Here is a 57378-nt window from a genome sequence, read left to right on the forward strand (position 1 = left end):
AATTTTTCTTAAAAAAACAAGGTGAAGATTTTCTATTTTCATGAAATCTTCACCTTGTTTTTTATAAATGTATCATCGACTGTAAAAAGTTTTTAGTTCTCTCCCGCTTCGGATGTTCAAATACATCTTGCGGACTTCCTTCTTCTTGAATTTTTCCCTCCGCCATAAAAATCACATGACTCGCCACTTCCTTGGCAAATGCCATTTCATGAGTCACTATGACCATCGTCATATCCTCATCGGCCAATTGGCGAATCGTTCGCAATACTTCGCCTGTCAATTCCGGATCCAACGCCGAGGTCGGTTCATCAAACAACATTATCTCCGGTTCCATGGCCAACGCACGCGCAATGGCTACTCGTTGTTGTTGCCCGCCCGACAACCGCGACGGATACATATCTTTTTTTTGCCACAAACCGACTTTATGCAGCAGTTCTTCCGCTAACGGCATAATTTCTTCGGTTTTCATTTTTTTTACTTGTCGCGGTGCTTCCAATATGTTTTCCAACACGGTCATGTGCGGAAATAAATTAAATTGCTGAAAACACATGCCCATTTTTCTACAAATCCCCCGCATCGTCTGCGGCTCCGCATATACAGCCCGTTCCGTTCCCTCCGGCGTTTGTACCAGGACCTTTCCGTCTACCATAATTTCACCGGAATCAATCGTTTCCAATTGACATAAACAACGTAAAAACGTACTCTTACCGCTCCCGGAAGGACCAATAATAGAAACGACTTCCCCTGCCTCTACATGCATCGTCACATCGTTCAATACGAGGGTATCGGCAAATTTCTTTTTTATATGATTCATCTCAATAAAACTCATACATCCTCCTAATTATCATATACGGAAAAGCGTTTTTCCAGATACATAAAGACGCGGGTTAAAATAAACGTAAATACTAAATAAAATACAGCCGCCACTAAAAATGCCGTCGTATCAAAATCACGCTGCACAATAGAACGGGTAATACGCAAAATATCATTCATGGCCAGGATATATACTAAAGACGTATCTTTCAACAAATTAATCGTTTCATTGGCCACCGGCGGTAAAACGCATTTAACGACTTGGGGCAGCACAATACGGCGCATAGTCTGTCCATACGTCATGCCCAATACTTTGGCCCCTTCATATTGCCCGCGACCTATGGATTGAATGCCGCCTCGAAAAATCTCCGCAAAATACGCGGCATAGTTCAACACAAAGGCAATAATAGCCGCTCCGAAAGGAGGTAATCGTAACCCGTCCACTAAAAATGGCAACCCGTAATAGATAAATAAAATTTGTAACATAAGCGGCGTACCGCGCATAATATAAATATATATCCCGATAATCTTGCGTATCCCCCATATCCGCGACGTACGTCCTACCGACAACAATACGCCGAAAGGTAAACTCAAGATAATGGTAATACAAAAAATCTTTAATGTGACTTGTAGTCCCGCGCCGATCGCCGGAACAATACTCCATACATACTCCATAACTGCACTCCGCTTTCTTTTTCTATAGTACTATTGAATTTTCATCGTAATGTCATCGCCCAGCCACTTTTTCGATAATGCGGACAACGTCCCGTCCCGACTCAATTCCGCCATCACTTTATTCATTTTATCCTGTAAAGGTTTATCTTCCTTGCGCATACCGATGCCGAAGGTTTCTTCACCCAATGATTTATCGACGACCTTAAATTTTCCGGGTTTCTTTTCCATATAGTATCGACCGACCACACTATCTACCAATACCCCGTCAATGCGGCCTACTTCCAAATCCATAAAGGCATTCACATAGTCGCCGTACTTTTTCACGTCTTTTAAGGAACGCTGAAAATCTTTATGACGATTTAAAGCATCAATAGAACTGCTTCCTTCCTGTGTCCCGATACACTTTCCGGAAAAATCTTGTTTATCATGAATGGGAGAGTCACTGCGAACTACCAATAATTGGTCATTTTTCATATACGGTTTGGAAAAGGCGATCACTTTTTGTCGTTCCGGCGTAATGGTCAACCCGTTCCAAAGCACATCCACTTGTCCGCTCTTTAAAGCCGCTTCCTTACTGTCCCAATCAATGGACTGAAATTCTACGGGGATCCCCAAACGCTTGGAAGCTTCCTTCGCCACATCAATATCAAACCCTACAAGTTGACCTTGATCATCCCTAAATCCCATGGGCGGAAAATTATCATCCATGCCGATAATAATCTTATCCGGAATGCCCGTCGTTTCACTCGGTTTATGACCGCAGCCGGCCAGCACCGCCACACACATGACAATCACCAAGGTCATCCAAATGTTTATACTGCGTTTTTTCATTTTACAAACACCCTTTCTATCCTCCATCTAATGTATGTTGTCATTATACTTTATCCAATTAAATCGGTAAAGTATTTGTTTTCTATAAAAACGCGGTATTATAAGGAGAATACTTCCGTATTCATCCATATCCGCGTTTTTTCTGTTTTTATATATTGTTTTTAAATTCATTTTCCCCACTGCTGCGAATTCGTTCCACAATCCGACGTTTATCCGCTTTATGAAGAAATTGTAAATGCACGGGCACAATAACGATTCCCCCTTCAACAGGCTCTCCCATTTGAATTTCCCGCCAGTGAGGAGAAATATAAAAAATGTGTTCATACGGTAAAAAGATAAAACGCTTTTCCGGTCGCACTTGTTCTTCCCAGAATTCCCGTAATGTTGCAAATTGACGACGTACAATCAGACCTTCCGCAGCAATTACACACATAATATCTTGTTGCCTGTATATACGCCACAAACAAAAAATGACCAAGGCCATATTTTCCGCTTTGGCTCCCCAAAACGGTTCATGTAGGACCAGCCAAAAAAAATATATACCGCCCCCCAGAAAAATAACCCGCATATACCGACAAAAAGCGACGCCGTTTCGCAGTTCCGCTTCTACATTGCCACAAGGAAAGCGGTCTTCCCACCGGCATTTTTCCATCGTCCCCCTCCTGCTAATCTTTGTACTGCCATTTTATTCGCCATCTTTCTTTTTCCTTTTTTTAGGATGCGTTTTAATTTCTATATTACGACCGTTTTTCACAACTTCCAAGGAAATGTCTCCGATGCCGTCTTTATAATAGGCCAGTTTAATTTCCAATAACAGATTCCCTACTTTTTCCTGCAAATCTTCATCAAAAAATTGCCGTCTGAATGCTGCCGCACTTTGTTTAGGCGCCGATTTATGTTTTTTTACAGAAGGTTGCTCCTCCCAAATCGCCGTTTCAAATGTTTCTTTTTCTTCTACCCCGGCAAACATTTCTGAAATATCTCGATTTTTAGGTATTTTAAACTTGCCCATTCGTATGCCTCCTTATGAATGCTCATCCGCTTCATCGGCCTTATCGGACGCTTCATGCATACTGTTTAACGTAATTTGAGAAAATTTTTGCGGAGTTGCATAAGTAGCAATTTTGGTAAATCCCTTTTTCAATCGACCGCGATAAGCGGCAATAACTTCCCCATTCGCATTCAATTCACCAATATAAATTTCCTGTCCGTCAATACCGATTAAGCGGAATTTCGAACCCACCGGCGAAATTTCTCGCCAACTACAGGAAATCCCGTCAAACATATACACTACACCGGTTTTTAAATTATCATAAAAGAATGTGTCCGAATCATAAAACACGGCAATACGTCCGATGTTTTCCGCCTGTACGGGAATTCTCCTGGTCGCATAATTCGCATCGGTTCGATAAATGCGATAGCGATTTTTCGCCACTTCCAATTTCATATAAATCACATTCGTCGCCGTGGAATACGCCACATCTATAATTTTACTGTCCCGCGGCGCATCTTTTATAGGCGTATCCAATTCCCGATCCGGATATAGCGGGTTATACTGTGCCAAATACACACCGAAGCGGTTATCTTTACCTCCTCGTCCATACGTAGCTAAAATTGCCAAATCCCGATCCGGCAACCATTCAAAAAACGATACTTTACGACCGTGCAGGCGAATACGCCGAGGAGCTTCTTTTTTTCCTGCTTCATAAATAGAAATCGTATCTTCCACAATCGTTGCCATGAACCGCTTGTCATACGAATAATAAGATTGTCCGTTCGGCTCTCCCCCGAATCCCAATGCTTCCTGCTGATTCGTACCGCCGATTTGAAACGCCGAGGTCGGCGCAAACAACACTTGATCCAAATATACATATACTGCCGCTTGACAGGCAATTCCCACTGCAAAAGCGACAAGAACACTGCGAAGTTTCATGCCTTCCTCCTATTGCACAATAAAGGCCGTCGGAATCATCCGTTCCCCCAAAAGATCCGCCGGTTTATTGATCACCTTGCCGTTAAAAAACAGAGTGGAACTGGAACCGCCATCTAAATTAGCAGCAATAACGGCACCTTCTTCAAATAAAATATTTTGAATATCCCGTAACGTCGCTCCTACGGAGTATCCCGGTTGCCGACCGTCAATAACCAAAAAGAGAACGGTTCCGTCTTTACGTTGTCCAATAGCCGTTCTCGGTCCCACGCCCCAACCGCCGTCACCGCCGGTAATCATCTTTTTTCCGTTGACAATCAGTGCCGGACCGAAGGTAATCCCCTCCCGCACTCCCATGCGCACCAATTCCCCTTTACTATAATTACCGGCAATAAGGTTGCCGTCTTCATTAAACCCTACAAACTCATTGACTTCCGAATCCGCCAAATTTCCGCCTAATAAAAATTTCCCGTCATGCAAAATAAATCCGTACGGACTGCGTCCGGTTCCCGTACCGTTGGCATCATAAAAACCGCCGGCATTGATTGCCGCTACGGCACCGGTACGCGTAGCAATCCCGCTGACCGTTTCTCCTTTTTCGCTCATATTGGCGGCCGTGGCCACGGTTACCCGTTTCGGATCGGGAATTTCCAGTAAAAATCCTTTAAATCGTTTGGCGTTAATGTGTTTTAAATTTAAAGACGTGTCCTTATTTTCTTTAAATTTAAACAATTTCTGTTTAGGAATGGTACTGATACCGCCTAAAATTTCTTCAATTTCCTCCTGTGAAAACAGCCATGTAATATATTGCGGATGCCGACTTTTTAATACCGCTCCCACCACGGTTCGTTTCAAATTGTCGAACGGTCCGAATAACACGACAAATGGCGATGTCACACAAAAAAATAGAATAAGGACAAGTAAAAATTTTCCGATTGCTTGGAAGTATTTCTTCATTATTACCCTCTAATATCTCTGCAATGCCTCTACGCATTACTGAATTTATCGTTTTAACCGCCCCTGTCGGCTCTACAAAAAAAGACAAAAAGCCGCTCCTGAGAAGTCACGGCTTCAGGGTGATTACATTTCTTCTACAAAGTGCGGACTGACTCGCGGCAAATTCTCCCGATTTCCTTCTAAAAATTGACGAATATATCGTTCCGCATCATCTCGTACTTGCACATCCGCTTCCACAGAATGACAGCTGACATTCGGAGTCAATAAAAACTCCGGACGTGCAATCATTTTAAGCAACATCGGCCCGGGGTGTTCCATAGACAACACATCCAGCGCCGCACTCCGAATATGACCGCCGTCAACAGCATGATATAACGCCGCTTCATCGGCCAATCCTCCCCGACAACAATTGACAAACATCGCGCCCCGCTTCATCTGTTCAAACTGTTCGTCTTGAAAAATATACTGCGTAGTTTCATCCAAAGGCATATGTAAGGAAATAAGATCACTCGTTTTTAACAGTTTATCAAAATCCACCGCCTGCACCTGATCCGCACGCATTACCTGTTCTTTAACAAACGGGTCATACGCCTGTACATGACAGCCGAATACTTTCATACGTTTAGCGACGGCCCGTCCTACATGACCATACCCTACCAACCCGATAATATTATGTTGTACCCGATGAATGGGCCAGGTCACCGAGCCGTACTGCCAACGATTATGGCTGGAAATATCACTTTGATACTCCGGCAATTGCCGCAGCAACGCCAATATCATAGCACACGTATGGTCCGCCGAATCCTCTACACAGTACGACGTATTATTCAATACCGTAATCCCCGATCGTTGAGCGGCCGCCACATCTACCGAATCACTGCGAGTAGATAAAATGACAATTAATTTTAAATCTGTTAATTTTTCCAACAAAGAAGCTCGGAGCGGTTCATGTTTGCAAATAATAATTTCCGCATCTTCCATAGCCTCCGCCATTTCCTCTTCCGTCATGGACGGGCAATACGTTACGCGCGCTATATCGCGCAACCTCTCGCCAAACTCATCTTCATCCTGACGACTTGTCAACACACTGATGTGATACATATCACAGCCCCTTTTCTGAAATTTTATTTCATTACATGAATCACCAATATACACTTAATTATATACCACATATCTTGTCAATTAGCAAGCCGCAAGCACCGGAACCCCGGCTATACAAAAAAGAGGAGAGGAATCCTCTCCTCTTTTCCCGTTACCGGTTTACCCGGTTTGCCAATGCCTGTATCCCTAAATACTGACTGACGGGACCTAATTCTTCTTCAATTTGCAACAAGCGATTATATTTGGCCACTCGTTCACTCCGATTCGGAGCCCCCGTCTTAATTTGTCCGGCATTCACGGCGACCGCCAAATCGGCAATAAAGGTATCTTCCGTTTCACCGGAGCGATGAGATACAATCGTGTGATACCCTGCGCGTTGTGCCAGTCGAATCGTTGCCAAGGTTTCCGCTACGGAGCCGATTTGATTGAGTTTAATTAAAATCGCATTGCCGCATCCTGAAGCAATCCCCTTAGCCAAACGCGTACTGTTCGTAACAAACAAATCGTCCCCTACCAGCTGAATTTTATTCCCCAGCGTTTGCGTCAATACTTGCCAGCCGTCCCAGTCTTCTTCATCCAACCCGTCTTCCAATGAATAAATAGGATATGTTTCTACTAATTTTTGCCAATGTGCAATTAAGGTTGCCGATGTAAACGTACGGCCACTTTTAGGCAACCGATATTCTCCCGCTGCAGCCCCTTTCCATTCACTGGCGGCGGCATCCAAAGCCAATACAAAATCGCTTCCCGGGCAATATCCGGCCGCTTCAATCGCTTTGATAATGTACTGAATAGCCGTTTCGTCATCCGGAAGATCCGGTGCAAAACCGCCTTCGTCCCCCACGGCAGTAGACAATCCTTCCTTTTTCAATAACGCTGCCAACGCATGATATACTTCGGCGCACCACCGCAAGCCTTCCCGAAATGAGTCCGCCCCGACAGGCATAATCATAAATTCTTGTACATCCACCGTATTGGCGGCATGCGCTCCGCCATTTAAAATATTCATCATCGGTACGGGCAACGTCGTACCGTTAACGCCCCCGAGATAACGATATAAAGGAAGCCCGGTCGTCACGGCCGCCGCTGCCGCCGTCGCCAACGACACGGCCAAAATCGCATTGGCCCCTAATTTAGATTTATCGGGCGTCCCGTCGGCTTGCACCATAGCACGATCCAGCGCCAATTGTTCCAAAACATTTTCACCGCACAGCGTCGCCGCTAATGTATGGTCTACATGGGCCGCAGCGGTCTGCACCCCTTTACCGCCGAACCGCTTAGCATCCCCGTCCCGTAATTCCAAGGCTTCAAATTGTCCCGTAGAAGCTCCGCTGGGAGAAGAGCCGCGACCGACTGTCCCGTTTTCCAAAATGACATCGGCCTGCACCGTAGGATTGCCCCGTGAATCTAAAATTTCCCTTCCCTTTACTTCCGCAATCTTTATTGTTTTCATATATACCAACCTCACTTTCCGACAGTTTTCTCCAATTATGTTTTATTATACGATACAAACCACTTTTATCCCAGTTTTTTTTACAACTTCTCTACAGGTTCCGCTTCCCCGCGTACATGATAGTGAAAAATTTCCGCCCCCACACATTGTATCCAATATCCCAAAAGTTCGGCGTAACCGTGCGGTTGTTTCGCAGCTGCCCGCAGCACTTCCGTCAGCAAAGCATCGGCCCACTCGGCATCAATAAAAGAAAACGGTTTCACCGTTTGTATTTGCTGCAAAATAGGAGAAAATATATCCTTCGTCTGTTGTAATATCCGTTCGGAAATAACATAGGAAACTCCTTCTCCCGCTTTCGTCGCATCTAAAAAGACCAAATTTCGTTGTTCCGTCCGTTCCCCTTCCGCCCCATAATCTATATGACACATGGCTAAAGGATATTGACGACGTAATTCCGGTTTCAATAATCGATACGCCCCCGCTTTCAATACTTCATACCAACGATCATCACGGGACGTTTCCATTTCCACAATTTTTTCTCGCCACTCCCCCCACGTTCGTGCACTGCGACATCTATAGTTCTTGCGAATTTCCTTAGCCGCAACCAGAGCCTCATATTGCGTTTGTAATTGTTCGGACGGATGTAAGCAAACCATAAACCGATGATCATCATCACAATATAGGCCGGTCATATCGACACGAATCGTTTCCGCACATTGGGGACACGTATAAAAAAATAAATTTTCATCATAAAGAATCCGTTTTCGCATAGCCCTGTCCCGAGAGCCATTACAAAAAGATACGCCCGAAAACATCCCTTTTTCCCGACATATAGGACAAGTCACTTCAATTTGTTCCTTACACGACGACGCTTCTTTCATCCCTATCCCTCCTGTAAAAACCGTTCACCATCTGATCGTATCTATTCATACAAATCATTATACCACACTTGTGTATCCCTTTTATGAATCCCCGATCCCGCCCGAAATCGTTCATTTCTGTAGCTGTATTTGTTATACTATAGGCAACTGCTGCGCAGTATCCCGGACAAGGAGGGGACGCCTATGACTACACAAGGCCGCATTTTTTTATCCGTTCGTATCATCAGCTTTACAGGCGCATTTTTAACTACCGGATTAACTATTATGGCGCCTATAATCGCGATGAGCTTTCACTTACCGCCCGAAAAATTAAGTTGGATGTTATCGGCCATTCTTATCCCTTCCGCCGCCTTTCTCCTTCCGTTAAGCAAAGTTGCCGATTTATATGGGCGGCGCCGTATGTATACCCGCTCCCTCCTGGCCTATGCCCTGATCACCTTATCCTTAACCCTGACTCCTAATTTTTTCTATTTACTGACCGGCTGCCTCCTGCAGGGAATTTCCCTGGCAGGTATCTTAGTATCCTATATGCCGCTCCTCTTAGCCGCTACACCCCGCAACCGACAGGGAAAATATCTCGGTGCCTGTGTCGCCATGACCTATTTGGGATTGACCCTCGGACCGCCGGTAGGCGGAGTGCTGGCCGGCACGTTGGGTTGGCGCTGTTTATTTTTATGTACGGGAATCCTCGCTTGCCTAGCCTACGGAATAATCCTGCCGGTAAAACAGGAATGGTATGCCCCGACCGCGCCGTTTGTCAACATAGTCAGCACGCTCTTGCTCATTGCCGGAATTCTTTGCTTTCTTTTCGGCTTATCCGCCTATCTCTCCTATCCTTACCTATGTTGGCTGGGACTTTTCTTACTCTGCCTCTTTCTCTTGCACGAATATCGTTCCCGCCACCCTTTATTGCCCCTATTTTTATTTAAAAGCCTCTCTTTTTCCGCCGCCAATCTCACCGCCTGCATGCAATATAGCGCGACATACGGTATTACTTTTCTCCTTTCACTATATTTACAACTGGTCCACAACTTCTCTCCCCTTTTGTCCGCCGTCATTCTCCTGATACAGCCTATATTAATGACCGTATTATCCCCCCTTGCCGGCAGCGGTGCCGATCGCTACGGCTGCCGACGCATGGTAACCATCGGTTTATTCCTTTCCTCCCTGGGGCTATGGGGCTTTGCTTGTTTTCCTCACTGTACTGTAGAAATGCTGATACTGTTTCTCTTGTTCACCGGTACCGGTGCGGCACTTTTCGGCGCCCCTAACAACAGTGCCATTATGAGTGCCGTCGCCCCTTCGTATCACGGTTTGGCCTCCGGTACCCTGGCACTTTCCCGTACCTTCGGGCAAGCCTTAAGCATGGCGGCGGTAACTTACATTCTCGCACGCTTTTCTTCCGCCTCCGTTCTCCGGAATACCGAACTGCTGTCGGCCATGCATATCGCCTATCTGCTCTTTGCCGTCTTATCCGTCATGGCCGTTATCGTATCCCTCATCCCCGCGCCGGCAACCGACCGCCGCTGATCCCCGGTCCCGACGCGTTCTTTCTATATCCTTTTTTCCCATTTTCTGCTATACTGAAAACTACCCTATACAGATTTATATGAAGGAGGTTTTTCCATGAAAAAACAATTACTTACCGGTGCTTTAGTACTTTCTCTGCTCACTTGCGGCGGATTGACGACTACCACCCAAGCTTTCAATTTCGGTTCCCTGCTTAAATTAGGCGGCGTTTCCTTTTTAGTCGATCGCTATAGTTCCCAAATCAATACAGTCCTAAATAAACTCATGATTAAAAACGGTGCCGGCACCAACTATGCCACCAAAGTCGTACCCGTACTCAGCGTAGGCACAGGAAATTACATTGGCGCCGTACAGGTTATCGGCCCGCAACGGCAAGTGGAAAAAGTAAAAGCGGTCGGACAATTAGATGCCTCCATTAACGGTATTGCCCGTGCCAATGCCTATATTCCCTTAGCAACTACCAATGTGATGAACTTACATCGTGTAGACGGCGTCGGGGTTTCTGCCGTTGTAGATTTAAAACTCTAAACAAATTTATGTTGACAAGGTCTTCTCCCTATGTTAGCATATAGAACAACAACATATTGTCTTTTCATCAAGAGCAGTCGAGGGAATGGCCTTATGACACTGCGGCAACCCCCAATCGGGATAGGTGCCAAGTCCAACGGTAAGTATACCGGCAGATGAACGAAACTACAAAAAAAGCCGTCATCTGCATGACGGCTTTTTTGTACATAGAAAAGACCTACAAGAAAGGATGAAGAACTCATGTATCAATGGATCAAAAAATTAGGAATCGGTATTTTACTCACCACTTGCGTATTAGCCGCCGGTTGCGGCTCCCAAAAGTCGGCACCGAACGAAGTACGCATAGGGGTAACCGCCGGACCGCAAGCGGAAGTTATGGATGCGGTTGCCAAAGAAGCCGCAAAACAAGGAATACACATTAAAGTGGTAGAATTCAATGATTACGTACAACCGAATAAAGCCTTAGCGGAAAATGATTTGGATATGAACTCTATGCAACATCAACCCTACTTGGATAATATCATAAAAAAAGAAGGTCTCCCCTTAGTATCCATAGGAAAAACCATGCTCTTGCCCATGGCGGTCTATTCCCATAAATATAAAACGCTTTCGCAAATAGCGGACGGCACAAAAGTCGCCATTCCGAATGATCCGACGAACGGCGCAAGAGCCCTTTTGTTATTACAAAAAGCGGGACTGATTACCTTAAAGAACGGCACGTCCGTAACGGCTTCCGTTCCCGACGTAGTAAACAATCCGAAACACTTGCAGTTCGTCGAATTGGATGCCGCACAAATTCCCCGTTCCCTGGACGACGCCGGACTGGCCTGTGTCAACACGAACTACGCCATTCCCGCCGGCTTAAACCCGCAAAAAGACTCGCTTCTTGTAGAAAGCAAAGATTCTCCCTATGCGAATGTCTTCGCCGTCCATACCGGCAACGAAAACAACGAAACCTATAAAAAAATTGTTGCCGTTTATCATTCCGACGTTATTCGTCAATTTATTAAAAATCGCTTTCAGGGAGCCGTCGTTCCGGCATTCTAAAGCCCGCGAAACGATCCGCCGGGCACGGAAAAAGAAGACAAAAGCGCCTCTTTATGCTATACTGAACACGTAGTAAAAAGACTTGCACAAGGCAAGTTATTTACGGTGTAAGGAGTGAATATCATGTCAATTATTACAGGTACTGCAGAAAATTTCAACCAAGTTGTCTTACAGGCAAAAGGCTCGATTATTGTTGATTTTTGGGCTGCTTGGTGCGGCCATTGTACAAACATGCTGCCCATTGTGGAAGCCGTCATTGCCGATCATCCCGACGTTACCCTGGTAAAGGTCAATGTAGACGAACAGCCTTCATTAGCCATGAAATATAACGTCAATGTCATTCCCACATTATTGTTTGTAAAAGACGGCGAAATAAAACATACTGCCGTCGGGGATCAAACAAAAGAATATTTAGAATCTTTGTTATAAGAAAAGAAAAATACCCTCTTTGCCGAATATCGGCAAAGAGGGTATTTTATTATGCACGGATCATCAAGGTTGCTTTTCCTTCTGCCGCCAACGTCCCGTCGGCACGACAAACCCGGCCGCTCATCACGACTAACCGGCCATGTATTTTTTCCTGCACAACCGTAATCCGTACTGTTTCACCGATGGGTACGGAACTGTGAAATCGCACTTCCAACCGTGCCGTATATGCCGGTTTTCCGACTGTCCGATATACATAGTCCCCCATCACTTCATCCAACAGCGTCGTCACCAAACCGCCATGCATACGATCCCCGTAACCGGCATGGGCCTGCGTCGGCGTAAACGAGGTAACGGCCCCTGTCGCCTCTATACGAATAGACAAATGAAGACCGATAGGATTTTCCTTACCGCACCCGAAACAATGCTGCACATTCTCTTGCCGGTCCATCTCTTTTCTCCTTTCATTACGTACCCTATCGCGCGCCTGCCGCGCTGCACGTAAGAAATACCTCCCGTGCTGAAAAACAAACACGGGAGGTATTTCTTACGTGCTTAGTATATATGTATGTGTTAGAGAGGTATGAACAAGCAATGCCTTATGCCTGTGCCGCCGCTTTCCCGAGCATCGCACATTCTTCCGAATTATTCGGCGTTTCATTGACAATAGCCGTACCGATAACCGTAGCGCCGGCATCTTTTACACGCTGTTCCCACGTATCCATCCATTCGCCGGTCCCCCAGCCGTAAGAACCGAACAAGCCTACTTTTTTACCGCTCAATTTCGGCAATAAATCTTCCATAAACGGTTCTACTACCGTTTCTTCCAATTCTTCCGCTCCCATAGCGGGGCAGCCCAACAAAATGACATCTTTCGATGCTACCGTATCGGCATCTGTATCATCAAAAAGTACCGTTTCCACATCGGCACCGGCAGCCTTTACAGCCGCATCAATTTCCTGTGCCATTGCTTCCGTGTTACCCGTGCCGCTCCAATATACAATTTCTACCATAATACAATTCCTCCTTACGCTACAATGAGCGATTCTAATGATGCCCCAACCGCGAGTTGTTTACTATATGTACGGCGACAACAATCGAAGCGTCGGAAAAGTCGCAATGCTTCCTCCGCATCGCCATATACCTTCCATTCCCCGCACATTTTAGCATGATTCCCTTTGTGTCGAATAAATCCGCATACATCCGTCAACGGATATCCCAAAAAAAGTCCCAGCTCATGCGGAAAGCAATTACCGGCGGCAAATCTTGCCCCCAAATGCTCCAACATAGCTAGCAATGTCTGTTCGGTACTATACCCATACGCTTGCAAAAAGTTTCGTACTTCTTCCGTGTGCAAATACCGTTCCACCATTGTCGGTCTATATATATATAACAACGTGCGTTGCGGACAACAAAACAAAATCTTGAAATGAAGTTGTTTTCCATTAAATCTCAGATTATACCGCTCAATAATCCGCGGATAATCCGTATACGTAAGACAATGAGGAAGACACAGTAACGTTCCCATCTTCAATCCGGCCAACGTAGCCGAACAATGTTGAATTAAAAATGAATCTAATTCCATAGATTGCGCTCCTTTCCTCTCATTGTCTATAGTTACTATACCAATAATGTAAATCATTGTCAATACAAAATATACAGGAAAAAACCCGCCTTTTACAGAACCTTCTTTCCTTTAAATATAGTCTGTTTTTTTACATATATAAATTATTTTCAGTCTCCTATACCAATAATTTATACGCATTTTTCTTTCACTTTTTACGTAATACCGCATTACATAATGAGAAAATTATAACTTATTTCTCCCGAATAAAATAATTTATGCTATAATAAAATCTATATGAATACTGCAAAGAAAGGAGTATCCCCTACGATGAAAGCCGTGTTTGTAGACTTTGAAATGAATCCCATCGATCGACGTCACCAAGAAGCACGTCGCATATGCCAAGGAGAAATTATAGAAATCGGCGCCGTCAAACTGGATGAAGACGGCAAGGAAATCGGCGCTTATAAAGAATATATTTGCCCCGAATACACCTCCCAAATGAACGCCACCTGTCAAGCCCTCACGGGTATTACCATGGACATGCTGACCCCGGCGGCACATTTTCAAACGGTCTTTACACATTTTCTGGCATGGTGCAACGAAGATGCGCCCAATGCGTATGAAATGTACGCCTGGAGCGAAAACGACTGGCATCAGCTCACCTGTGAAATGCGCTTAAAACAAAGCGATATGAACGATCCGCAGATCCGCTGGATGCTCGACCACTGGCAAAACTTTCAACAAATTTTTTGTAATCTCTTAGGCTTAGACAATGTTATTTCCCTTGATAAAGCCGTAACCCTGTTAGGAACGTCCTTTGTCGGTAAAATGCACGATGCCTTATGGGATGCCCGCAATACGTCGCAATTATATGTGTTATCCAAAAAAGACGCCCATTTCCGTACGCGTATAGGCCCCATCATAGCCGCCACCAAACCGGCGGAACCGTTGACCTATTCATTAGCGGATGCCTTTTTAGCCGCACAAAAATAACCCCTTTCCACTTATCCTAAGGAGTCCGACATGATAAAAAAATGGGACATCGCCCTGATAGCCTTGCTGCTTTGTCTATCCTTTATTCCCGAAGGCCTTTTCGCCCTGTCCGATCATCTGACAGAAAAACCGCAAATCGAAGCGGTCGTTTATGTGGACGGCACGGTGTATAAAACCGTTCCCCTCAGCGGACACAAAGGCACGTTGTTATTCACCGTACGTACGGCCCGAGGCTATAATACAATCGTTGTAAAAAACGACACAATCGGCATTATCGACGCCGATTGTCCCGATAAAATTTGTATTAAGCAGGGTTTTATTTCACAACCGGGAGCAACCGCCGTGTGCCTGCCGCATCGCCTTCTCATCGAAATTAAGTCCGCGCGACAAACGCAACCGGATATTATTCCCGCAAATTAGAGGTATGCTTATGAACAACACCTTTCGACTTGTCCTCATCGGCATCTTTGTTGCCCAATCATTAGTACTCTATATTATCGAAGGGCTCTTGCCGGTACCCTTTATTGCTCCCGGGGCCAAATTGGGACTGGCCAACTTAATCACGGTCATCGCCCTGTATACGTTGCCGAAAAAAAAGATGTCGCCTTGATCCTATTCTTGCGCATTCTCTTATCCACGGCATTTGCCGGCGGTATAAATGCCTTCTTTTACAGCGTATGCGGAGCAATTTTCAGTTTCGGCGGTATGGCGCTGTTACAAAAAACGCATCGTTTTTCTCTTTTCGGCGTAAGCGCCGCCGGCGGTATTTTTCACAATATAGGGCAACTATTGGTCGCCGCTTGTATCGTCGAAAATCTGCATCTCTTTCTCTACACCCCCGTACTCACCCTTACCGGCACGGGAACAGGAATCCTCATCGGCATTATCGCCGCCTTTACCCTGCAACATCTAAAAAAACTGCCCCTTTTTAAACGCTTAAAAACGTTTTCTTAACCCTCTTGTTTACCTGCAAAAAAAAGCTCGCATCTGCCGATGCGGGCTTTTTTCCTTACACGCGCCTTATTTTTTTTGCCGAACAATGGCCGTTTCCGCTATTTCACACAAAATATGTCCCATCATAATGTGCATTTCTTGTATCCGGGCAGTAACCGTTGAGGGAACAGCCAAACAAATATCGCAAAACGAAGCCATCTGTTCACTTTTCGCACCGCTGAACCCCAGGCATTTCAGCCCCATTTTTTTTGCCACCGCCAACGCGGCCAACACATTCCGACTCGTACCGGACGTCGAAATACCGACCAGCACATCGCCTTCCCGTCCCAACCCGCGAACTTGTCTGGCAAATACGGCTTCATACCCATAATCGTTCCCAATTGCCGTTAATACCGAAGTATCCACCGTCAGGGCCAACGCCGGATACGGTTCCCGTTCCGCTTGAAAGCGCCCCATAATTTCCGCCGCCATATGTTGCGCATCGGCCGCACTGCCGCCGTTACCGCAAAATAAAATTTTATGCCCTGTCAGCAAGGCCTCGCTCACCATCGAACCGGCAGCTGCCAACAAGGGTTCCAACGCTTTCGTGCCTTGTAAAACCGCCTCATGTTCCGCCATTCTTTCTGCGATCATTATCCATATCGCCTCCTATTCCATACTGTCTTCCACCACATGAATCTTACCGTTAGCCGGATTAATCGAAATACCGTACACCTGTACCGAATCGGGAATATACGGATTTTTTCGCAATCGTTGCACCATATCCCGTACAGCCGGTACCGGTTCCCCTACCGGATCCGCCCATGCTTCCAAATGAGGCCGAATAGCCTGTATATCGGGTACCGACACGCCGGCGGCCGCCATTTTTTCGCACAGTCCGTCTGCCGTTGTATGTACCATACCGCAATCGTCATGTACCACTACAGCCACGTCTGTAACCCCTAATTCATACACCGCCACTAACAAACTTCCCAAGGCACTGTCAAACGCTTCCGTAATACGAGCGCCGGCCACTTTAATCACGACCGCTTCTCCGCGATTTAACCCCAACGCCGGTTCGACAATATACAATAACCGCGTATCCATGCATGTAAGCACCGCTAACTTTCGCACCGGTTTTTTATCGATCTGGGGCAAGCCGCCCTGCCCCCGTGCCACCTTTAAAAATTCTCTGTTTTGCGCTTTAAAAAAATCCGCTAATTTAGACATTCTCCCTGCCTTACCTTTCTTTTTGCAAACTGCGCACATACGCATCAATTCCGGCCGCCACCTTGCGTCCCTCGCGCATAGCCAAAACTACCGTCGCCGGTTTATGTACAATATCGCCGGCAGCAAACACGCCGGCATAATTCGTCATACCGTACGGCTTTTTCTGTACGGTAATATAGCCGTCACCCTGTGTTTTCACCTGCAACTGTGTAATTACCGCCTCTTCCGGCTTATTGCCGATAGCCGCAATAATTTTATCCGCTTCAATAATGCCGAATTCTCCGGTCGGAACCATCGTTGCATCTTCCAAAATTTTTTGTTTCTCATACTGTAACCCTTGCACATGATCAGTCCCGACAACCGCACACGGTGCCGAATAAAATTGAAATTGCACGCCGTCTTCTTTCGCTTCTTCATATTCCGACGGTAAACACTTCATATTTTTTTCCGCCCGTCTGTACACAATCGTCACGACAGCCCCCAAACGTACAGCCGTTCTCGCCGCATCAATAGCCACATTCCCGGCGCCGATGACCACCACACGATCCCCGTTCCGAACGGGCAACGACGAAACTTCCGCCTTGCCGTATTGTACTTTTTGAACGTCTTCCAAAAACGCCGTGGCACCTATAACTCCTGTGCAATGCTCATTTTTCACCCCCAAATTCCATTCCTCCGCCGTCCCGATACCGACAAACACCGCTGCAAATCCCTCTTTCCAAAAAAATTCCGGTGATTGTTGTTGCCCGATTTTAACCCCGTATCGAAACTGCACGCCCATCTCTTCCAACAGCTTTACTTCCCGTAATACCACATCCTTATGTAAGCGAAACGTCGGAATTCCATACATAAGCATGCCGCCGGGACAGTCTTTGGCCTCCCATACGGTCACTGCATAATCCCTCATCGCCAAATTTCTCGCCACGGACAACCCCGCCGGACCGCTGCCTATGACCGCCACCTTGCCGGCTTGTCCCGTACTGACATGGCGGGGAATATACCGGCCGGAAAACGCCTGATCGGCAATAAACCGTTCCAATTTGCCGATAGCAATAGGGCGTCCGCGATGGTTCCACACGCAAGACCCTTCACACTGCTTTTCTCTAGGGCATACACGACCGCAAATAGCGGGCAAATCACTATGTTGATACACATATGTCGCCGCCTGTACCGGATCCCCTGCGGCCAACGCATGAATAAATTTAGGAATATCATTGCCGATAGGGCAGCCCCGACGGCATAACGGTACTTTACACTGTAAACACCGCTGCGCCTCCACACGTACTTCCGCTGCCGTAAAATCACGATCTCGCAGCGGCTCCTTTGCAAACGATTCTAAATGCTTATTCTCTTCCGTCATACACTTGCCCGCCCTTCTATGGTATATGCCGCATCTGTATAGCAACAATTATATTCTATTTTATTATATCCATTCAAAAAGTCCCGGTCAAACACAAACCCGGCTACAAATAAATAATATATTGCCTCCATAAAAAGCATAGACATTTGACATCTTCACTTCCTCTGGAGGCAACGAAATTCCTTATATTTTTATATATTTTATTTTTTCAAAACTTTAGCCTGTCCATCTGTAACAATTATTCCCTTTTGATTCCTTACTGTAGTTCTAAAAAAAATATAATGTTTATCATCATTCTTTTCAATACATGTCACAGTAGCTGTTAATGTATCCCCCAATTTTACAGGTGACAAGAATTTAACTTCTTGTGCTAAATAAATAGTATTTATTCCAGGCAATTGCGTTCCCAACACAGCAGAAATTAGACCAACTGAAATTATTCCATGTGCGATTCGTTCTTTAAAAATGCTATTTTTTGCAAATTCCGCATTAACATGTATAGGATTAAAATCACCAGTCACTCCCGCGAAAGAATATACATCATATTCACTAATTGTTTTAGACGCACTGGCTTCACGGCCTAAAAAAATATCTTCATAAGCAATATTATTTGACATATATAGTCCTCCTAGTAATTTAATTTTACCCCCATTGGTTCATCTCTAAAAATTCTTTCATCCATTACTTTTACCTTATTAATAATAGGTTTAAAGTCCATGTTTGATAAAATATCTTTATCAATATCAATTCCCGGCGCAACTTCTATAAGCTCTAATCCCATTTCAGTTAATTTAAAAACAGCTCTTTCCGTAATATATAAAACAGGCTGCGCAATAGACAATGCATATTCTCCCGAAAAAGTAATTTGTTCTACTTGATCCAAAAATTTTTTATTTTTTCCTTCTTGAACAATAGTTATCTTATTATTTTCAATAATTTCTTTTAAGCCTCCTGCAGTAAACGTTCCACAATAAACCACTTTTTTAGAATTTTGAGTTATATTAATAAACCCGCCACAACCAGATACCCTTCCTTTAAACTTACTAACATTAATATTACCTTTCTTATCTGCCTCTGCTAATCCTAAAAATGCAATATCTATTCCGCCTCCATCATAAAAATCAAATTGAGCCGGCTGTTCCAAAATAGCTTGTGCATTAGTTGCCGCACCAAAACTTCTTCCTCCGGAAGGAACACCCCCAATTGTTCCCGCTTCAGTAGTTAAAATCATATCGGTAATTCCTTCTTCTGCAGCTACTAATGCAATTCCTTCCGGAACCCCAATTCCTAGGTTAACAACTGCATTTTCCTTTAACTCCATAAGACTTCTACGTGCAATAATTTTACGATTAGTAAGTGGAGCTGGCGGCAATGAAGCTAAAGGGATTTGAATAGTTCCATTTAATGCGGGATTTATTCCAAACTCCCAAGTCATCCAATGGTCTTCCTCTGGACTTTGTACCACATAGTCCACAAAAATCCCCGGAACCTTAACTTGTTTAGCATCTAATGTGCCTGATTTTACTATGTTTTTTACTTGAACAATGACCATTCCTCCCGATGCTTTTGCCGCTTGTGCAAGTGCTAAAACTTCGCCATATCCACATTCTTCATTTAAAGTTATATTTCCATTTTCATCGGCATATGTTCCTCTAATAATTGCTACATCAATCCTACATGGATGATACCATAGCCATTCCTCATTATTCATCACAATCACATCTACACGATCTTCCGTTGTTATTGAATTAATTTTACCGCCTTCTATTCTTGGATCAACAAAAGTTCTTAATCCTACTTTTGTAAATGTACCGGCTCGTCTACCTGCCATATCTCTAAACCATTGTGATAACGTTCCCTGAGGGAAATTATAAGCTTTAATCTTATTTTCCATAATTAATTTACCAATTTTAGGAGATAAGTTAAAATGACCGCCAATTACACACTCTAATAAACCTTCTTCCCCAAGATGATTTAAACCTTTTGTATCTCCATCGCCTTGTCCTGCCGCATAAATTAAAGTTAAATTACGAGGTTTTTTATACTCACAATATTGCTTTTGCATCTCTTTTAAAATATGCTCCGGTATAAGCGATCCCACAAATCCACTAGTTGCAATAGTTGATCCACTTTTTATTTTTTTTACAGCTTCAGTTGCCGTAATAATCGCTTTCATAAAACTTCCTCCCTATATAATCCTACCACTCAAACAAATCGAATTAATGTGTATATAATCACAATTGCAAACACAGCAATCGTTTTCAAAATGGTAATAGCAAATATATCTCTATATGATTCTTTATGTGACATTCCACAAACTGCCAACAATGTAATAACGGCTCCATTATGGGGCAATGTATCTAACCCTCCCGAGGCCATGGAAGCGACCCTATGCAAAATTTCCGGAGTCATTCCAATACTATGAGCCCAACTTAACCAATCATGTGACATAAGTTCCAATGCAATAGATAGGCCTCCCGATGCCGATCCGGTAATGCCAGCTAAAACAGTAACACTGATCGCTTCTGATACTAATGGCGTTCCTCCAATATGAATATTTATTAAAAAATTAGCTACATCAGAAAAACCCGGTAATTGAGCAATTACATTCCCATATCCAACTTCTGATGCAGTATTCATAATTGCTAATAAAGAGCCTATAGCGCCTGCATTCAATACATTTGTTAATTTTTTCATGCCGGTTATTTCTCTTCTTCCGATAATTAAAGCTAATGCAATACCTACTACCAAAGCAATAATTAATGCCCAAATACTGGCCACATTTTTCACATTACTGGCAACTAACGGAATCCCTTTCATCTGTCTAAATGGTTCTAAAACAGAAGGATCCCAAGCAATCATTTCTGTAATTGAAAAACTTACAAGTAATACAGCAATCAATGGTACACACGCTAACTTCCAATTAACTAAATTTATATCAGAATTTACTTCACTTTCATTAATAGTATGGGTTCCATATCCTTCACCCGCTGAAATTGCAGATTTTAATCTATGCGTCAAATAAAAAACGCCTCCAATATAAATTATTAATGCCCCTAAAATTCCCGCAATAGGTTCAGAATATAAATTGGTTCCAAAATACGTAGTAGGTATAATATTTTGAATTTGCGGGGTTCCCGGTAAACAATCCATTGTAGCGGTAAAAGCCCCTAATGCAATAATAGCCGGCACCAGTCTTTTAGGATAATTTGCTTCTTTAAATAAAGCTGCTGCAAACGGATATACCGCAAAAACAACAACAAATAAACTAACTCCGCCATATGTAAGTACCGACGATGCAATAACAATAGAAATCACTGCTTTATATGGATCTTTTCCTAACCCGCTAATAATGGCTTTAGCTATACTTCTGGCTAACCCTGTATCTTCCATTACTTTGCCAAAAATAGCACCTAATATAAACACAGGAAAAAAAGATTTAATATAAGTTACTGCTTTTCCCATAAATAACTCTGTATAAGATGGCATAATATTAAATCCCGATAGTGCTGCTGCCAAGATCGCCATAATAGGAGCCATCATAATTACAGAAAAACCTTTGTATGCAAATGTAATTAATCCGACTAAGCTTAAAACGATAATCAAAACATTAAAGTCCATACATATCATCTCCTTATTGCTTTGTAATTTGTACAATTAATTGTCTCTTATTTTTACTAAAGAAATATTTCTATAAGTCAATATTATCATGCTTATAAGGAATGATAAAATGGATTATTTTCACACTCTTAATTCTATTTTTTCATAATATTTAATCATACCTAACAAAAGATATGTCATTTTTATTTTTATAATTAAGTAGAATATAATATATTCAAAATAAATTTTATATATAATTTTCATAAAATAAAATATGGATACCTCTTTATAAATTCAAAAGAAGCATCCATAAAACATCTTACTTATTCACCATTAATCGTCTCATTAAACTTTTCTATAATTCTATCTACAATATCATGTTATTCCACTATTCTTTCAAATTAGCCTATCCCAATTCTATTTCTTGAAATTATTCCATAAATTACACACAAAAAAGAAATTCCTCTCTATTCTTTTCTAAATAGCTTTTCTTTTTTATAAATTCTAAAAAAAGCTTAATAGGAGTTGTAATAAATTTTTCTCTATGATAAGTTACTGTTGGAATCCATAATAAATCAAGCTTATGTACACTAAATTGATGCACTTTGTTAAAACAGAATTTATCCACAATAGGTTTGGGCAAAAAAGTAACTCCATCACTAGTACAAACGGCTTCAATTAATAAATCCCATTGTGCACTTTCTAATATAATATTAGGCATAAAGCCATTACTTTTACAACAGCTCATTACCCTATCATGCAGCATAAACGTATCATTTAATAAATAAAATTTTTTTCTTTTAACATTTTCCAAGTAATATTACATTCCTTCGATACTGCATGTTTCTCATTCGTTACACAAACCACTTCAGATTTTATAACAGGATAATTAATTAATTCTGCATCATTAACTGGGTGAATTAAAATACCGACATCGATTGCCCCTGTTTTTAAAAGTGAATATACTTTATTAGCTCCAATTTCCAAAACGCGTAATTGAATATTAGGATACGCTAATTGATAGTCCGCTAAAATTTTATGAACAATAGTAATAGTAACCGGTGGCACTCCTAATATTAACGTCCCACTCCGACTTACTAACCGAGTTTCCAACAATTGTCTTTCATCTTTATATTGTTGAACTATTTTTACTGCACTATGATAAAAAATCTCGCCTTCCGAAGTCAATTTAAATTTTTTAGAAGTTCTATCTACGATTTCTATACTAAACATATGCTCTAATGAACGTATTGCTTTACTAATGGTAGATTGACTAATAAATAATGAATTAGCTGCCTTAGTAAAACTACTATACTTTACAGTCGTTATAAAATAGATTAAATGTTCAATATTCATTTATACCCCCCTAATACTGCCGTATCAAGAAAAGTATCCTAATAAATTAAAACTTTTCTCCAGATAAATCTTTTTTTAACCAATCTATTAAAATTTTTTCTCGTTTTCTCTGAATTTCCGCTAATTTATCTTTATCCCAATTATATAAACCGGAACCACTTTTAGCTCCTAGTAATCCTTTTTCTACACAATTTCTCATCATCTCTGATCCTAACTTATCTGCAGCTAATTCCGAATTCAAATATGCTGAAATACTATAAAAAATATCCAATCCCCCCAGATCAGCGGATTCAATCGGTCCAGTCACTCCTAATCGCCGTCCAATGCTATATTTACATATAGTATCTACATCTTCGGCAGAAGCAAACCCATTTTTTACACAATATAATGCCTCTCTTAGTAAAGCAAACTGTAATCTGTTTCCAATAAATCCGGGAGCTTCTTTTTTTAACCCGACTGGTTTTTTGCCAATTTTTTCCAATAATTCAATAACAAATTCCACTACCTCTTTTTTTGTTTCTTTTCCCGGAACCACTTCTACCAAGGGAATCAAATGTGGCGGATTCCAAAAATGTGCTACTACAAATCGTTCCGGATGACTTAATTTAGATGCAACTTGAGATGGCAATAACCCGGACGAATCAGTAGCAAAAACGATATCTGCTGATAAATATTTCTCCAATTCTTTATATACACTTTGTTTTATATCCATATCTTCTGCGACTGATTCAATAACAAAATCTGCATCTTTGGCCGCATCTTTTATAGATGTCACTCCATGAATCCGTGAAATAATCTTATTCATCTCTTGTTCATCAATAATTTGATTATTTTTCATACCGGTTAAAGTAAATCTAATATTTTTCATAGCACGTTCAATGCTGGCATCTTTTCTTCCAAACAGATTTATTTCATACCCTTTTTGTGCAAATGCAATAGCCGTTCCAAATCCCATAGTTCCACAACCTAAATTACAGATACGTTTTATTTCCGATATTTTTTTCATAAAAATTACCTTCTTTCTAAAATCATATTGTAAAAGGAATAAAAGTTAATCCTAAAACCATAATAATACCTAACACAATAAATGCCACAAAACTATATCCAACAAAATCTTTAAATTCCAATCCACAAACAGCCATAAAAGGAACCGCAAAAAAAGGTTGAATCAAAGCAGTTAAATCTCCACCAAACATATAAGAAATTATAGTTTGTGCATTTGAAATGCCTAATGCATTTCCTGCCGGAATCAAAAAAGGTGCTTCAATGATCCACTTACTTCCACCTGAAGGAATAAAATAACTGATAAAACCACTTAAAATTGCTGAAATAGCTGGAAATGTAGTAGTAGTACTAAATGCAATTACCCATGAAGAAATAATATTTACTAAACCTGTAAATTTCATAATTCCGAAAATCCCTGCATAAAACGGAAATTGCAAAATCACACCCCAAGCTGCCGGTGTAGAAGACTTTACCGCTTTCAATAAGGCGGCTGGAGAACCATATAACCAAATAATTAAAGTCAAAAATAAAAAATTCAACACATTAATATCTAATGACCTTCCCAATACAAAGAAATGATAATATAAATATACCAAAAACATAATTCCAATAAAATAAGAACACCATGGACTATATGTAACCCATTCACTTGGTGTCGTAATATTTTTCTTTACTACCTCAGTGCATTCAGGGAGCACCAACTTATCATTCCATTGTCGTAATGAAATAATCCGTTCTTCATATTTAGGTACTAATATAAATCCAAATAATAAAATCATAGCCATAACTGATATACCAACTAATATGAGATTATAAGGATGAAAAACAGTTTGAGAAATAGGTATAATCCCAATTTCTTTAACCATAAAATGTCCTGGAGTTGCAACCAATAAAGGGGCTGATCCAGAAAGCCCCATATGCCAAATATAAAAAGGGGTCCAAGCAGCTCCACATAAGTACCTATAATCAATTTTTAAACAATTATTTTCTGCTTGCATAGCTAAATTCTTACAAAGCAACGCCGAAAAAACTAATCCAAATCCCCAATTAAGATAATATCCAATAGATGATAACACCACCGCATAAATATATACAGTTCTTATCTTCTTCGGTCTACTGCAAATACGTTTAATTACTTTATTGCAAATAGGAGTAGTAGCTAGTGCATATCCAGTAATAACCACCAGCGACATTTGCATAGCAAATCCCAATAAACTCCAAAAACCATTTCCCCATGCTGTGATCACCTGAATAGGATTTGATGGGGTTAAAATTAATGCCATTATAAATGCCACAATAGTTAATAATAACGCAATAACATATGAATCCGGTACCCATCGCTCAGCAAATTCTGTAAAATAATCAGTAAATTGTCTTTTTTTCTCCATATGTCGGTTCTCCTCCTATTCTTTTCAAGAAAAATATTACATTTATATTATGACATTTTTCTATATTTAAGAAAAATGAAATTTATAAATCGTTTTAATGAACATTTTTCATGCAGCATCAATATATACGCCTTTAACAAAGCTCTCTAAAAAAGACGCTACGTTGATATTGCAAAACCACCCACCATACACCAAAATAAACCTAAAATTTCTTTCTACTACTAGCCAAAAGCCCGTTTAAATAACTCTACATCCTTATTGCGTCCCTTCCTAAACAAAGTGCCCCTTACCACTAATTTATCCGACCAAAGCGCCTCACACCTGTTATATTATACAATACGCCGGTTCCTTACGAAAAAAAACACCTAAAGCAATACTCTTCAGGTGTTTGTATGGTGCGCCCAAGATGACTCGAACATCCGACACACAGTTTAGGAAACTGCTGCTCTATCCTGCTGAGCTATGGGCGCATGTATATCGTTGTTATCGTATCACATAATGCAAAAAAAAGAAAGCGTTCCTATCCCGTTTCTATAGGACGCATCTGAAATTGTCACATAAAAATAGAAAAAAATAGACATATCTGAAACGATTCCCTGAATCATTAAAAATATCGACGTTAAACCGCTGCGCTAAAAGCGAAAAAGGAAACGGCACGCCGCCGCTAAAAATCGCCGACCGCGCATACGCATTGCAGTAATAACGCCGTAGCGCAACAATACGCAGGAACTACATGTGCCGTCAACAAAATAAACCCGGCGCAATCGGGATTATCACCGACTGCGCCGGGTTTTAAGGGTTCCTTACGGTATGCCGAGAAGGTTTTACTTACTCAACAGCTATACCCTTTATTGTTGATTCGCTTCTTGTCTGTAAATATCATTCGTAATAGCATCCGAGCAGCATACGGCAACAACGTCCGCCACATCTTCGGACGAACAACCGCGGGACAAGTCCAAAATCGGTTTAGCCAAGCCTTGTACCAAGGGTCCGAGAGCTGTTGCGTTGGCAAAACGTTGTACCATCTTATAGCCGATATTGGCCGCATCCAACGTCGGGAAAATAAGCACATTCGCATGGCCGGCAACTTTGGAGCCGGGCGCTTTGTGTTCGCCGACTTCCGGAACCAACGCGGCATCTGCCTGCAATTCTCCGTCAAAATCAAAGTCAACATTACGTTGTTTTAAAATTTCTACCGCTTTCCGCACATTTTCAACAGTTGTACCGGAACCGGAACCTTTTGTCGAATACGAAAGCAACGCCACTTTAGGATTCAACATCTGTACCGTACGACGTGCCCGTTGTACACAAATGCAGGCAATATCGGCCAATTGTTCCGGCGTCGGATTGGGAATAACACCGCAATCCCCGAGAACCAAAATACCGTTATCACCATACTGAGGCGTATTGGTCAACAAAATAAATGCGGAAGATACGGTTTTGTTACCCGGACGGGGCCCGATAACCTGCAGACCTGCACGAATAACATCCGCCGAGGTCGTAGCCGCTCCGGATACCACGCCGTCAGCATCCCCCAACGCTACCAAACCGGCACCGAAGAAAGTATAATTATTAATCATAATTTCCCGCGCCTGTTCTACCGTCATGCCTTTCTTTTTACGACGTTCCGCAAAATATTGGCAAAGTTCATCCATACGATAGTAAGTTTCCGGATCGATAACTTCTACGCCGGTCAAATCAATTTGGAATTTAGATGCATCTTTTTTAATCTTATCTAATTTACCGATTAAAACGATTTTAGCAAATCCGTCGGCTAAAACACGTTCTGCCGCCTTTAATACACGACGACTGTTCGTTTCCGGCAAAACAATCTTCTTTTGTGCCTTTGCTACCCGAGATTTTAAATCTTCTGTAAATCTCATTATCACCACTCCTTAATCGAGTCCTGTCAAAGACAACACTCACTATATCTAAAACCACCATTCATTATAATACAAAGTTTGCCCGATGAAAAGCAATATTCCTCGTATTTATTATGCAAGTAAACCATAGTAAAAAAAATCCGGTGCATACTCTTTTAGGCCGCAAAAAAAGGAGATATTCCCCGGAATATCTCCCCCGTTCCTATGGATATCAATGCTTTACACATGCCAAGCCGCGTTGCAGGGCTTGCATATTCAATGCGATTAATTTTGCCTTCGTCCCGGTAAACATATTGTGTATCATAGTTTCTATCGTGCTTACAGATAACACGGCCGTTGCCCCCACATAAGCGCCCAACATAACCATATTACTTACTTTCGGATTCCCCAATTCTCGTGCAATTTCATCACAAGGTACATAGTATACGGTCACATCTTCTCTCTCTACCTTATCGGGAACAATACTGCTGTTAATAAAAATGATCCCGCCGGTTTGCACCAACGATCCGAATTTAGCTAAAGCGGCCCGATTCATAACGACAATTTCCGACGGATGTTCGACTAACGGTGAGCCGATACGTTCGGTACTTAAAATAACCGTACAATTCGCGGTTCCGCCGCGCATTTCCGGTCCGTAAGACGGAACCCATGATACTTGTAAATTTTCTTCCACCCCGGCTTCTACTAAATTTTTACCGATAGACATGACGCCTTGCCCGCCAAAACCGGAAAGAATAACTTCATGTTTCATCTCACGGCACCTCCACATCTTTAATCACGCCCAGCGGATAATAAGGAATCATATGCGAAATCAACCACTCATTAGCCTCTTTTATATCCATTCCCCAGTTCGTGGGACAAGAGCAAAGAACTTCGACAAAGGTAAAGCCGTCATTATTCATTTGTCTTGTAAACGCTTTTTTAATCGCCCGTTTGGCTTTCATTAAGTGAGAAATATCGGTCACACACACGCGTTCCGCATATACCAACCCGTCCAACGTCGCCAACATTTCCGACACCCGCATAGGATTTCCGGCTTGTTCCGCCGTACGACCGGAGGGAGCCGTGGTGGCCCGTTGCCCGATCAAAGTAGTCGGCGCCATTTGCCCGCCGGTCATGCCGTAAATGGCGTTATTAATAAAAATCGTCGTAAATTTTTCGCCTCGCATTGCCGCATGTACAATTTCCGCGGCGCCGATAGAAGCCAAATCGCCATCGCCCTGATACGTGAATACCGGCACCTCCGGATGTGTACGTTTTACCGCCGTAGCTACAGCGGGAGCCCGTCCATGCGCCGCTTCAATCATGTCACACGCAAAATAATTTCCGGCAAATACCGAACAGCCTACCGGACAGACGCCGATAGCGGTTTCTACGGCATTCATTTCCGCCAACGTTTCCGCCACTAATTTATGTACAATACCGTGACTGCATCCGGGGCAATAATGAAGTTCTGTATCTTGCAGACCTGTTGATTTTTCATAAATCGTTTTTCTCATATTATTTCCCCTCCCGCCAAATTTTTGCCGCCGCCTCGGCCACTTCTGAAACCGTCGGAATAACACCGCCGTACCGTCCGTAAAAATGAACCGGTTTTTGTCCGGCTACTGCAATTTTTACATCATCGATCATCTGTCCCGTACTCATTTCCACTACCAACATTTGCGCAACGCCGGCTTGTCCCGCGATTTCCCGAATCCGGTCATAAGGAAACGGCCATAACGTAATCGGACGAATAACGCCGGCTTTAATTCCCCGTTCCCGTAAATTTTCTACAGCCGTAATGGCAATACGTGCGGGTGTACCGTAAGCAACAATGACAATTTCCGCGTCCGCCACCATAATTTCTTCCCAACGGACTTCATTTTTTTCTATTTCTTCATAGGTTTTCAATAATTCTATATTATGTTCTTCACAATCCGCCGCGGCAATCAACAACGAGCTGAGAAAATTATTATGTTCCCGTTTTCCTCTGCCGCATGCCGCCCAATCCTTAGGCGGCAATGTCCGCGGGGTTCTTTCTTTCCAAACAATAGGTTCCATCATTTGTCCGATAAGACCGTCCGCCAATACGACGACGGGCGTGCGATATTGATCGGCAATATCGAACGCTTCCTGTACTAAATCCACCGCTTCCTGCAAGTTGGATGGCGCTAACACGGGAGTTCTGTAATCGCCGTTACCGCCACCGCGGGTCGCTTGAAAATAATCGGCCTGTGAAGGCTGTATGGAGCCCAATCCCGGACCGCCGCGCATGACATTGACAATCACCGCCGGCAATTTGGCCCCGGCAATATAACTGATTCCTTCTTGTTTTAAGCTGATGCCGGGAGACGACGAAGAGGTCATGCACCGCACACCTGTAGCCGCCGCGCCGTATACCATATTAATAGCCGCCACTTCCGATTCGGCCTGTACAAATACACCGCCCGACTCCGCCATTCTAAAAGACATGTATTCCGGTATTTCATTTTGCGGCGTAATAGGATACCCGAAAAAACCTTTACAGCCGGCACGAATAGCCGCTTCCGCAATCGCTTCGCTGCCCTTCCATATTTCTCTTTTCATATATGGCGCCTCCCTTATTCTTTTTCAATCGTAATGATGGAATCCGGACAAATTTTGGCACAACCGGCACACCCGATACAAGCTTTCATATCGGTACAGACCGCCGGTCTATAGCCCTTTATGTTCGTTTCTTCTTCCAAGGCCAATATTTCTTTCGGACACACGGAAATGCAAAGCCCGCACCCCTTACACCGATCTTTTCGAAACGTTACATACATGGTCATACTGGAACCGTCTCCTTTCCAATGTGTTGTTATTCCCACGGTTTCTTCATATACAAATCCATAGGAAATACAGGATTTACAAATGCGGCAACAGCCGTTGCCAAGCGTCGGGGAACGGCATGACAAATAACGGGAATACCCGTCCGCGCCGAAACTTCCTCGGCCAATATCGCTCCCTGCCGCACATCACTTACCGCTGTATATTGACAGCAATGGGTATTATTAATCAACCCCTGCACGGGCATACGCGCCGCTTTTTCTATTTCCCTGAGGTAATACACCGCTTTTTCCGGTGTATCCGACAACGGTCTGTTCCCATTAACGACACACCATAACCTTGCTTCACATTGCTGTAATTCATGGCGGTACCGAGCCAATACACGGGCACCGGAAGGATTGCCGCCAATATCCATTACCCCGTACCGACAGGACTGTTGAAATAAGGTGACCACATCGGGCGGCATGGCCGGTAAATCGGCATCCATATGCTGTGACGAGCTCATGATTAAACGTCCGCCTTTCGCTTCCACCAATGCTTTACATTCGCGGGAACGAAAATACGGATCTACAATATCCAAATCGGCCAATGCAAACGCATATCCCCGCGCCGCCAATGTAAAGGCAAGATTCAAAGCTACTTCCGTTTTACCGCTGCCGAAATGCCCCACTACAATATGTACTCGCGAAGCATCTATCCAATCCGTCATCGGTCTCCCCCCTTCCGGCTCCCATAATCGCCTTGTATATTATAAGTATTTCTATATTCCATGTATTTATTCATATAAGCAGAGCATTTTATTTTCTCATACAAAATATGTTATTTTGTTATTTATATTATAATTCACCCCCTATGATTCCGCAATATATACTGCAGTAAAACGTTATTCCTATGCATAAATAATGTGCCTGCTTTCTATGCTTGACGAATAGTAATACTCCTATTTTTCCTTATTATTTTAAATCCTACGGTACATGTCGTTTCTTTTGAAAATTTATAAATTTGCAAAAGAATCTTGCCGCTTACTTTTCCGAATTGTCGGTCTGTACTTTACATGACATGTATTGTCAATATGTTTCATATTGGAAACTCATTTATAAAAAAATACCGCAATGCGTAAACGCATTGCGGTATTTTTCTTTCCCTTATAAAGCGGCGGCAATAATACTGTCCAATTCCTCCGGAGTGGTCGTCGGTTCAAAACGAGTAACCTGCTGTCCGTCACGACTGATTAAGAATTTGGTGAAATTCCATTTTACCCCGTTGCCTTCTAAATTGTCGGGATAATTTTTACGTACTACTTCTTCAATAATTTTTCCGCCCGGCTTTTGTAATTCATATCCCCGGAACGGCGCCGTTTCCGTCAAATATTTATATAACGGAATCGCTTGTTCTCCACGTACATCCACTTTCGCAAACAACGGGAAAGTAACCCCGTGATTTAATTTACAAAAGCTCTGTATTTCTTTCGCATCGCCAGGTTCTTGTTGTAAAAACTGATTACAAGGAAATCCTAAAATGACCAGGCCCCGATCTTTATATTTTTTATACAACCCTTCCAACCCGTCATACTGCGGTGTAAATCCGCATTTGCTGGCAGTATTTACAATTAACACCAATTTCCCCCGATACTCGCGTAAAGCCACGTCATTACCGGTAATATCTTTTACAGAATAATCATATATGCTCATAATAGAGCCTCCTTTTCCTATATACTGACCCTAAGGGGTACACAACACCTGAATATCTTGTTTCATCAAAACTCTCTCTTATGCGTTAATTTTATTTATTATTTATTAGTAATTATTTTTTGTTATGACAATATTATACCATGCCTTGGTATACAAGGCAATAGTTTTTGATAAAAATAAAAAATATAGGTTACGCCGCCGTTCCCTATGCACCTGCCGGCTATATCACGGATAGTCACGCCATTTTTATCCCTTTTTTCGCGCGTGCCGACGCTATGCGTGCCGATATTTATTTGACTTTTGTTCTCATAATACGAATAGCATTTCTTGTATACTGTCCGAACACTAAAAATCCCGCTCTTATACGATATAAAAAAACACGCCGCCGGTATGCCTTCCGGCGGCGTGCGGCACCGAATCGGTCCCCGACGAACAGATCCGTGCAAATATACTGTTTATAAAAACAAATGACGAATCGCCGGGCCGATAAAAGGGCCATAGCAAAATTGCAGAAAAAGAAAGACAAAAAATCCGATAGAGCCGCCCACAATAGCCCCGTTAATACGGATCCAAGCCAAATCTTCTCCGACTTTGCTTTCTAAAAACGCATTAAACCTCTTCTTATCAAATCCGGAGAGTACATCACGGACTGCTACAGCGATCAGCGAATGTTCATTTTCCAAAATCACCAAGCAGGCGCGCCGAATTTGTTCATTCAGCCATTCTTTTATTTCCGGATGTTCACTGCAATAAGACAAATAATGGAGAAACTGTTCTTCCAACATATCTTTCAGCTCTTCCCGACCTTGTTCTCCGACTGTAAAATATTCCCGGCCCGATTTTTGTGTCGCTTGTAACCATCGTTCAATAGGCAAAGAATCCACAAATTGATCTTGCCAGTTTTGTACGGCATACGCCAATTGCCCGTTCATTGAGTATAAAAATAATTCAAACTTGCGACATAACCATACTCGGTCTTCGCCTTCCGCCTGTTCCCACTGTTCCAGCCACGACAATATACCGCCCTTAATATCTTTAGCTATTTTACGGGTATCTACCATACCCAAAAATTTATTAATCGTAATCACCGAAGCCGGCGTATGTTTAGATTCTTCCATCCATTGTTGCAACATACGTGCCAGCAGGGCATCAAAATCGTCACTGTCTACCAATCGTCTGCCTAAGCGCACCGCATCTTGCAACATATGACTGTCCGGATCTTCCAACAAGGAAATCAGTCGATCTTGAAAAAAAGCTACTAACGGCTGCTGTTTTAAATAGCGACGAATTTGTGCGGCAATATTGGCCTGCGTCTTTTCCTGTGACGCAAAACGATAGGCCCGTACGCCCACTTCCAACAGAATCCTACGAAATCGTTCTCTACCGCGGGGAGAATGAACCCATTGAATCAACAAGTCCATGAAAGAAACATCATACAACTTTTCTTTCCATTTTTCCGGCTGCAATAATTTTTCGGAAATCATACGGGTAATCCCGTCAATAATCTGTGTGCGATTACGATATAACAATTCCGTATGATACGGAAAACCCAACGGCTTTTCAAATAATGCCGTCACGGCAAACCAGTCCGCAATACTGCCGATAAGTGCCGATTGAATAACAAAAAACAGCAACGCTTCCCGGACACCTGCCGGATGCGTATACCACCATGCCAAAATAGCCAGAAAGCAAACCGCCGATAATCCCAGGATGGCGTCGGCCCGTTGTCGATACGTCATCTCACACGCCTCCCTTCAAGCTGTACATAATAAAGAAAATAATCGCGCCCAAGACCGCCCCTACTAAAGAACCGTTAATTCGAATCATTTGCAAATCATACCAAACCCGACTTTCCAATTGTTCCGCCAAGTACCGGCTGTCATATTGTAAAATTTCCTGTTGCGCCGTTTTACCGAACCAAACTTGCAGCCGCTTCAATTCTCGGGCCACAAAAGCCAAGGCCGCACGATTAACTTGTTCCACCTGATCGGGACTTTCCCGCCATGCTTCCAATTTTCCCACTACATACTTAGCAGCAGCCGTACATACACGTTTTTGCCGATCCGGATCCTGTACGTATCGTTGCCACGCTTCTTTGGTATCCGGACGGGTCACCAAATTTTTATACATCCGGTTTTTATACCCTTCCATACCTTCTTTCCACGCCGCATTAAATTCAATTTTATCCGTTTGTGCCCATAAGTATCGCAAAGCTTGTTCCCGTTTCAAAGAATTCGGCTGTTTGGCTTCCGCCAACACGGTTAAAAACTTTTGCGACAATTTTTCCGCCACTGTCCGGGAACTGAAAATCTCACTTTTTAACAGCGGTTTAATAAACAGTTTCATAAACGGATGCCGATTCGCATACTGCTGAATAGAGGCTTCGTAAATCTCTCCCATATATTTTTTCATAGTGTCGCTTTGAATCAGTATTTCTAAATGCAAAATCATAAAATCAAGAAAATCTTTTCCCGACTCCCCTCGCAACCCGATTCGAATCGCCTTGCTCATAATCGGCGCCAGTTCAATTCGTTCAATAGCCTGTCCCCCTACATTGGCAAATATGCGCACAATCGTTTTCATGTCGACGGTGTACAAAAATGTATTTAAAATTTGTCCGGCAATCCTTTCCGCCGATTGAAAGCCTTTTTCCGTTCGCAAATAGTCCAATGTGGTACCTAAGACAGGATGATGTTTCAACACATTATACATATTGGGTACTGTTAAAATTTCATGTTCCACCATTTGACGGGCCATCTCCGCAATTCGTTCTTTGCTGTTCGGTATTAATGCGGTTTTAAATGAAATTCCCAACGGCTTGCGAAATAAAGCGGTTACGGCATACCAATCCGCTAAACCGCCGATCAGCGCCGCACCGGCAACGTGTGTCAATAAGCCGCCCCAAAACAAATCCCGCACAGGATATGCTAAAAGCAGTACAATGGCCGCTATAACCAGAATATAATTAGCAATATGCGTACGTTTTTGTACGATTGTTTTTGTTTCTGCCATTATTTTTCTCCTTTTCCCCACTTGTTCTCCGCCTCGCCGTATAACCACCGTCGTGTATCCCCCGCTTGTTTCGGAATCCATAGCGGAATATGTCCATATTGTCGAACAAAGGTAGCGGACGGTTGCCACACGGAGCCGAAATAATGCATAGGAATCAACGCTTTTCGCACCTTTACGACCTGCAAAAATCCGCTTACGCCCCATTCCCTTGCGCTTTCCAAACGCGCATCTACCGGAAAGAAAGCAAAATCCGTCGTCAACCCGGAAAGATGTTGCATTTCCCGTATAAAGTTTTCTTTAGCCCGGTCATTATTTTGCACCGTATCGCCGTTCCAATGCCACCGGTTCAAGTCCCCTGCATGAAATAATTGTATCCCGTCAGTACGCACATAAAAAGAACCGCCTTCATCGGTGGAACCATATTGCGTAATCGTCACATCATCTATGACTATTGTATCATATACCCGAAGGCGCTGCATTTTTTCCGACGCTGAAATTGCCAACGGCACTTCTTCATTGACAATATAATGTGCCGTTTTCTGTTGAAATGCGGCAATCTGCGGATTGAAATGATCCTCGTGACGATGACTGACAAAAAACCATAAGGGCTTCCTTGTTTTTTCCAACTGCGATACTACCCCCGCCGGATCCCGCCAATAATCAAACACCAGTATTTTTGACGGAGTTTCTACGGCAAATCCGCTGTGATGTAAAAAAAATAGTTGTATTGCCGCCATATATAGCCACCTTTCTATCTATTCCCTACTATTCCCTACGTTACAGTTTTTATATAACTTTTTTATTATACCATTAAATCCCCCTCTCTATGAAGACATCCGGCAATTTCTTCTATGTCCGTATGAACTGCCTTCTAAAAAACACGTTAACGCCGCGCCTTCTCATATACGGTATATGGTATAATAAAATCGAAAGAAAAGGAGTATACCATGAACAGCCTGCATATTAAACAATTTATTTATCAATTAGGCATTCCCTGTGTAGGCATTGCGCCGGGACAATTTCCTGCGCCGCCGCCCCCTGCGCGTCCTTGCCCCTTAGCCGCCGGCCAAGGGGCCGAACGCTATGAGCCGGAACGATTATTATCCCCTTGTCGCTCTATTATTGTCATGTTATTTCCCTATTATGTTGCCGACCCGCCGACCGCCAATCTTTCGCTTTATTGTCGCAGTACGGACTATCACCTTCTGATTCGCCGCTATTTACAAACCGTTGAAGCCTATCTGCATCAACACTATCCGTCTTGTCGCACGCTGTCCGTTGCCGATACTTCGCCGCTTGCCGATCGCTATTTGGCTTATTTGGCCGGACTGGGATTTATAGGCGATAATGACTGCTTTATTCATGAACGCTACGGCTCGTATTGTTTTATCGGCAGTATTCTTACCACGTTACCCCTGACGCCGGATACCCCGCTGCACCGGGAATGTTATCATTGCGGCGCCTGTCGTCATGCTTGCCCGGGGCATTGTTTCGATGGCGCCGATTACGATTATCGTCTTTGTAAATCCTATTTAACACAAAAAAAAGGCAGCCTTTCGCTGCCTGAAATAGAAGTGCTCCGAAAGACACCCCTGATTTTCGGTTGTGACATGTGTCAGGCCGTCTGCCCTCATAATGCCGAGATTCCGGAAACGCCGCTTAATGACTTTAAAGAGAATCGTATATATACCTTATCGCACGAGGCGATAGCGTCCCTTTCCAATCGCGAATTTCAACGGAAATACGGCAATCGCGCCTTTGCCTGGCGCGGCAAAAAAATCTTATTACGCAATATGGAATACCTCCGATTACCCCCGTCAATGCCAGAGCAGGCCCACGGATATACACAACAACAACACGCCGACGAAAACCGCCGCACCTATAACAAAAGGAATGAATAATAAAAATGCCGCCGCCCCCAGGCTCCGACCCGTACTGAAATGATACACCGCTTGTATCGCTAAAATCCACAGTATACAGGAAATAATATACGCTATACTGCCCACAATCCGGACCGTCGCCTCTCCTATACACGGGGTCAACGCGACCGCTGCAAGGCGTATATACTGCGGTAATAAAGCAAAACAGCCTCCCGCCAACAAAGAAGAAAACCGTCCGTGTCCTCCCAAAATCCTTGACGCCCCGTGTGTCAAGGCGACTACCGCAAGTAACAATACGGCTATTCCTAACCAATTGTTCGACGCATACGTGTTCTCCGTCGCCATATCGGCCGCTTGTACCAATATGATGTATAACACCGCAATACCGAGTCCTTCCTTGAGGCGGGTTTCTTGTACAATGTGAGTCATCGTCGTCTGCGGATGCAAACAGAGATTACTAATCTGATCCAATACCTGTAAAATGTATGATTTTACCATGCCGTCACCGCTTTCATCAATACCGTCGGCAAGGACAGGGACGAATCTTCCGCTACATTCTTAACCGCTTGCGAAAGGTTCAAGTTGCCTTTTACCCAATCCTGCCAAGGTTGTCCGTCTTCATACGTAACCAAACAATCTTCATCATCGGCATCCGTATGCACCAGTTTTTTAGTATAGGCCAACGCATCATAATAATTTCCCAAGCGATCGACCAGCCCCAACGCTTTTGCCCGGCTTCCCGTATACACGCGTCCGTCCGCCAAAGCGCGTACCGTTTCCGGACGCATATGACGTTCTTTAGCCACAACAGTAACAAATTGATTATACATTTCATTAACCATATCTTGTGTCATTTGCTTTTCTTCCGCCGTCATGGGACGGAAAGGAGAAAAAATGTCCTTATGGGCCCCCGATTTTATTTTTTCTTCACGTATACCTAATTTACGACTAAGTCCCCGAGCATCATAATAAGACATATATACCCCGATGCTGCCCGTAATCGTAGACGGATCTGCAAATAAAGTATCGCCGTATACTGCTAACCAGTACCCTCCGGAAGCCGCCGTATCCCCCATAGAAACCACAACGGGTATATGATTATCTTTAGCACGCTGCAATTCTCGAGCAATTTCTTGCGTGGCGGCGGCACTGCCGCCGGGACTGTCAATCCGTAATAAAATCGCGCCTACCTCCGCATCCGCCGTCGCCTGTCGTATTTGTTTCATAAGCGACGGTGCCGTTGCACCGCCGGTATTCCAAAATCCCTGTCCATCGCCGCCGGTAATGGGGCCGCTCACTGTAATAAGGGCAATTTTTTTCCCTCTTTTTCCGCTCCCGTCATACGGCCCCCGCACATGCAACCAAGCCGCCATAATGGTAATCACGCAAATGACCAAGAGGGTAACGCCCGTTATATACCGTTTCTTTTTTTCTCCCATAGTATCACTCCTAAAAAAAGCCGAAGTATGTCCTATACTGCTTCGGCTTTTGACTTATTCATGATGTGTATCCAAATTTAAGAATAACGTATATTCATTTTTAAAGAACAACTTAATCGAACCGACCGGTCCGTTCCGATGTTTCGCCAAAATAACTTCCGTAATATGTTGATTTTCCGTTTCTTTGTCGTAATAATCTTCCCGATACAAAAAAGATACAATATCCGCATCTTGTTCCAACGCTCCCGATTCCCGTAAATCACTGAGCATAGGACGTTTATCTTGGCGATTTTCCACACTGCGGCTCAGCTGTGATAAAGCAATCAACGGGACTTTCAATTCCCGTGCCAAGCCCTTTAAAGAACGGGAAATTTCAGATATCTCCTGCTGACGACTTTCCGAATTACGTCCCTGCATTAACTGTAAATAGTCCACAATAATCACATCCAACCCATGTTCCGCCTTTAAGCGACGTGCTTTCGATCGCATTTCCGCAATAGAAATTCCCGGGGTGTCATCAATATATATGGGAGCATTATATAACTTTTCACAAGCTTCCGTGAGACGTCCCCACTCCTCATCGCCGGCAACATGTCCGGTACGCAATTTCTGCGAATCAATATGCGCTAATTGACATAATAATCGTTGCACCAACTGTTCCTGCGACATTTCCAAAGAAAAAAAAGCTACCGTTTTATGTTGGCGCACCCCTACATTTTGAGCAATATTCAGTGTAAAAGCGGTCTTTCCCATACTGGGCCGAGCCGCAATAAGAATAAGATCCGAGTTTTGAAGGCCGGAGGTCATCCGATCCAACTCGCGAAACCCGGTAGGTAAGCCGGTTAACCCGGCTTTATTCGCATATAATTCTTCAATCTTATGCAAGGTTTCCGTAACTACCTGACCGACCGGCGTAAAATCCCCACGAACTTTATTTTCCGCTAATTTTAAAATTTTTTGTTCCGCCCGATCCACCAATTCTTCCGACGCTTGTGTCCCCTCATAAGCACTCGTCGCCAATTCCGTACAAGTAGTAATAAGATTACGAGCCAGCGCTTTTTCCACTACAATATTCACATGATATTCCAAATTGGCGGCTGTAGACACGACATTCGGCAAGGTAAGAATATACTCCAAACCGCCGACATCATCCAATTTCTTCATGCGTCGCAATTCTTCCGGCAAAGTAATAACATCCACTTCCTGATTGGTTCGATGCAAACGGGCCATAGCTTCAAAAATAACTTTATGTACATCTCTATAAAAATCCTCCGCTTGTAACAACTCCAACGCCGTCACTACCGCGTTATGCTCCAGCATCATCGCTCCCAATACGGCTTGTTCCGCTTCTATATTTTGCGGCGGAATCCGTTGTTCCATAATAACCTCCTTATTTTACCAACATGAACGCTAAAACTTCCTGAATCGTTTCTACCGGATGAATTTGTAACTGTAAATGATCCGCAGGTATGTCTTTTTCATTTTCTTTAGGAATAACCATACTCTTCATACCCGCCTGCTTCGCCCCGTAAGCTTTTTCAAACACTCCGCCTACCGGTTTGACACGTCCCTGTACAGAAATCTCTCCCGTCAATGCCGCATCTTGTCGTATAGGGGTTCCGGTGATAGCGGAAATAAGTGCCGTCGTCACGGCGCAGCCGGCCGACGGTCCGTCAATGTTTCCCCCGCCGACAAAATTAATATGTACATCATAGTCCGACAATTCTTTTCCTGTCACACTTCGTACAACAGCAGCCGCATTAAACATGGAATCTTTCGCCATGGATCCGGCCGTATCATTAAAACGATAATATCCCTTCCCCGGCACATGCGCCGGAAATGCGACCGCTTCAATTTCCAATGCGGATCCCAAGTATCCGGCCACGCCTAAACCGAAAACTTTACCGACTGCCGGCACGGAAGATGCCTTATCGGTAACATAAGGTACTAAACGGCTGATTTGTGCCACACGCTGTACATGCTCACAAGTTAACGTCAACGAATCCTGATGACCGCTTTGATATACAGCGAGACCATATGTATCCGCTAAAATATTCACCGCTTTTCGACCTTCAATCGTATACGAAGCAATCTTTGCCGCCACACCGTCCGCTAAAGACACCTGCAATTGTTTGGCCGCATTTTCCACAATTTTTTCAATATCCTGCGGTACCAGCGGTTCAAAAAACACTTCCGCACATCGTGAACGAATGGCCGGATTAATTTCCGAAGGATCGCGAGTCGTAGCACCTATGAGAATAAAATCAGCCGGAGCTCCGTCTCGAAAAAGTTTGTGAATATACGCCGGCACATTCGGATCTTCTTCATCATAATATGCGGAATCAAAGGTCACTTTTTTATCTTCCAACACTTTTAACAGTTTATTCAACAACATCGGATCCATTTCGCCGATTTCATCAATAAACAGAATCCCGCCATGTGCCTCCGTCACTAATCCGGGTTTAGGTTCCGGAATACCCGTATCCGCCAAGTCTTTCCTGGCACCTTGATAAATAGGGTCGTGTACGGAACCGAGCAGGGGATTTGTCATATCTCGTGAATCCCAACGCAAAGTAGTGCCATCCGTTTCAATAAACGGCGCCTCCGCGGCAAACGGAGTAAACGGCAATTGTTTCGCTTCTTGTAAAATAATGCGTGCCGCCGTCGTCTTACCGACACCCGGCGGTCCGTATAACAGCAAATGTTGCGGATATACGGACGCCAACTTGCTCTGCATCGCTTCCACCGCGCGTTCCTGTCCCACAACCGCCTGTAAAGTTTTCGGACGAACGCGTTCCATAACGGATTCGGTTAATTGTATCGTGTCCAATTTCTGCAAATCCGTCAATTTTTTCTTCGTTTGCGGCGTTTCCACGTCTTGCAGTTCTTCAGAAATAATCTGCATCTTAATTTCTTGCACATACTCCTGCTGCTTTTCATCCATACGGCGCGTAATTTTCTTTTCCAGTCGTTCTTCTACCGCCTGTCGCGCCAACATTTCCGCCAACACCGATTCCAACTCATTTAATACATCTACTACTTCATCGTCATTAGGAATGCGGTCATACGCAGTGCTTTCATATACCAACCGCTGTAAACCCACCAAACGCTGCCGCGGATCTTCCGAATGGATATAGGTCAATGCCGAGTATTTACTGGCGCGCAATACCATTTTTTCCGAGCCGATCAAGCCGGTAAATGCCCCATATAATACATTTACTTGACGACGCAATTCTTCTTCCGCCGTCGGTTCCAAATATTTATGTCTTTGTAATAATTTATCCAATAATTCCTTCATATATGCCTCTCCGGATCTACCCTTCCACTACCTGAACTTGAATAACTCCGGTAATCGTCGGATGCACACGAATCACCACTTGATAGGTTCCTAAACTTTTTATGACTTCTTTCATTTCTACTTTCTTCTTATCAATAGTAATCCCATATTGTTCTTTAGCCGCTTCACTAATTTGTTTCCCTGTAATAGCGCCGAAAACCTTACCGCCTTCGCCTACCTTGACCGGAATACGTAAAGAAACTTTTTTCAATTGACTGGCCAACAGCACGGCTTCATCGGATGCCACCTGCTCTTTATGTCTGGCGGCCGCCTTTTTTTGTTGCGCATCATTAATATTTTCCGCCGTCCCCGGGGCCGCTAATTTTCTCGGTAACAAAAAATTTCTTCCGTATCCTTCCGAAACTTCTACAATTTCCCCTTTTTTTCCTAATTTTTTTACATCTTGTAATAAGATTACTTTCATCCCTTATCAATCTCCTTTGCATGATTTTCTTTCATTTGCGCCCTTACCGCTCTTACCACTTCTTCTTGTGCGCCGGCTATGGTTTTTCCTTTTAATTGTGCGCCGGCTACCGTTCGATGACCGCCGCCGCCCAGCGCTTCCATTACCAATTGTACGTTAATGTCGCCTTTAGAACGGGCGCTGACACCAATACAATCATTCGCCAACTCATAAAAAGTAAATCCGGCCTGCACATGCTCAATATTCACCAATGTATCGGCACATTGAGCCGCTAAAATCATCGCGTTTTTTACACCCGGAGGACAAATAGCCAACGCAATCCCTTCGGAAATATGCGCTGCCGATAAAATTTTGGCTCTATTCTTCAAACTTTCAAAATCGGAACTGAATAACGCTCTGACAATTTCCGGATCCGCACCGCTGCGTCGCAAATAGGACGCGGCATCAAACGTACGCACCCCCGTTTGTACAGCAAAATTTTTCGTATCCACAATAATCCCGGCATATAACGCTGTCGCTTCTATTTTTTCTAATTCCACTTCTTCCTGATAATATTGTAAAAGCTCTGTCACTAATTCACAAGTCGAAGAACTGGATGCTTCTAAATAAGTCAACAACGGTTTCTGAATAAAATCGGAACTCCGCCGATGATGATCGATTACCACGCGCCGCTCCGTTAAATCCAGTACATTAGGAGCAACGGTCATATATGGACGATGCGTATCCACAACAAACAGCAAGGTCGCCGCATTACACAACGATTCTGCCGTTTCGGCCGAAATAAACAAGTCTTTAAATTCCGGGCGATCACTAATTTGTTCCTTTAAACGCTGAATAGCATCCGTTTGCTTACTGACAATAATGTGCACCGGTTTTCCCAAACTCCGCGCCATATGTGCCACGCCGACAGCCGCACCGATACTGTCATAATCTTCTCTTTCATGTCCCATAATCAATACGCGCTCGCTCGTATCCACCAATTCTCTCACGGCTTGCGCCACTACCCGAGCTCGTACACGCGTATTTTTTTCTACTGAACGCGTTTTTCCTCCATAAAAATGCGGGGTACCGTCCGCTTCATACACCACCGCCTGATCACCGCCGCGTCCCAAAGCCAAATCCAAACCGGCTCTCGCTTTTTCCGCCAATTCATTAAAATCGGCTCTGCCTGCAACCACTCTTTCTTCCGGAGCGGCGGCAATCCCCATACTAATCGTAACAGGAATTCGATTAACTGTGTGAATCTTACGAATTTTTTCAAAAAAGAAAAATTATCGGCTTGTAAGGTTTGCAACGCCTTATGCGTCAAACAAGCAAAATATTTTGCATTGCCATAAGAACGTACAAATCCTCCTAACGCCGTCAATTCATCAAGTAAGCAATTATTTACATTTGTCCACAAAGTAGCTTGCTGTACGGCGGATAATCCTTTACTCACTTCTTCCATATTATCGATTTCAATATCACAAAAAGCCGGTACGGTTTGTAAACAATTCCGTTTTTGTGTTTCCGTTTCACTAATGTCTTCAAAATATAAAATAAGATAATTATCCTCCGAAGCCTCTTCCGTCTGTAAATATTTATAAACCACTCGATATTGTCGTTCCCTCATGGTTTCAAAAAAAGATCCGAATTTCCCCCAAAATTTATCAAGATTTAAATTCGGCAATATTTGCTTTAATTGCTGCTCCGCATCCAATTCCCCCACCCAATCGCGAAATACACTGTTTGCCCAACAAATAGTCCCCTGCATATCAACAATCGCGATTCCTATGGGTAAATTCTGTACGGCATAGGTAGAAGCTTGATCCACTCCCTGTGAAATAGAATCCAGTAACTGCTGCATGGCTAAATTTCGTTCATTGCTGTTCTTTCGCGTTAAAAGATACGCGCCTATACTTAAAATCAGCGCCAATAAAGAAATAATCCAATTATATACGGCAATAACCGCCAATAATATGACAATAATCCAAAAAAACGGTTGTTCGGTTTGCGGCGACAGCATTTTTTTTAACATTATAAGGCCTCCTATGCACTATAGCACGGCTTTGTTTCGTCGATATGAAAAAAGCAAATCCGCCAATCCCAGTACAAAGACAATATAAGAAAAAAAGGGGATACAAAAGAACAAAAGAAGGACCAACCCTTGAAAAACGACACTTTTTTTTCGTGCCTGCAAAAAAGAAAAAAGGAAAGAAATGCCCTGCACACAAATAAAAAAGAAAGCAATTTGTAAAAGATTCTCTCCCGTCCATTGTACCCAAATCCACGACCGAGTCGTGCCCCAGTACTTCAGTACCAAAGATACTATATATAAGTATACCATACCGCGCCCCATATCCCAACAACGCACCGGTAAAAAAGAAACCGCCTTCTGTCCCTGCCGGTGTAGCTGAAATATAGCCAATCGCAAGGTAATCCACGCGCTCAAACTGAAAATTTCCACCAACAAAGAGGGTACCATGTACGGCACCGTATGCCAAAGACTTTGAAGCTGCGTTTGCAAGGCAACCTTATCCGCCTCCCCCATTCCCTGCGCCGTCGCCATTGCCGTCAGCCGCTCTCCCCAGAGGATTACAAACTGCTGTACATAAGTAAACACCGTCACGCCTTGTACAACATACAGCCGGATTGCCAATACCGCCGCCATCGCACATAATACGATAAATCCGCTCCCCCAACAATGAAAAAAAGACCGACGCTTACGTAACCCGAACCCCATAATCATACCGGAAAGACAAAAGAAACCCGTTTCCACGGTCCCCCCATATGAACCGCCCCAATACACCGTAAGAATCACGGCGCCTATCGCTAATGCCGCGGTTTCCCGCCACGTTGCCCGCATATACATCCATACCACCGGAACGGGCATGACACACATGGCGAAAAAAGAAAAAAAGGGGATAAACACCGTGCCGAGAGTCAGTACAAACATACTCAAAATAATATACAACAAATCTCGTCTCGAAGTTGGCTTCATATGTTTAACGGCCTCCCAAACTAATTGTTTTTATCAAAATCGAATGCACACATAATAAACAGCGGAGGCTCTTACCTCCGCTGCCTTTATCCGGTTTCTTACACTTCCATAATAATCGGTAAAATCATAGGACGACGCCGTGTTTTTTCATATAAATACCGACTTAACGTATCGCGCACTTGCGATTTAATCGTAGACCATTCCCGAATATTGCCGGTTTCACACCGTTCCAATACGGCCGCTACACGCTCATGCGCTTCCTCCATCAATGCCTCGGAATCCCGTACATATACAAAGCCGCGAGAAACGATATCCGGTCCGGCCACGACATGGCAGGTTCCTTTCGCCAACGTCATGACAACGACGACCATCCCTTCCATCGCCAGTTGCTGCCGATCCCGAATAACAATATTCCCTACATCGCCGACGCCCAATCCGTCTACAAATACACGACCGGCATTCACACGACCCGCTTTTCGACCGCTCCGACCGGTAAATTCAAAAACTTGTCCATTATCACCGATCAACACATGATCCGGCTCTACGCCCATCATCACCGCCAAATCCCCATGTAACCGCAACATTCGATATTCTCCGTGTACAGGGAGAAAGAATTTCGGTTTAATTAACTCCAACATAATTTTTAATTCTTCTTGGCTGGCATGACCGGACACATGAATTTTTTTATCTCGTCCCGCCACTACCTTGGCTCCCAACTTCAACAAATTATCAATCGTTCGAGAAACCCCGGTTTCATTACCGGGAATAGGCGTGGCGGAAATAATTACCGTATCCCCCGGCATAATCGTGACCGTTCGATGATTATTGGAAGCCATACGCGACAACCCCGCCATCGGTTCGCCCTGACTGCCGGTAGTCAAAATTAAAACCTGATCCGCCGAATAACGATTTAACTCATCCGGCTCAATCAACATTCCCTGAGGAACTTCCAAATATCCCAATTCCGTAGCAATCTGCACATTATTGACCATACTGCGACCCAATACCGTTACTTTACGATTAAATTGCGCCGCCGTATTAATAGCCTGCTGAATCCGCGAAATATTAGATGCAAACGTAGCTAATATAATACGACCCTCAGCTTCTCGAAACGCTTTGCGAAACGCATGCCCTACTGTAGTTTCCGACTCCGTATACCCGGGGCGTTCCGCGTTGGTGCTGTCCGACATAAGCAATAATACGCCGCGTCTTCCCAATTCCGCAAATTTATGAATGTCCATTTGTCGGCCGTCCACCGGGGTTAAGTCCATTTTCCAGTCTCCTGTATGGACCACCGTACCTACAGGGGTCTTAAAATACAAGGCACTGGCATCGGGAATGGAATGATTCGTATGAATAAATCCTACTCGCATAGAAGCGATTTGTACTTCATCTCCATGATGCACTTCATGTAACGTATAGCGGGAAATATGATTTTCCTTCAACTTCCCTTCAATAAGTCCGCATACCAACTTGGTGGCATACACCGGAACATTAACTTCATTTAACAAATAAGCCAAACTGCCAATATGATCTTCATGCCCATGGGTAATCACCACTGCCCGAACTTTGTCACGATTTTCAATCAAATAACTGATGTCGGGAATGACCAAATCGATACCGAACATATCATCATCAGGAAAAGCCAAACCGGCATCTACTACGACAATATCATCTCCATATTGGATAACTGTCATATTTTTACCAATTTCACCTAAGCCGCCCAAAGGAATGATCATTAATTTTCCTTTTTCGCCAAAATAATACCTCCTATATTAAATTATTTATCCATTATATCCGCTCTTACCTTAGACCCGCACTTCCGAGCAACCATCCTCTCGGACCGCACTGCCTGATTTGCACTGTTATGACACATTATTTTTTAAGATATACAGAACACGCCGGAAATACTTATCCACTCTATTTTCCGCCTTTTTTTGTATAATGTCAATAACGCCGCCTTATTTTTACATAAATTTAGCCGCTACAGGCTCTTACGGTTTACCTGCCCGAAAAAGTCTTGCGTCCGTCGTTGATTTTGAGGAGCGACGATTTCTTTTGCCTGTTCTTTTACCGTCATCGGAATCGTCACCGGTTCCGGCGTACCGTAATGATAGGTTACAAAAAAGCACAATTTACTTTGCTGTAATGCCCGCTGCACCAAATTATATCCCGCCAACGGCGTCTTCATGCGTGCCAACATCGGCTGTAACGATTGCATAAGCAGCGGCAATTGTGAGGTCAAATCCCCTTCCGCATGAACAATGCGCCGACTTTCAGGATCCACCCGTACATACAGCGTAATTGCCGGCAGATTTACCGCATCGAACGCAGCAGACAGATTCCGCACTGCCGGTGTGTCGTTTTGCGCCTTTTCCATATACGTCAACGCCCGTTCATAAGACTGCCGATTATACACCACTTGAAATACATGCGGTTCAATCTCTCTTGCCCGTGCCGCATAATCTTCGTTTCGGCTCTGAAATAAGGGCGTATTAACCGGCACATTCGGAACCGCATATTTCAACCAAAAACCGCCGACCGCTTCCGGAAGCTTATAATAAAAAACATACGTCCGATCTTTTCTTTCTCCATAAAAAGGGATTTGAAATTGTTCATTAACCGCACCGAATACGGCAATATCCGCCACACCTTGCAAACGATCCGTCGCATCCGCATGCATTTGTATTTTCGCATAAGCCGCACCGACTATCGGTGCTTCCCCGGCAACATGAATTTCTATTTCCCGAATATTCGCTTTTGCAGTTTCCTGTACCGCCTGCCGCCAGGCCGGCGATACGGCGGGAGCATCCGCATACGTTGTCGCCGCACTGCCCGCACATACACCGGCGGCCATAAAAGCCAAGACCCCTATATACCGTAATTTCCCAATCATCCGTTTCCACATCATCGTTACTGCTCCTCCTGTATCATTAAAAACCTATTCCCAACCGACTGTATGATATAAATCATAAAAGTGATGAATCGGTCCATGTCCTTTTCCTATCGCAGGAGCATGGCAAATTCCGCGAAAAACATACGTTTTAGCCTCTTTCACTGCTGCTGTCAACGACAGTCCCCGTGCCAAATTCGCCGCAACGGCACTGGACAAAGAGCAGCCCGTTCCATGCGTACCGGTGCTCTCAATATGTTTTCCGGGGAAATAATGACATTGTGTTCCGTCATACAAAATATCCGTCGCATCTTCTATACGATGGCCTCCCTTGATTAAAACCGCTTTTGCCCCCATAGCGGCAATCATCCGGGCGGCCGTTTCCATATCGTCCAACGTACTAATCGGTCTGCGTACTAAAACTTCCGCTTCCGGAATGTTCGGAGTCAAGAGCGTCGCTCCGGGAATCAATTCTTCTTGTAATACGCGTTCCGCTTCCGGTGCCAACAACCGTTGACCGCCGGTCGCCACCATTACCGGATCCACCACCGTAAAAGGAGGCTTATATTGCGCTATTTTAGCAGCAATCACGCGAATCGTTTCCGGTACACTGACCATCCCTATTTTTACAGCATGTACGGGAATATCTTCAAAAACCGCATCCAATTGTGCCGCAATTAAAGAGGGCGGCACATCCATATACTCCCGAACACCTTGTGTATTCTGCGCCACTACGGCCGTAATTGTATTCAAGGCAAAACAACCGTGTGCACAAATTGTTTTACAATCCGCCGCCGCCCCGGCGCCGCCGGAAGGATCCGTACCGGCAATTGATAATACGTGCTTCATATAGAATCTCCTCCTACATTTTCCGTTCTTTATACGACAATATATCCAATCCGCCCTTATCGACATAAAGAAGCAATTGTGCCGACGGTCGATTTTCATAAGGTATCGGAACCTGTATAACCGCTAAGGAGGGAGAAGAAAAAGAGAGGCGTACGCCGGTCCAATCATACAACCATTGTTCTACAAACGGCGTATGTCCTACAATCCCCACATCTTCCGTGGTCGCCGTTTGTACGATTTCCGGTAACAGCCCCCGCGCCTCTCCGGTGCCCGCTCCGTAATGAATACCGAAAGACGTCACCTCTACTCGGCTTCTTATAATCTCCGCCGTTTCTACGGCACGTTCATAGGAACCCGACCATAACGTTAACGGTCGCCGTGCTAAAACCGTTGCTAAAATATGAGCCAATGTACCGACTTGTTTCCGTCCTGCCGCCGAAAGCGGTCGCTGCGCATCCGCCATTCCCGCACACGGCAGTTGCGCTTCTCCATGACGCATTAAAAAAATACGCATACGGCACTCCTTTATAATTATTCCGCTACATGTTCAATACCCACTGAAAGCAGTGTAAACACATGCGCATCCGCCAAGGAATAATACACGACTTTACCGTCCCGACGAAAGTTCACCAACCCGGCATCGCGCAACGTCCTCAATTGATGAGAAACTGCCGACTGTTCCATTTGAATGCCGTCCGCCAGCTCCCGCACGCACCGTTCTCCATGCATTAATGCCTGCAAAATACGCAACCGTGTCGGATCGCCCAATACTTTAAAATTATTTGCCAATTCCTGAATATTGGCTTTCAATCGTTCCGAATCATGCGAAAGGTGCCATTCCCGTTCCACTTGTGTACGACTCTTATTCGCCTCTGTATGTTCCAACTTCATCGCTCCTATCGAAGACATCGCAATGCATGCACCTCTACCTGTATCTATTATAGCATGACACAAGTAAGTAAGCATACTTCTTTCGGTATTTTTTACCCAAAGACTCCCCCTGTGTGTCCGATTATTATTTAGCGTCCTTCGTCGAACAGCAGGCTGCAGCCGAACATGCCCGCGCTTCTTCCAGGCGTTCTTTCTGACAAACACCGCAATAGCCGTAAATTTCCAAATGATGGCCGGCAATTTGAAAATTCGTTTCTGTAGCCAAATGATTTTCAAATTCCGACAAAGGACAGTCCGCGATTTCCACAATTTTATGACAACGTAAGCAAATTAATCGATGCGTATGCCCCGATGCCCGCAACGCAAACCCATATTTACGTGAATCGGGTAATAATGTTTTGACTGTCACTTTCTTTTCTGTAAACATTTCCAAAATACGGTATACGGTAGAAAAATTTATCCGTTGCCCGTCTGTCGTCAATTGATGATACACTTGTTCCGCCGTAAGGATACTGCTGTTTTCCAACAACATATGCAAAACCATATTGCGCGTACGTGTACTTTTCAATCCGTACCGATGTAAATATTCCCCATAATCTTCCCCCATATATTTTTTATTTACCATAGTTTTTATCTTCTCTTTTCCTGCTTTATTTTTTGCATTTCTTTGCATACCATGACGAGCACCAAAAACAATACGGAAATAATGGCGGTCATCCCGCCGGGAGCGGTATTCAGCCAATAGGAAACCGTCAACCCCGAAATAATATCAATAAAGCTGACAACCACCGCCGCTCCCATGGTTGTTCTGAATCCTTGTCCCAATTGCAGCGCCGTAGCTACCGGCAGGGCGATTAAAGAACTGATCACCAAAATACCTACAATGCGTATGGAAACGGAAATCGTGGCGGCCACTAAAATAGAAAAAATATAGTTAATCCATTTGCTGTGCACGCCGGCAATTACCGCGCCTTCTTCATCAAACGTCAACAACACCAATTGAGGATATAATTTCCATACGGTTACAATAGACGCAACACTTAAAATAACGACCGACCACACATCTTCTCTTGAAACCGTTAAAATACTGCCGAATAAAAACGACTCCACATTGGCATGTACCGCTCCGGAACTAATAATCGTAATCGCAATCCCGACAGACAGGGATAAAATAATCACCAGAATCAACTCGGCATACCGCCGAAACCGTTGACGCAAAATTTCAATACTTACGCCGAAAAAAGACGTAACGAAAAAAGCGCTGACAATCGGATTTTCCCGCACCAACAAACCCATCGCCACCCCTGCCAACGAAGCATGTGCCAAGGTGTCGCCAATCATCGCATACCGCCGTAATACCAAAAATATACCGATAAGCGGGCAAACAACGGAAATCAATACCGACACAATAAACGCATTTTGCATAAAGGTATATTCAAACATGGTATTCACTCCCTACTGCAGCGGAAAGAAATTCCCGTACATATTCTTGCGGCGCGCAGCCATGGCACACGCCTCCTGAAACATGCAACATCTTGGTTGCATGTTGTACGGCAAATTTCAAATTATGTTCCACTGTAATCACAGTAATTCCCTTACAGCGATTTAACTTTTTAATAAAAGGATACAGTTCCCACTGACTTTGTACATCAATTCCGGTCGAAGGTTCATCAAATACCAACATTTCCGGATTTCCCAACAACGCTCTGGCGATCATCACTTTTTGACATTGTCCGCCGGATAAACTGCCAATCAGCCGATTTCTTAAATGGCTTACTTTCATTTGTTCCAACGAGGCCAACGTATCTTCCTTATGTTTTAACCGCAAGGCTTTTCTGTAACAATCCAATACTTCAAATACGGTAATAGGAAACTGACTGTTCAAGGACTCAAATCGTTGCGGTACATATGCACAGCGGGAAAATGAATTGACAATTTTTCCCTGTGTAGGTTTCAATAATCCCAGTATGAGTTTTACCAGGGTACTTTTACCGCTGCCGTTTTCCCCGACAATAGAAACATAGTCTCCGTCCCGAATAGTGAAATCTATGTCGTTTAATAACCCTGCTCCTCGTTCATACGAAAAATATACATGTTGAAATGAAATCATACACGTCCCCTTTTCTGTACAATACCCCTTATTATACCTTGTCTTATTCATTGTTTATTATATAGTTCCCCTAAATAAAATGCAAGTTGTTCGCATTTAGTTGACGTTTCTTTCGGTTCATGCTATGATAGTGAAAAGTAATGCAAATGCGTTTTATTTGCATTCACATATTGTAAGGAGGGATTCATACATGTTAAAAAAATGGATAACCGCAGCCATTCTTGGGATTACCGCAGCAGTTATGCTCACCGCTTGCGGCGGCGGCAATCAGCAGGGAGAACAGACTGCGCAACCGGCAACCAAAATTAAAGTAGCCACCAGTTTCAATGCCATGAAAGAATTTGTACAAGTGGTCGGCAAAGATAAAGTCGATGTCGTCACCATTATTCCGGACGGAACGGAACCGCATGACTTCGAACTGACTACCAAAGACATGAAAGCCTTGAGCAATGCCGACGTCTTTGTCTACAGCGGCTTAGGAATGGAACCGTGGGCCGATCAGGCCATCCAATCCGCCAATAACAAAAAATTACTTGCCGTGGAAGCGTCTAAAGGCGTAAAAGCCATTACGAATACCGATGAAGATGAAATAAAAGAACACGGGCAATATGACCCGCATTGTTGGTTGGGCTTAAACGAAGCGCAAATAGAAGTGCAAAATATAGCCGACGGATTAGCTAAAGCCGATCCTAAGAATGCCGATTTTTATCAAAAAAACGCCAAAGACTATATTGCGCAATTAAAGGCATTGCATGACCAATATGCCGGAAAATTTGCCCGCGTACAAAAGAAACATTTTGTTACCGGCCACGCCGCCTTTGCATATCTCTGCCGTGATTTCGGCTTAACACAAAACAGTGTAGAAGATGTCTTTGCGGACGGAGAACCGAGTCCCAAACAAATGGCGGCACTCATTACATACTGCAAAAAACATGATGTAAAAGTAATTTTTGCCGAAGACATGGTAAGTCCTAAAATCTCGCAAACCTTAGCCGCAGAAGTGGGCGCACAAGTAAAACAAATCAATACCATGGAAAGCAGTGAAGGCGGAAAGACCTATCTGAACGCCATGAAAGAAAACTTGGAAGAAATTCTTCAAAGTTTACAATAAGTAAATAAAAAAATATCACCTACACACTACAACAAAAAGAGACGGTTGTTCACTACAACAACCGTCTCTTTTTATCCGTCATCCGTATCTATCCCTATACACGGCTTATAAATACCGGCTTGCCTCCAGCCGCAACCGATCCAATTGTACATAATAATGATCTCCGGGACATTCCGTATCGTTCAAATCTCGATGACCGAACACGGTCTGTTTATCCGGGGTAAGTCCGTACACGCTACAAACGTACGCGATTAATTTAGCGGCCGTAGCCAACTGACTTTCTGTAGGATAATATTGTTGAAAATTACCTACCGAACAAATCCCCACCGAATCCGCATTATACCGATGACAATGTGCCCCTATCACATCCATGGGGCGCCCCTGTTCAATAGACCCGTCCTTATGAATCACAAAATGATAGCCGATCCCGGCCCAGCCGTTTTGCAAATGCCATTGATGAATTTCCGCCGCTTTAACTTCCCTATTCGTTCCGCCAATATGATGCATGACAATTCTCTTCGTTTCCATACGAGGTTGCAAGTCTTCCGCAAATACCAATTTAGGTCGCTGAATCCGAAGCCGCACAGCGTCTCCCTGTTTTTCCTGCAAGTCTTCTTTTACCTGTATACCGGCCGCGTCCGCAAGGCTTGGAAACAATGAAGTTCCTACCGTTAAGCCGCCGATAACCAATAGCGACTTCCACAAAAACTCTCTTCGGCTCAGTTTGTTCATAACTCATTCCTTTTCTAAATCCAAGAACCATTTACATCGGTTTTTATTATAACACGCGGAATTGTATCTGTCTAAACGAGCCGCGTTTTTCATTAAAAAAACACTTGCACAACATCCACAGCAGGTTACTTTTTTCTCTCCATTAAAACCGTTCTTTCCCTCTAGAAAAACTGCCGAACGGCCCGGGCATATGCATCTCCTTCTTTTTTTAAGTTGTGCACAGTACCTTATGTGCCACCGGCATACGACTTAACACTACCCTTTATTTGTTGTCCTCGCTAAACAATAATGCGGCCTGTAGACACGTATCGTATCTGCAAGCCGCATGCGCCGCATTGAAAAGGAAGTTTCGTTACAACCGTTTCAGCATCCTATCCTTGTCTGAATTCCACTCCCATAGCACCTTTAGGATGTGTCCAGCTTTTTACCCCTTTACCGCCGGCCAACACTCGGCAAGTGCCGCATTCTAAACATCCTTCATGCGAAAAAGTAAGTTTCCCGTCAATATACTTGTACAATTCCGCCGGACACGCCATGACAAGGCGTTTGATTTCCGCTTCATCCGCATATTCTTCATCAATCAAAATATGCGATTCATGTTCATCGGTTACAAATTTTACAAATCCCAATTTATCATCTATACTCATTTTTGCCATTTTACATCGCCTCCCAAGCTTTTTTACCGAGCCCGAACAACCCGTTTAACCCGCCGTTATTCGCCAATACGGACAACCCGATCATGGGTAATGCCACCGGATTGCCGCCTTCCACCTTATATACCATGCCGGCAAATTCATCCGCCATTTTCGGAATATCGTTGAAAATTAAATGATCTTCCAATAATCCCGGTAAATTCTGATACTGTTTCATCAACTTCATAACAAAGCTGCCATCCAACATCGTTTTATATACCGATAAAGACGCTGCGGAAAAATCATTGCGTTTTTTCGCCATAACCGCCGCTTCACCGGCCAATCTTCCGGATTCAATAGCCAAATCCATGCCCCGTACAGTATATCCCAGGTTGACTACCATCGCAGCCGCATCGCCGGTTACAATGACTCCGTCACGAACCAATTCCGGCATCATTTTCAAGCCGCCTTCTGTCACTAAATGCGCCGAGTATTCCGCTAATTTTCCACCTTTTACAAAAGGTGCGACAGAAGGATGATTTTTCATTCTTTCTACCATATCCGGTACGCTCACATCGACCCGGCCGATGTCGGAAATCGTCGTAACAATCCCCACGGAAAGACTTGTTTTATTCGTATAAATAAAACCGCCTCCCAAATTCCCTCCGGTCGGATCGCCGGCAATCATCCACGCCGCGCCTTCGCCGTTACGCAGACCGAAGCGTTCATTAATGACATCTTCCCCTAATTCAATAACTTCTTTTACGCCGACCGCAACATCTTTAGCCGCCAATTCCTGTTTCATGCCCAATTTTTGTGCCAACAGCGAATTTACGCCGTCCGCTAAAATAACCACATCGGCATCCACTTCTTCGCCGCCGCAATTAATCCCGATAACCTTACCGTCTTCCACTACCAGTTCATCCACCAATAAACCGGTCGCCACCATGACGCCTTCTTCTTCCGCTTTATCCGCCAACCATTTATCAAATTTCGAACGCAATACAGAATACGAAGGATATTTTAAATTATGCAAATTTTCGGATTCATATTGAAAACTTAAAGCCCCGCCGGCAGTCATCAAGGAAAGCCTTTCTTGCGTAATTTTCCGTTCAATCGGTGCTTCTTCCGCAAAATTCGGTACTAATTTTTCCAAGCTGTGTCCATAAAGACGTCCGCCGCTGGTATTTTTAGCGCCGCAAAATTTTCCTCTCTCCACCAACATAACGTCCAATCCGCCGCGTGCCATAGCTAACGCAGCTGCCGAGCCTGCCAAACCGCCACCTACAACAATGGCATCAAATTTTTCTTCACTGCTCATAATCTTACCCTCCTTGAGTATGTATTATCGATTCCATGCTTACTGTTTATTTCCTATGCGAATCTTTTAAACCGCCTTGTAAAAGACAGGCGCCAAACATATACGAAGAATGCTTTAACAACGTTAATCCCGCCTGTACAAAAAGTCTTTCCAATTCCCGTCGATTAATAAATCGACAAGTAGATTCCCACAACCAACGATACTCCTGTCGACACCTTCTGCCGCCGCCCAACACCGGCATAACATAATGAAAATATAACGAGTACCAAGGGCGAATCCAACGTGACTCGGGAAGAAAAGAATCCAAACACCAGATCGTACCGCCCGCTTTTACTACACGAGACATTTCTTGCAGAACGCGTCCATAATCCGGTGTATTCCGCAATCCGAAAGAAATAACGGCACTGTCAAAATATGCGGTAGGAAAAGGTAAGTGCACCGCATCTCCCTTTTTCCATAAAACATTTTTTATACCCTTACTTTTTTCCTGCGCCCGCTGTAACATGGCCGGAGAAAAATCCAATCCCCAAACCCTACATTGCGGTCGTTTGTCGGCGATCCCGATAGCAATATCTCCGGTACCGCAACAAACATCCAAAATCGCGCCCGCTTCCGGTACATACGCACACACCCGTTGAATAAGCGCCTCTTTCCATACCCGTTCTCGCCCTAAACTAATTCTCTTATTACCGCGGTCATAAGTACGTGCAATATGCTCAAATACGGTATACACCTTTTCCGCCTTCGACAGATTAGCCATGTAACGCACCGCCCAACACGACAACGCCAAGTATACCGGTATAGGCAATGCCGCAAAGAAGATTGGCACCCACTACCGTACGCATCTGTTGCAGCCGCTCCGTTGCCGTCAATGACGCCGTGAACATACGAATAAAAAACTTTTTTCCCAAAAGCCATAATCCCAGACCCATGACCAACGTCCCCGCGCCCATATATACCGTACCGCAAACGGCCAACGTAAACAGCCACAGGGCAACCAACCGCCTATACCAGTGCCGTGCGCGCGCACGGCCTAAAATAACCGGCAACGTTTTGCGCCCGGAACGCCTGTCCCGTTCAACATCACACGTATTATTCGTCATCATAATTAACGAAATTCCTATGATAACGGGAACGGCCCAAAACAATACTTGTACTTCCCATCGACCGGTCACTACGGCAATAATCCCCAACGGAATACCGCCGCCCATCACAACGCCGGAAACTACTTCGCCAAACGGCAAGTAAGAAATAGGCATTTTGCCTCCGGAATACAGCAACACCGTAATAGCACCTATTACCCCGATTTCGACCGGTACAATCCCCGCTTGCAATAACCGGGGGATCGCAATAACCGCCGCCACCGCTAAAAAGAAAATACCCAATAGTAACGCTTGTCGCGGCGGCACTTGTCCGTAGACTAACACCGCGTCGTCCGCCGCCACCCGATCTTCCGGTTTATCCGTTCCTTTTACAAAATCAAAATAATCATTCAGTGTATTTACTGCCGCTTGCATGGCCAGGCAAGCCGCGGTCAAAGCGATCGCCGTCGACAGTGACAGCGCATATTGATGCGCAACACAGTATAATTCTCCCAACGCAACGGGAATAAGCGTTGCCGGCCAGGTATGCGGCGCGGCCAAATTCCATGCTTGCCGCATCGTCATCCGCCTCGTTGCCCCTTTCATAAGCAGCCCAACTTCCGTACGAGTTTCAATAACTGTGGCGACGCACTATGCGACGGCAAATCGGCCAAAATCCGCTCCGCTTTTTTCTGTTGTTCCCGAATCGCCTGCCAG

General features: G+C 43.9%; 61 protein-coding genes, 1 tRNA gene, 2 pseudogenes and 1 riboswitch (1 of these 65 cut by a window edge). Of the genes and pseudogenes, 10 read left to right on the forward strand and 54 right to left on the reverse strand.

What is annotated here, in order from left to right:
- Window positions 1–61: 61 nt before the first annotated feature.
- The 10 genes from HMPREF1039_RS06680 to HMPREF1039_RS06725 all read right to left on the reverse strand — a co-directional run bounded on the left by HMPREF1039_RS06680 (window position 62) and on the right by HMPREF1039_RS06725 (window position 8641).
- Complete coding sequence (locus HMPREF1039_RS06680) at window positions 62–829, reverse strand: amino acid ABC transporter ATP-binding protein (RefSeq protein ID WP_007391666.1); 768 nt, start codon at window positions 827–829, stop codon at window positions 62–64.
- 8 nt (window positions 830–837) lie between these two features.
- The gene (locus tag HMPREF1039_RS06685; RefSeq protein ID WP_007391626.1) at window positions 838–1488 is read right to left on the reverse strand and encodes an amino acid ABC transporter permease; all 651 of its coding nucleotides are present in this window, start codon (window positions 1486–1488) and stop codon (window positions 838–840) included.
- Window positions 1489–1518: 30 nt separating this feature from the next.
- Entirely contained in the window at window positions 1519–2319 is an 801-nt protein-coding gene (locus tag HMPREF1039_RS06690; protein WP_007391625.1) for an amino acid ABC transporter substrate-binding protein, read from the reverse strand.
- Between the two features lie 148 nt (window positions 2320–2467).
- Window positions 2468–2971: a hypothetical protein gene (locus HMPREF1039_RS06695; protein WP_007391712.1), complete on the reverse strand. Its 504-nt coding sequence runs from the start codon at window positions 2969–2971 to the stop codon at window positions 2468–2470.
- 33 nt (window positions 2972–3004) lie between these two features.
- Window positions 3005–3331, reverse strand: a complete 327-nt coding sequence (locus HMPREF1039_RS06700) for a hypothetical protein (protein WP_007391705.1) — start codon at window positions 3329–3331, stop codon at window positions 3005–3007.
- 12 nt (window positions 3332–3343) lie between these two features.
- A complete protein-coding gene (locus HMPREF1039_RS06705) occupies window positions 3344–4252 on the reverse strand; it encodes a hypothetical protein (RefSeq protein WP_007391613.1) in 909 nt (302 codons plus the stop codon).
- A gap of 9 nt (window positions 4253–4261) precedes the next feature.
- A complete protein-coding gene (locus tag HMPREF1039_RS06710; RefSeq protein ID WP_007391680.1) occupies window positions 4262–5206 on the reverse strand; it encodes a phosphodiester glycosidase family protein in 945 nt (314 codons plus the stop codon).
- Between the two features lie 123 nt (window positions 5207–5329).
- Window positions 5330–6307 (reverse strand): C-terminal binding protein, encoded by a 978-nt coding sequence (locus tag HMPREF1039_RS06715; RefSeq protein ID WP_007391726.1) that lies wholly within the window; start codon window positions 6305–6307, stop codon window positions 5330–5332.
- 151 nt (window positions 6308–6458) lie between these two features.
- Entirely contained in the window at window positions 6459–7760 is a 1302-nt protein-coding gene (gene eno / locus HMPREF1039_RS06720; RefSeq protein WP_007391684.1) for a phosphopyruvate hydratase, read from the reverse strand.
- 80 nt (window positions 7761–7840) lie between these two features.
- Window positions 7841–8641 carry a CpXC domain-containing protein gene (locus HMPREF1039_RS06725; RefSeq protein ID WP_007391616.1) on the reverse strand — a complete coding sequence of 267 codons (801 nt, stop codon included), beginning with the start codon at window positions 8639–8641 and terminating at the stop codon, window positions 7841–7843.
- A 183-nt stretch (window positions 8642–8824) separates the two neighbouring features.
- Here HMPREF1039_RS06725 and HMPREF1039_RS06730 point away from each other — a divergent pair, with 183 nt between their 5' ends.
- The 4 genes from HMPREF1039_RS06730 (at window position 8825) to trxA (ending at window position 12175) form a co-directional block, all read left to right on the forward strand.
- Window positions 8825–10171 carry an MFS transporter gene (locus tag HMPREF1039_RS06730; protein WP_007391691.1) on the forward strand — a complete coding sequence of 449 codons (1347 nt, stop codon included), beginning with the start codon at window positions 8825–8827 and terminating at the stop codon, window positions 10169–10171.
- A 96-nt stretch (window positions 10172–10267) separates the two neighbouring features.
- Window positions 10268–10699 carry a hypothetical protein gene (locus tag HMPREF1039_RS06735; protein ID WP_007391632.1) on the forward strand — a complete coding sequence of 144 codons (432 nt, stop codon included), beginning with the start codon at window positions 10268–10270 and terminating at the stop codon, window positions 10697–10699.
- Between the two features lie 61 nt (window positions 10700–10760).
- A riboswitch (SAM riboswitch) is annotated at window positions 10761–10861 on the forward strand.
- Window positions 10862–10939: 78 nt separating this feature from the next.
- Complete coding sequence (locus HMPREF1039_RS06740; RefSeq protein WP_007391709.1) at window positions 10940–11746, forward strand: MetQ/NlpA family ABC transporter substrate-binding protein; 807 nt, start codon at window positions 10940–10942, stop codon at window positions 11744–11746.
- Window positions 11747–11869: 123 nt separating this feature from the next.
- Window positions 11870–12175, forward strand: coding sequence for a thioredoxin (trxA, locus tag HMPREF1039_RS06745; protein ID WP_007391648.1), 306 nt, complete (start codon window positions 11870–11872; stop codon window positions 12173–12175).
- 49 nt (window positions 12176–12224) lie between these two features.
- Here the strand turns inward: trxA and HMPREF1039_RS06750 are convergent, their stop codons facing one another.
- The 3 genes from HMPREF1039_RS06750 to HMPREF1039_RS06760 form a co-directional block, all read right to left on the reverse strand.
- Complete coding sequence (locus tag HMPREF1039_RS06750) at window positions 12225–12623, reverse strand: PaaI family thioesterase (RefSeq protein ID WP_007391694.1); 399 nt, start codon at window positions 12621–12623, stop codon at window positions 12225–12227.
- A gap of 148 nt (window positions 12624–12771) precedes the next feature.
- A complete protein-coding gene (locus HMPREF1039_RS06755) occupies window positions 12772–13185 on the reverse strand; it encodes a flavodoxin (RefSeq protein ID WP_007391644.1) in 414 nt (137 codons plus the stop codon).
- A gap of 14 nt (window positions 13186–13199) precedes the next feature.
- A complete protein-coding gene (locus tag HMPREF1039_RS06760; protein WP_007391620.1) occupies window positions 13200–13757 on the reverse strand; it encodes a DUF3793 family protein in 558 nt (185 codons plus the stop codon).
- Window positions 13758–14033: 276 nt separating this feature from the next.
- Here HMPREF1039_RS06760 and HMPREF1039_RS06765 point away from each other — a divergent pair, with 276 nt between their 5' ends.
- From HMPREF1039_RS06765 to HMPREF1039_RS08505, 4 genes are read left to right on the forward strand one after another with little or no spacing between them, the layout of a single operon-like run.
- Window positions 14034–14732 carry a 3'-5' exonuclease gene (locus tag HMPREF1039_RS06765; protein ID WP_235720041.1) on the forward strand — a complete coding sequence of 233 codons (699 nt, stop codon included), beginning with the start codon at window positions 14034–14036 and terminating at the stop codon, window positions 14730–14732.
- A gap of 30 nt (window positions 14733–14762) precedes the next feature.
- Window positions 14763–15152: a NusG domain II-containing protein gene (locus HMPREF1039_RS06770; RefSeq protein WP_007391656.1), complete on the forward strand. Its 390-nt coding sequence runs from the start codon at window positions 14763–14765 to the stop codon at window positions 15150–15152.
- A gap of 10 nt (window positions 15153–15162) precedes the next feature.
- On the forward strand, window positions 15163–15342 hold the full coding sequence (locus HMPREF1039_RS08500) for a Gx transporter family protein (RefSeq protein ID WP_007391731.1): 180 nt from the start codon (window positions 15163–15165) through the stop codon (window positions 15340–15342).
- An 8-nt stretch (window positions 15343–15350) separates the two neighbouring features.
- Entirely contained in the window at window positions 15351–15686 is a 336-nt protein-coding gene (locus tag HMPREF1039_RS08505) for a Gx transporter family protein (protein WP_007391677.1), read from the forward strand.
- 66 nt (window positions 15687–15752) lie between these two features.
- Here HMPREF1039_RS08505 and HMPREF1039_RS06780 read toward each other — a convergent pair whose 3' ends face one another.
- From HMPREF1039_RS06780 to HMPREF1039_RS06880, 20 genes and pseudogenes are all read right to left on the reverse strand, one after another.
- Window positions 15753–16319: a D-sedoheptulose 7-phosphate isomerase gene (locus tag HMPREF1039_RS06780; RefSeq protein WP_007391720.1), complete on the reverse strand. Its 567-nt coding sequence runs from the start codon at window positions 16317–16319 to the stop codon at window positions 15753–15755.
- Between the two features lie 15 nt (window positions 16320–16334).
- Window positions 16335–16895 carry a beta-class carbonic anhydrase gene (locus HMPREF1039_RS06785; RefSeq protein WP_007391633.1) on the reverse strand — a complete coding sequence of 187 codons (561 nt, stop codon included), beginning with the start codon at window positions 16893–16895 and terminating at the stop codon, window positions 16335–16337.
- Between the two features lie 10 nt (window positions 16896–16905).
- A complete protein-coding gene (locus HMPREF1039_RS06790) occupies window positions 16906–18255 on the reverse strand; it encodes an FAD-dependent oxidoreductase (RefSeq protein WP_007391738.1) in 1350 nt (449 codons plus the stop codon).
- Between the two features lie 200 nt (window positions 18256–18455).
- Complete coding sequence (locus HMPREF1039_RS06795; RefSeq protein WP_007391734.1) at window positions 18456–18872, reverse strand: MaoC family dehydratase; 417 nt, start codon at window positions 18870–18872, stop codon at window positions 18456–18458.
- Window positions 18873–18883: 11 nt separating this feature from the next.
- Window positions 18884–20431: an acyl CoA:acetate/3-ketoacid CoA transferase gene (locus HMPREF1039_RS06800; RefSeq protein ID WP_007391716.1), complete on the reverse strand. Its 1548-nt coding sequence runs from the start codon at window positions 20429–20431 to the stop codon at window positions 18884–18886.
- Between the two features lie 29 nt (window positions 20432–20460).
- Window positions 20461–21876 carry a GntP family permease gene (locus HMPREF1039_RS06805; protein WP_007391676.1) on the reverse strand — a complete coding sequence of 472 codons (1416 nt, stop codon included), beginning with the start codon at window positions 21874–21876 and terminating at the stop codon, window positions 20461–20463.
- Window positions 21877–22297: 421 nt separating this feature from the next.
- Window positions 22298–23211, reverse strand: a pseudogene (locus HMPREF1039_RS08600) (LysR family transcriptional regulator).
- A 46-nt stretch (window positions 23212–23257) separates the two neighbouring features.
- The gene (locus tag HMPREF1039_RS06820; RefSeq protein ID WP_007391670.1) at window positions 23258–24217 is read right to left on the reverse strand and encodes a 3-hydroxyacyl-CoA dehydrogenase family protein; all 960 of its coding nucleotides are present in this window, start codon (window positions 24215–24217) and stop codon (window positions 23258–23260) included.
- A 22-nt stretch (window positions 24218–24239) separates the two neighbouring features.
- Window positions 24240–25604, reverse strand: coding sequence for a short-chain fatty acid transporter (locus tag HMPREF1039_RS06825; RefSeq protein WP_007391736.1), 1365 nt, complete (start codon window positions 25602–25604; stop codon window positions 24240–24242).
- Window positions 25605–25997: 393 nt separating this feature from the next.
- Window positions 25998–26074 (reverse strand) — tRNA-Arg (locus HMPREF1039_RS06830).
- A gap of 378 nt (window positions 26075–26452) precedes the next feature.
- Window positions 26453–27487, reverse strand: a complete 1035-nt coding sequence (gene pta, locus HMPREF1039_RS06835; protein ID WP_007391675.1) for a phosphate acetyltransferase — start codon at window positions 27485–27487, stop codon at window positions 26453–26455.
- Between the two features lie 211 nt (window positions 27488–27698).
- The gene (locus tag HMPREF1039_RS06840; protein ID WP_007391739.1) at window positions 27699–28238 is read right to left on the reverse strand and encodes a 2-oxoacid:acceptor oxidoreductase family protein; all 540 of its coding nucleotides are present in this window, start codon (window positions 28236–28238) and stop codon (window positions 27699–27701) included.
- 1 nt (window position 28239) lies between these two features.
- Window positions 28240–28986, reverse strand: a complete 747-nt coding sequence (locus tag HMPREF1039_RS06845) for a thiamine pyrophosphate-dependent enzyme (protein ID WP_007391621.1) — start codon at window positions 28984–28986, stop codon at window positions 28240–28242.
- Between the two features lies 1 nt (window position 28987).
- The gene (locus HMPREF1039_RS06850) at window positions 28988–30055 is read right to left on the reverse strand and encodes a 3-methyl-2-oxobutanoate dehydrogenase subunit VorB (RefSeq protein ID WP_007391660.1); all 1068 of its coding nucleotides are present in this window, start codon (window positions 30053–30055) and stop codon (window positions 28988–28990) included.
- Window positions 30056–30069: 14 nt separating this feature from the next.
- A complete protein-coding gene (locus HMPREF1039_RS06855; protein ID WP_007391612.1) occupies window positions 30070–30279 on the reverse strand; it encodes an indolepyruvate ferredoxin oxidoreductase subunit alpha in 210 nt (69 codons plus the stop codon).
- A 29-nt stretch (window positions 30280–30308) separates the two neighbouring features.
- The gene (locus HMPREF1039_RS06860) at window positions 30309–30986 is read right to left on the reverse strand and encodes a hypothetical protein (protein WP_007391663.1); all 678 of its coding nucleotides are present in this window, start codon (window positions 30984–30986) and stop codon (window positions 30309–30311) included.
- 436 nt (window positions 30987–31422) lie between these two features.
- A complete protein-coding gene (locus HMPREF1039_RS06865) occupies window positions 31423–31968 on the reverse strand; it encodes a glutathione peroxidase (protein ID WP_007391631.1) in 546 nt (181 codons plus the stop codon).
- Window positions 31969–32423: 455 nt separating this feature from the next.
- Window positions 32424–33707, reverse strand: a complete 1284-nt coding sequence (locus HMPREF1039_RS06870) for a DUF445 domain-containing protein (protein WP_007391643.1) — start codon at window positions 33705–33707, stop codon at window positions 32424–32426.
- 1 nt (window position 33708) lies between these two features.
- Entirely contained in the window at window positions 33709–34980 is a 1272-nt protein-coding gene (locus HMPREF1039_RS06875; RefSeq protein ID WP_007391671.1) for a DUF445 domain-containing protein, read from the reverse strand.
- A complete protein-coding gene (locus HMPREF1039_RS06880) occupies window positions 34980–35717 on the reverse strand; it encodes an MBL fold metallo-hydrolase (RefSeq protein ID WP_007391715.1) in 738 nt (245 codons plus the stop codon). The genes HMPREF1039_RS06875 and HMPREF1039_RS06880 overlap by 1 nt, the downstream gene beginning before the upstream one ends.
- A 210-nt stretch (window positions 35718–35927) precedes the next feature.
- On the opposite strand from HMPREF1039_RS06880, the gene HMPREF1039_RS06885 reads away from it, so the two are divergent.
- Entirely contained in the window at window positions 35928–36881 is a 954-nt protein-coding gene (locus tag HMPREF1039_RS06885) for an epoxyqueuosine reductase (protein ID WP_007391673.1), read from the forward strand.
- On the opposite strand, the gene HMPREF1039_RS06890 is transcribed toward HMPREF1039_RS06885, so the two are convergent.
- From HMPREF1039_RS06890 to HMPREF1039_RS06960, 15 genes and pseudogenes are all read right to left on the reverse strand, one after another.
- A complete protein-coding gene (locus tag HMPREF1039_RS06890) occupies window positions 36798–37358 on the reverse strand; it encodes a YIP1 family protein (protein ID WP_039891907.1) in 561 nt (186 codons plus the stop codon). The genes HMPREF1039_RS06885 and HMPREF1039_RS06890 overlap by 84 nt on opposite strands.
- A complete protein-coding gene (gene sppA / locus HMPREF1039_RS06895) occupies window positions 37352–38299 on the reverse strand; it encodes a signal peptide peptidase SppA (protein ID WP_007391727.1) in 948 nt (315 codons plus the stop codon). Before sppA ends, HMPREF1039_RS06890 begins: the two co-directional genes overlap by 7 nt.
- A gap of 54 nt (window positions 38300–38353) precedes the next feature.
- A complete protein-coding gene (gene dnaB / locus HMPREF1039_RS06900; RefSeq protein WP_007391667.1) occupies window positions 38354–39679 on the reverse strand; it encodes a replicative DNA helicase in 1326 nt (441 codons plus the stop codon).
- 10 nt (window positions 39680–39689) lie between these two features.
- The gene (gene lonC, locus HMPREF1039_RS06905) at window positions 39690–41597 is read right to left on the reverse strand and encodes a Lon family ATP-dependent protease (protein ID WP_007391719.1); all 1908 of its coding nucleotides are present in this window, start codon (window positions 41595–41597) and stop codon (window positions 39690–39692) included.
- 16 nt (window positions 41598–41613) lie between these two features.
- A complete protein-coding gene (gene rplI / locus HMPREF1039_RS06910; RefSeq protein ID WP_007391647.1) occupies window positions 41614–42060 on the reverse strand; it encodes a 50S ribosomal protein L9 in 447 nt (148 codons plus the stop codon).
- Window positions 42057–44077, reverse strand: a pseudogene (locus HMPREF1039_RS08635) (DHH family phosphoesterase). The gene rplI and the pseudogene HMPREF1039_RS08635 overlap by 4 nt, the downstream one beginning before the upstream one ends.
- Before the next feature lie 18 nt (window positions 44078–44095).
- Window positions 44096–45040, reverse strand: a complete 945-nt coding sequence (locus HMPREF1039_RS06920; protein WP_235720042.1) for a DUF2232 domain-containing protein — start codon at window positions 45038–45040, stop codon at window positions 44096–44098.
- Between the two features lie 98 nt (window positions 45041–45138).
- Window positions 45139–46779, reverse strand: a complete 1641-nt coding sequence (locus tag HMPREF1039_RS06925; RefSeq protein ID WP_007391724.1) for a ribonuclease J — start codon at window positions 46777–46779, stop codon at window positions 45139–45141.
- 245 nt (window positions 46780–47024) lie between these two features.
- Window positions 47025–47951: a hypothetical protein gene (locus HMPREF1039_RS06930; RefSeq protein WP_007391696.1), complete on the reverse strand. Its 927-nt coding sequence runs from the start codon at window positions 47949–47951 to the stop codon at window positions 47025–47027.
- Window positions 47952–47981: 30 nt separating this feature from the next.
- Window positions 47982–48782 carry a bifunctional hydroxymethylpyrimidine kinase/phosphomethylpyrimidine kinase gene (gene thiD, locus HMPREF1039_RS06935; protein ID WP_007391722.1) on the reverse strand — a complete coding sequence of 267 codons (801 nt, stop codon included), beginning with the start codon at window positions 48780–48782 and terminating at the stop codon, window positions 47982–47984.
- Window positions 48783–48795: 13 nt separating this feature from the next.
- A complete protein-coding gene (locus HMPREF1039_RS06940; protein WP_007391651.1) occupies window positions 48796–49296 on the reverse strand; it encodes a SixA phosphatase family protein in 501 nt (166 codons plus the stop codon).
- Between the two features lie 17 nt (window positions 49297–49313).
- Complete coding sequence (locus HMPREF1039_RS06945; protein ID WP_009369704.1) at window positions 49314–49673, reverse strand: ArsR/SmtB family transcription factor; 360 nt, start codon at window positions 49671–49673, stop codon at window positions 49314–49316.
- A gap of 124 nt (window positions 49674–49797) precedes the next feature.
- A complete protein-coding gene (locus tag HMPREF1039_RS06950; RefSeq protein WP_007391639.1) occupies window positions 49798–50298 on the reverse strand; it encodes a Fur family transcriptional regulator in 501 nt (166 codons plus the stop codon).
- Between the two features lie 5 nt (window positions 50299–50303).
- Window positions 50304–51116, reverse strand: coding sequence for a metal ABC transporter permease (locus HMPREF1039_RS06955; RefSeq protein WP_007391685.1), 813 nt, complete (start codon window positions 51114–51116; stop codon window positions 50304–50306).
- Window positions 51109–51783 carry a metal ABC transporter ATP-binding protein gene (locus HMPREF1039_RS06960; protein ID WP_176603352.1) on the reverse strand — a complete coding sequence of 225 codons (675 nt, stop codon included), beginning with the start codon at window positions 51781–51783 and terminating at the stop codon, window positions 51109–51111. The genes HMPREF1039_RS06955 and HMPREF1039_RS06960 overlap by 8 nt, the downstream gene beginning before the upstream one ends.
- 190 nt (window positions 51784–51973) lie before the next feature.
- Between HMPREF1039_RS06960 and HMPREF1039_RS06965 the strand changes: the two genes are divergently transcribed.
- Window positions 51974–52894, forward strand: coding sequence for a metal ABC transporter substrate-binding protein (locus HMPREF1039_RS06965; protein ID WP_007391638.1), 921 nt, complete (start codon window positions 51974–51976; stop codon window positions 52892–52894).
- 105 nt (window positions 52895–52999) lie between these two features.
- On the opposite strand, the gene HMPREF1039_RS06970 is transcribed toward HMPREF1039_RS06965, so the two are convergent.
- From HMPREF1039_RS06970 to HMPREF1039_RS06995, 6 genes are all read right to left on the reverse strand, one after another.
- Window positions 53000–53626 carry a peptidoglycan recognition protein family protein gene (locus HMPREF1039_RS06970; protein WP_232217188.1) on the reverse strand — a complete coding sequence of 209 codons (627 nt, stop codon included), beginning with the start codon at window positions 53624–53626 and terminating at the stop codon, window positions 53000–53002.
- A gap of 371 nt (window positions 53627–53997) precedes the next feature.
- Window positions 53998–54282: a hypothetical protein gene (locus tag HMPREF1039_RS06975; RefSeq protein WP_007391655.1), complete on the reverse strand. Its 285-nt coding sequence runs from the start codon at window positions 54280–54282 to the stop codon at window positions 53998–54000.
- A 1-nt stretch (window position 54283) separates the two neighbouring features.
- Complete coding sequence (locus HMPREF1039_RS06980) at window positions 54284–55579, reverse strand: FAD-dependent oxidoreductase (RefSeq protein ID WP_007391746.1); 1296 nt, start codon at window positions 55577–55579, stop codon at window positions 54284–54286.
- 46 nt (window positions 55580–55625) lie between these two features.
- Window positions 55626–56339 carry a ubiquinone/menaquinone biosynthesis methyltransferase gene (locus tag HMPREF1039_RS06985; protein ID WP_009369705.1) on the reverse strand — a complete coding sequence of 238 codons (714 nt, stop codon included), beginning with the start codon at window positions 56337–56339 and terminating at the stop codon, window positions 55626–55628.
- The gene (locus HMPREF1039_RS06990) at window positions 56332–57240 is read right to left on the reverse strand and encodes a prenyltransferase (RefSeq protein ID WP_007391652.1); all 909 of its coding nucleotides are present in this window, start codon (window positions 57238–57240) and stop codon (window positions 56332–56334) included. The genes HMPREF1039_RS06985 and HMPREF1039_RS06990 overlap by 8 nt, the downstream gene beginning before the upstream one ends.
- 23 nt (window positions 57241–57263) lie before the next feature.
- Window positions 57264–57378 carry the 3' end of a polyprenyl synthetase family protein gene (locus tag HMPREF1039_RS06995; RefSeq protein ID WP_007391686.1) on the reverse strand. 899 nt of this gene lie beyond the right edge of the window, so 115 of the gene's 1014 nt are visible here — the last part of the coding sequence; its start codon lies beyond the right edge, outside the window — the gene reads right to left on this strand; its stop codon occupies window positions 57264–57266.

Origin of the sequence: Megasphaera lornae (genome assembly GCF_000214495.1) — a bacterium.
Lineage (GTDB): Bacteria > Bacillota > Negativicutes > Veillonellales > Megasphaeraceae > Megasphaera > Megasphaera lornae.

What these genes read in the sequence shown, in the direction of transcription:
- HMPREF1039_RS06680 (WP_007391666.1), bottom strand. Translation starts at nt 829, where the DNA reads ATGAGTTTTATTGAGATGAATCATATAAAAAAGAAATTTGCCGATACC.
- HMPREF1039_RS06685 (WP_007391626.1), bottom strand. Translation starts at nt 1,488, where the DNA reads ATGGAGTATGTATGGAGTATTGTTCCGGCGATCGGCGCGGGACTACAA.
- HMPREF1039_RS06690 (WP_007391625.1), bottom strand. Translation starts at nt 2,319, where the DNA reads ATGAAAAAACGCAGTATAAACATTTGGATGACCTTGGTGATTGTCATG.
- HMPREF1039_RS06695 (WP_007391712.1), bottom strand. Translation starts at nt 2,971, where the DNA reads ATGGAAAAATGCCGGTGGGAAGACCGCTTTCCTTGTGGCAATGTAGAA.
- HMPREF1039_RS06700 (WP_007391705.1), bottom strand. Translation starts at nt 3,331, where the DNA reads ATGGGCAAGTTTAAAATACCTAAAAATCGAGATATTTCAGAAATGTTT.
- HMPREF1039_RS06705 (WP_007391613.1), bottom strand. Translation starts at nt 4,252, where the DNA reads ATGAAACTTCGCAGTGTTCTTGTCGCTTTTGCAGTGGGAATTGCCTGT.
- HMPREF1039_RS06710 (WP_007391680.1), bottom strand. Translation starts at nt 5,206, where the DNA reads ATGAAGAAATACTTCCAAGCAATCGGAAAATTTTTACTTGTCCTTATT.
- HMPREF1039_RS06715 (WP_007391726.1), bottom strand. Translation starts at nt 6,307, where the DNA reads ATGTATCACATCAGTGTGTTGACAAGTCGTCAGGATGAAGATGAGTTT.
- eno (WP_007391684.1), bottom strand. Translation starts at nt 7,760, where the DNA reads ATGAAAACAATAAAGATTGCGGAAGTAAAGGGAAGGGAAATTTTAGAT.
- HMPREF1039_RS06725 (WP_007391616.1), bottom strand. Translation starts at nt 8,641, where the DNA reads ATGAAAGAAGCGTCGTCGTGTAAGGAACAAATTGAAGTGACTTGTCCT.
- HMPREF1039_RS06730 (WP_007391691.1), top strand. Translation starts at nt 8,825, where the DNA reads ATGACTACACAAGGCCGCATTTTTTTATCCGTTCGTATCATCAGCTTT.
- HMPREF1039_RS06735 (WP_007391632.1), top strand. Translation starts at nt 10,268, where the DNA reads ATGAAAAAACAATTACTTACCGGTGCTTTAGTACTTTCTCTGCTCACT.
- HMPREF1039_RS06740 (WP_007391709.1), top strand. Translation starts at nt 10,940, where the DNA reads ATGTATCAATGGATCAAAAAATTAGGAATCGGTATTTTACTCACCACT.
- trxA (WP_007391648.1), top strand. Translation starts at nt 11,870, where the DNA reads ATGTCAATTATTACAGGTACTGCAGAAAATTTCAACCAAGTTGTCTTA.
- HMPREF1039_RS06750 (WP_007391694.1), bottom strand. Translation starts at nt 12,623, where the DNA reads ATGGACCGGCAAGAGAATGTGCAGCATTGTTTCGGGTGCGGTAAGGAA.
- HMPREF1039_RS06755 (WP_007391644.1), bottom strand. Translation starts at nt 13,185, where the DNA reads ATGGTAGAAATTGTATATTGGAGCGGCACGGGTAACACGGAAGCAATG.
- HMPREF1039_RS06760 (WP_007391620.1), bottom strand. Translation starts at nt 13,757, where the DNA reads ATGGAATTAGATTCATTTTTAATTCAACATTGTTCGGCTACGTTGGCC.
- HMPREF1039_RS06765 (WP_235720041.1), top strand. Translation starts at nt 14,034, where the DNA reads ATGAATACTGCAAAGAAAGGAGTATCCCCTACGATGAAAGCCGTGTTT.
- HMPREF1039_RS06770 (WP_007391656.1), top strand. Translation starts at nt 14,763, where the DNA reads ATGATAAAAAAATGGGACATCGCCCTGATAGCCTTGCTGCTTTGTCTA.
- HMPREF1039_RS08500 (WP_007391731.1), top strand. Translation starts at nt 15,163, where the DNA reads ATGAACAACACCTTTCGACTTGTCCTCATCGGCATCTTTGTTGCCCAA.
- HMPREF1039_RS06780 (WP_007391720.1), bottom strand. Translation starts at nt 16,319, where the DNA reads ATGATCGCAGAAAGAATGGCGGAACATGAGGCGGTTTTACAAGGCACG.
- HMPREF1039_RS06785 (WP_007391633.1), bottom strand. Translation starts at nt 16,895, where the DNA reads ATGTCTAAATTAGCGGATTTTTTTAAAGCGCAAAACAGAGAATTTTTA.
- HMPREF1039_RS06790 (WP_007391738.1), bottom strand. Translation starts at nt 18,255, where the DNA reads ATGACGGAAGAGAATAAGCATTTAGAATCGTTTGCAAAGGAGCCGCTG.
- HMPREF1039_RS06795 (WP_007391734.1), bottom strand. Translation starts at nt 18,872, where the DNA reads ATGTCAAATAATATTGCTTATGAAGATATTTTTTTAGGCCGTGAAGCC.
- HMPREF1039_RS06800 (WP_007391716.1), bottom strand. Translation starts at nt 20,431, where the DNA reads ATGAAAGCGATTATTACGGCAACTGAAGCTGTAAAAAAAATAAAAAGT.
- HMPREF1039_RS06805 (WP_007391676.1), bottom strand. Translation starts at nt 21,876, where the DNA reads ATGGACTTTAATGTTTTGATTATCGTTTTAAGCTTAGTCGGATTAATT.
- HMPREF1039_RS06820 (WP_007391670.1), bottom strand. Translation starts at nt 24,217, where the DNA reads ATGAAAAAAATATCGGAAATAAAACGTATCTGTAATTTAGGTTGTGGA.
- HMPREF1039_RS06825 (WP_007391736.1), bottom strand. Translation starts at nt 25,604, where the DNA reads ATGGAGAAAAAAAGACAATTTACTGATTATTTTACAGAATTTGCTGAG.
- pta (WP_007391675.1), bottom strand. Translation starts at nt 27,487, where the DNA reads ATGAGATTTACAGAAGATTTAAAATCTCGGGTAGCAAAGGCACAAAAG.
- HMPREF1039_RS06840 (WP_007391739.1), bottom strand. Translation starts at nt 28,238, where the DNA reads ATGAAACATGAAGTTATTCTTTCCGGTTTTGGCGGGCAAGGCGTCATG.
- HMPREF1039_RS06845 (WP_007391621.1), bottom strand. Translation starts at nt 28,986, where the DNA reads ATGAGAAAAACGATTTATGAAAAATCAACAGGTCTGCAAGATACAGAA.
- HMPREF1039_RS06850 (WP_007391660.1), bottom strand. Translation starts at nt 30,055, where the DNA reads ATGAAAAGAGAAATATGGAAGGGCAGCGAAGCGATTGCGGAAGCGGCT.
- HMPREF1039_RS06855 (WP_007391612.1), bottom strand. Translation starts at nt 30,279, where the DNA reads ATGACCATGTATGTAACGTTTCGAAAAGATCGGTGTAAGGGGTGCGGG.
- HMPREF1039_RS06860 (WP_007391663.1), bottom strand. Translation starts at nt 30,986, where the DNA reads ATGACGGATTGGATAGATGCTTCGCGAGTACATATTGTAGTGGGGCAT.
- HMPREF1039_RS06865 (WP_007391631.1), bottom strand. Translation starts at nt 31,968, where the DNA reads ATGAGCATATATGATTATTCTGTAAAAGATATTACCGGTAATGACGTG.
- HMPREF1039_RS06870 (WP_007391643.1), bottom strand. Translation starts at nt 33,707, where the DNA reads ATGACGTATCGACAACGGGCCGACGCCATCCTGGGATTATCGGCGGTT.
- HMPREF1039_RS06875 (WP_007391671.1), bottom strand. Translation starts at nt 34,980, where the DNA reads ATGGCAGAAACAAAAACAATCGTACAAAAACGTACGCATATTGCTAAT.
- HMPREF1039_RS06880 (WP_007391715.1), bottom strand. Translation starts at nt 35,717, where the DNA reads ATGGCGGCAATACAACTATTTTTTTTACATCACAGCGGATTTGCCGTA.
- HMPREF1039_RS06885 (WP_007391673.1), top strand. Translation starts at nt 35,928, where the DNA reads ATGAACAGCCTGCATATTAAACAATTTATTTATCAATTAGGCATTCCC.
- HMPREF1039_RS06890 (WP_039891907.1), bottom strand. Translation starts at nt 37,358, where the DNA reads ATGGTAAAATCATACATTTTACAGGTATTGGATCAGATTAGTAATCTC.
- sppA (WP_007391727.1), bottom strand. Translation starts at nt 38,299, where the DNA reads ATGGGAGAAAAAAAGAAACGGTATATAACGGGCGTTACCCTCTTGGTC.
- dnaB (WP_007391667.1), bottom strand. Translation starts at nt 39,679, where the DNA reads ATGGAACAACGGATTCCGCCGCAAAATATAGAAGCGGAACAAGCCGTA.
- lonC (WP_007391719.1), bottom strand. Translation starts at nt 41,597, where the DNA reads ATGAAGGAATTATTGGATAAATTATTACAAAGACATAAATATTTGGAA.
- rplI (WP_007391647.1), bottom strand. Translation starts at nt 42,060, where the DNA reads ATGAAAGTAATCTTATTACAAGATGTAAAAAAATTAGGAAAAAAAGGG.
- HMPREF1039_RS06920 (WP_235720042.1), bottom strand. Translation starts at nt 45,040, where the DNA reads ATGAAGCCAACTTCGAGACGAGATTTGTTGTATATTATTTTGAGTATG.
- HMPREF1039_RS06925 (WP_007391724.1), bottom strand. Translation starts at nt 46,779, where the DNA reads ATGATCATTCCTTTGGGCGGCTTAGGTGAAATTGGTAAAAATATGACA.
- HMPREF1039_RS06930 (WP_007391696.1), bottom strand. Translation starts at nt 47,951, where the DNA reads ATGATGTGGAAACGGATGATTGGGAAATTACGGTATATAGGGGTCTTG.
- thiD (WP_007391722.1), bottom strand. Translation starts at nt 48,782, where the DNA reads ATGAAGCACGTATTATCAATTGCCGGTACGGATCCTTCCGGCGGCGCC.
- HMPREF1039_RS06940 (WP_007391651.1), bottom strand. Translation starts at nt 49,296, where the DNA reads ATGCGTATTTTTTTAATGCGTCATGGAGAAGCGCAACTGCCGTGTGCG.
- HMPREF1039_RS06945 (WP_009369704.1), bottom strand. Translation starts at nt 49,673, where the DNA reads ATGAAGTTGGAACATACAGAGGCGAATAAGAGTCGTACACAAGTGGAA.
- HMPREF1039_RS06950 (WP_007391639.1), bottom strand. Translation starts at nt 50,298, where the DNA reads ATGGTAAATAAAAAATATATGGGGGAAGATTATGGGGAATATTTACAT.
- HMPREF1039_RS06955 (WP_007391685.1), bottom strand. Translation starts at nt 51,116, where the DNA reads ATGTTTGAATATACCTTTATGCAAAATGCGTTTATTGTGTCGGTATTG.
- HMPREF1039_RS06960 (WP_176603352.1), bottom strand. Translation starts at nt 51,783, where the DNA reads ATGATTTCATTTCAACATGTATATTTTTCGTATGAACGAGGAGCAGGG.
- HMPREF1039_RS06965 (WP_007391638.1), top strand. Translation starts at nt 51,974, where the DNA reads ATGTTAAAAAAATGGATAACCGCAGCCATTCTTGGGATTACCGCAGCA.
- HMPREF1039_RS06970 (WP_232217188.1), bottom strand. Translation starts at nt 53,626, where the DNA reads ATGAACAAACTGAGCCGAAGAGAGTTTTTGTGGAAGTCGCTATTGGTT.
- HMPREF1039_RS06975 (WP_007391655.1), bottom strand. Translation starts at nt 54,282, where the DNA reads ATGGCAAAAATGAGTATAGATGATAAATTGGGATTTGTAAAATTTGTA.
- HMPREF1039_RS06980 (WP_007391746.1), bottom strand. Translation starts at nt 55,579, where the DNA reads ATGAGCAGTGAAGAAAAATTTGATGCCATTGTTGTAGGTGGCGGTTTG.
- HMPREF1039_RS06985 (WP_009369705.1), bottom strand. Translation starts at nt 56,339, where the DNA reads ATGGCTAATCTGTCGAAGGCGGAAAAGGTGTATACCGTATTTGAGCAT.
- HMPREF1039_RS06990 (WP_007391652.1), bottom strand. Translation starts at nt 57,240, where the DNA reads ATGCGGCAAGCATGGAATTTGGCCGCGCCGCATACCTGGCCGGCAACG.